50 protein-coding genes (2 of these 50 running past the window's edge) are annotated in these 57,196 nt (G+C 66.5%); 39 read left to right on the top strand and 11 right to left on the bottom strand.

Going from position 1 to position 57,196, the window contains the following annotated elements:
• Window positions 1-2,537: the 5' portion of a TonB-dependent receptor gene (locus tag BLV92_RS17995; RefSeq protein ID WP_134166061.1), read on the bottom strand. It extends 64 nt beyond the left edge of the window; the window shows 2,537 of its 2,601 coding nt (coding positions 1-2,537); it begins with the start codon at window positions 2,535-2,537; its stop codon lies beyond the left edge, outside the window.
• A 343-nt stretch (window positions 2,538-2,880) separates the two neighbouring features.
• Between BLV92_RS17995 and BLV92_RS17990 the strand changes: the two genes are divergently transcribed.
• The 7 genes from BLV92_RS17990 to BLV92_RS17960 all read left to right on the top strand — a co-directional run bounded on the left by BLV92_RS17990 (window position 2,881) and on the right by BLV92_RS17960 (window position 9,375).
• On the top strand, window positions 2,881-3,438 hold the full coding sequence (locus tag BLV92_RS17990; protein WP_090547562.1) for a sigma-70 family RNA polymerase sigma factor: 558 nt from the start codon (window positions 2,881-2,883) through the stop codon (window positions 3,436-3,438).
• A 2-nt stretch (window positions 3,439-3,440) separates the two neighbouring features.
• Entirely contained in the window at window positions 3,441-4,367 is a 927-nt protein-coding gene (locus BLV92_RS17985) for a FecR family protein (RefSeq protein WP_143040697.1), read from the top strand.
• A gap of 125 nt (window positions 4,368-4,492) precedes the next feature.
• The gene (locus BLV92_RS17980; protein WP_090729966.1) at window positions 4,493-5,203 is read left to right on the top strand and encodes a DUF6250 domain-containing protein; all 711 of its coding nucleotides are present in this window, start codon (window positions 4,493-4,495) and stop codon (window positions 5,201-5,203) included.
• Window positions 5,204-5,238: 35 nt separating this feature from the next.
• A complete protein-coding gene (locus tag BLV92_RS17975; protein ID WP_090547558.1) occupies window positions 5,239-7,212 on the top strand; it encodes a polysaccharide lyase family protein in 1,974 nt (657 codons plus the stop codon).
• A gap of 221 nt (window positions 7,213-7,433) precedes the next feature.
• Entirely contained in the window at window positions 7,434-8,198 is a 765-nt protein-coding gene (locus BLV92_RS17970; protein ID WP_244283844.1) for an energy transducer TonB, read from the top strand.
• A gap of 56 nt (window positions 8,199-8,254) precedes the next feature.
• On the top strand, window positions 8,255-8,965 hold the full coding sequence (locus BLV92_RS17965; RefSeq protein WP_090547555.1) for a MotA/TolQ/ExbB proton channel family protein: 711 nt from the start codon (window positions 8,255-8,257) through the stop codon (window positions 8,963-8,965).
• Window positions 8,965-9,375: an ExbD/TolR family protein gene (locus tag BLV92_RS17960; RefSeq protein ID WP_090547554.1), complete on the top strand. Its 411-nt coding sequence runs from the start codon at window positions 8,965-8,967 to the stop codon at window positions 9,373-9,375. The genes BLV92_RS17965 and BLV92_RS17960 overlap by 1 nt, the downstream gene beginning before the upstream one ends.
• 359 nt (window positions 9,376-9,734) lie before the next feature.
• On the opposite strand, the gene BLV92_RS17955 is transcribed toward BLV92_RS17960, so the two are convergent.
• The 3 genes from BLV92_RS17955 to BLV92_RS17945 are packed head-to-tail and all read right to left on the bottom strand — an operon-like array spanning window position 9,735 to window position 15,577.
• The gene (locus tag BLV92_RS17955; protein WP_090547553.1) at window positions 9,735-11,219 is read right to left on the bottom strand and encodes an efflux transporter outer membrane subunit; all 1,485 of its coding nucleotides are present in this window, start codon (window positions 11,217-11,219) and stop codon (window positions 9,735-9,737) included.
• Window positions 11,212-12,396 (bottom strand): efflux RND transporter periplasmic adaptor subunit, encoded by a 1,185-nt coding sequence (locus tag BLV92_RS17950; RefSeq protein ID WP_090547552.1) that lies wholly within the window; start codon window positions 12,394-12,396, stop codon window positions 11,212-11,214. The genes BLV92_RS17955 and BLV92_RS17950 overlap by 8 nt, the downstream gene beginning before the upstream one ends.
• Window positions 12,386-15,577 (bottom strand): efflux RND transporter permease subunit, encoded by a 3,192-nt coding sequence (locus BLV92_RS17945; protein ID WP_090547551.1) that lies wholly within the window; start codon window positions 15,575-15,577, stop codon window positions 12,386-12,388. Before BLV92_RS17945 ends, BLV92_RS17950 begins: the two co-directional genes overlap by 11 nt.
• Window positions 15,578-16,348: 771 nt before the next feature.
• Here BLV92_RS17945 and BLV92_RS17940 point away from each other — a divergent pair.
• The 13 genes from BLV92_RS17940 to BLV92_RS17880 all read left to right on the top strand — a co-directional run bounded on the left by BLV92_RS17940 (window position 16,349) and on the right by BLV92_RS17880 (window position 29,905).
• A complete protein-coding gene (locus tag BLV92_RS17940) occupies window positions 16,349-17,248 on the top strand; it encodes an alpha/beta fold hydrolase (RefSeq protein ID WP_244283843.1) in 900 nt (299 codons plus the stop codon).
• Complete coding sequence (locus BLV92_RS17935; RefSeq protein WP_090547548.1) at window positions 17,245-18,513, top strand: iron-containing alcohol dehydrogenase; 1,269 nt, start codon at window positions 17,245-17,247, stop codon at window positions 18,511-18,513. The genes BLV92_RS17940 and BLV92_RS17935 overlap by 4 nt, the downstream gene beginning before the upstream one ends.
• 71 nt (window positions 18,514-18,584) lie before the next feature.
• Window positions 18,585-19,394 (top strand): sterol desaturase family protein, encoded by an 810-nt coding sequence (locus tag BLV92_RS17930; protein WP_090547547.1) that lies wholly within the window; start codon window positions 18,585-18,587, stop codon window positions 19,392-19,394.
• A gap of 147 nt (window positions 19,395-19,541) precedes the next feature.
• Window positions 19,542-20,282 carry a GntR family transcriptional regulator gene (locus BLV92_RS17925; protein WP_090547546.1) on the top strand — a complete coding sequence of 247 codons (741 nt, stop codon included), beginning with the start codon at window positions 19,542-19,544 and terminating at the stop codon, window positions 20,280-20,282.
• Between the two features lie 11 nt (window positions 20,283-20,293).
• A complete protein-coding gene (locus BLV92_RS17920) occupies window positions 20,294-21,007 on the top strand; it encodes a GntR family transcriptional regulator (RefSeq protein WP_090547545.1) in 714 nt (237 codons plus the stop codon).
• A 182-nt stretch (window positions 21,008-21,189) separates the two neighbouring features.
• Window positions 21,190-22,848, top strand: a complete 1,659-nt coding sequence (gene mdcA / locus BLV92_RS17915) for a malonate decarboxylase subunit alpha (RefSeq protein ID WP_090547543.1) — start codon at window positions 21,190-21,192, stop codon at window positions 22,846-22,848.
• 45 nt (window positions 22,849-22,893) lie between these two features.
• Window positions 22,894-23,208, top strand: coding sequence for a malonate decarboxylase acyl carrier protein (gene mdcC, locus BLV92_RS17910; protein ID WP_090547542.1), 315 nt, complete (start codon window positions 22,894-22,896; stop codon window positions 23,206-23,208).
• A complete protein-coding gene (locus BLV92_RS17905; RefSeq protein WP_090547541.1) occupies window positions 23,205-24,146 on the top strand; it encodes a biotin-independent malonate decarboxylase subunit beta in 942 nt (313 codons plus the stop codon). Before mdcC ends, BLV92_RS17905 begins: the two co-directional genes overlap by 4 nt.
• On the top strand, window positions 24,143-24,859 hold the full coding sequence (locus BLV92_RS17900) for a biotin-independent malonate decarboxylase subunit gamma (RefSeq protein WP_090547539.1): 717 nt from the start codon (window positions 24,143-24,145) through the stop codon (window positions 24,857-24,859). The genes BLV92_RS17905 and BLV92_RS17900 overlap by 4 nt, the downstream gene beginning before the upstream one ends.
• Window positions 24,856-25,746 (top strand): triphosphoribosyl-dephospho-CoA synthase MdcB, encoded by an 891-nt coding sequence (gene mdcB / locus BLV92_RS17895; protein WP_244283842.1) that lies wholly within the window; start codon window positions 24,856-24,858, stop codon window positions 25,744-25,746. Before BLV92_RS17900 ends, mdcB begins: the two co-directional genes overlap by 4 nt.
• Before the next feature lie 4 nt (window positions 25,747-25,750).
• A complete protein-coding gene (gene mdcH / locus BLV92_RS17890; protein ID WP_090547537.1) occupies window positions 25,751-26,674 on the top strand; it encodes a malonate decarboxylase subunit epsilon in 924 nt (307 codons plus the stop codon).
• A gap of 71 nt (window positions 26,675-26,745) precedes the next feature.
• The gene (gene oxlT / locus BLV92_RS17885; protein ID WP_090547536.1) at window positions 26,746-28,092 is read left to right on the top strand and encodes an oxalate/formate MFS antiporter; all 1,347 of its coding nucleotides are present in this window, start codon (window positions 26,746-26,748) and stop codon (window positions 28,090-28,092) included.
• A 136-nt stretch (window positions 28,093-28,228) separates the two neighbouring features.
• On the top strand, window positions 28,229-29,905 hold the full coding sequence (locus BLV92_RS17880) for a methyl-accepting chemotaxis protein (protein ID WP_090547534.1): 1,677 nt from the start codon (window positions 28,229-28,231) through the stop codon (window positions 29,903-29,905).
• Window positions 29,906-29,972: 67 nt separating this feature from the next.
• Here the strand turns inward: BLV92_RS17880 and glcC are convergent, their stop codons facing one another.
• A complete protein-coding gene (gene glcC / locus BLV92_RS17875; protein WP_090547533.1) occupies window positions 29,973-30,749 on the bottom strand; it encodes a transcriptional regulator GlcC in 777 nt (258 codons plus the stop codon).
• Window positions 30,750-30,996: 247 nt separating this feature from the next.
• Between glcC and glcD the strand changes: the two genes are divergently transcribed.
• The 3 genes from glcD to glcF are packed head-to-tail and all read left to right on the top strand — an operon-like array spanning window position 30,997 to window position 34,864.
• Window positions 30,997-32,493, top strand: coding sequence for a glycolate oxidase subunit GlcD (gene glcD, locus BLV92_RS17870; protein WP_090547531.1), 1,497 nt, complete (start codon window positions 30,997-30,999; stop codon window positions 32,491-32,493).
• Complete coding sequence (glcE, locus tag BLV92_RS17865) at window positions 32,493-33,593, top strand: glycolate oxidase subunit GlcE (RefSeq protein ID WP_090547530.1); 1,101 nt, start codon at window positions 32,493-32,495, stop codon at window positions 33,591-33,593. The genes glcD and glcE overlap by 1 nt, the downstream gene beginning before the upstream one ends.
• Before the next feature lie 32 nt (window positions 33,594-33,625).
• Window positions 33,626-34,864, top strand: coding sequence for a glycolate oxidase subunit GlcF (glcF, locus tag BLV92_RS17860; protein ID WP_090547528.1), 1,239 nt, complete (start codon window positions 33,626-33,628; stop codon window positions 34,862-34,864).
• A gap of 94 nt (window positions 34,865-34,958) precedes the next feature.
• Here glcF and BLV92_RS17855 read toward each other — a convergent pair whose 3' ends face one another.
• Window positions 34,959-35,525, bottom strand: a complete 567-nt coding sequence (locus BLV92_RS17855; RefSeq protein ID WP_090547527.1) for a MarR family winged helix-turn-helix transcriptional regulator — start codon at window positions 35,523-35,525, stop codon at window positions 34,959-34,961.
• Window positions 35,526-35,719: 194 nt separating this feature from the next.
• Here BLV92_RS17855 and BLV92_RS17850 point away from each other — a divergent pair, with 194 nt between their 5' ends.
• From BLV92_RS17850 to BLV92_RS17830, 5 genes are all read left to right on the top strand, one after another.
• Window positions 35,720-36,556: an alpha/beta fold hydrolase gene (locus BLV92_RS17850; RefSeq protein ID WP_090547525.1), complete on the top strand. Its 837-nt coding sequence runs from the start codon at window positions 35,720-35,722 to the stop codon at window positions 36,554-36,556.
• Window positions 36,557-36,647: 91 nt separating this feature from the next.
• Window positions 36,648-37,775 carry a porin gene (locus BLV92_RS17845; protein ID WP_243842382.1) on the top strand — a complete coding sequence of 376 codons (1,128 nt, stop codon included), beginning with the start codon at window positions 36,648-36,650 and terminating at the stop codon, window positions 37,773-37,775.
• Between the two features lie 84 nt (window positions 37,776-37,859).
• Window positions 37,860-39,170 carry an MFS transporter gene (locus tag BLV92_RS17840; RefSeq protein WP_090547522.1) on the top strand — a complete coding sequence of 437 codons (1,311 nt, stop codon included), beginning with the start codon at window positions 37,860-37,862 and terminating at the stop codon, window positions 39,168-39,170.
• Window positions 39,171-39,210: 40 nt separating this feature from the next.
• A complete protein-coding gene (locus tag BLV92_RS17835) occupies window positions 39,211-40,323 on the top strand; it encodes an LLM class flavin-dependent oxidoreductase (protein ID WP_090547521.1) in 1,113 nt (370 codons plus the stop codon).
• A gap of 47 nt (window positions 40,324-40,370) precedes the next feature.
• Window positions 40,371-41,006 carry an NADPH-dependent FMN reductase gene (locus BLV92_RS17830; protein ID WP_090547519.1) on the top strand — a complete coding sequence of 212 codons (636 nt, stop codon included), beginning with the start codon at window positions 40,371-40,373 and terminating at the stop codon, window positions 41,004-41,006.
• A 108-nt stretch (window positions 41,007-41,114) separates the two neighbouring features.
• On the opposite strand, the gene BLV92_RS17825 is transcribed toward BLV92_RS17830, so the two are convergent.
• Entirely contained in the window at window positions 41,115-41,996 is an 882-nt protein-coding gene (locus BLV92_RS17825) for a MurR/RpiR family transcriptional regulator (RefSeq protein ID WP_090551133.1), read from the bottom strand.
• 311 nt (window positions 41,997-42,307) lie between these two features.
• On the opposite strand from BLV92_RS17825, the gene BLV92_RS17820 reads away from it, so the two are divergent.
• The 11 genes from BLV92_RS17820 (at window position 42,308) to BLV92_RS17770 (ending at window position 51,718) form a co-directional block, all read left to right on the top strand.
• Window positions 42,308-43,156, top strand: coding sequence for a transporter substrate-binding domain-containing protein (locus tag BLV92_RS17820; RefSeq protein ID WP_090547518.1), 849 nt, complete (start codon window positions 42,308-42,310; stop codon window positions 43,154-43,156).
• Window positions 43,157-43,167: 11 nt separating this feature from the next.
• Window positions 43,168-43,794, top strand: a complete 627-nt coding sequence (locus BLV92_RS17815) for a DUF1989 domain-containing protein (RefSeq protein ID WP_090547516.1) — start codon at window positions 43,168-43,170, stop codon at window positions 43,792-43,794.
• Window positions 43,795-43,808: 14 nt separating this feature from the next.
• A complete protein-coding gene (locus BLV92_RS17810) occupies window positions 43,809-44,444 on the top strand; it encodes an urea carboxylase-associated family protein (RefSeq protein ID WP_090547514.1) in 636 nt (211 codons plus the stop codon).
• Between the two features lie 17 nt (window positions 44,445-44,461).
• Window positions 44,462-45,121 carry an amino acid ABC transporter permease gene (locus BLV92_RS17805; RefSeq protein WP_090547513.1) on the top strand — a complete coding sequence of 220 codons (660 nt, stop codon included), beginning with the start codon at window positions 44,462-44,464 and terminating at the stop codon, window positions 45,119-45,121.
• Between the two features lies 1 nt (window position 45,122).
• Window positions 45,123-45,797 (top strand): amino acid ABC transporter permease, encoded by a 675-nt coding sequence (locus tag BLV92_RS17800; RefSeq protein WP_090547511.1) that lies wholly within the window; start codon window positions 45,123-45,125, stop codon window positions 45,795-45,797.
• A gap of 14 nt (window positions 45,798-45,811) precedes the next feature.
• A complete protein-coding gene (locus BLV92_RS17795; protein ID WP_280141453.1) occupies window positions 45,812-46,630 on the top strand; it encodes an amino acid ABC transporter ATP-binding protein in 819 nt (272 codons plus the stop codon).
• Window positions 46,627-47,292 carry a DUF1989 domain-containing protein gene (locus BLV92_RS17790; protein WP_090547510.1) on the top strand — a complete coding sequence of 222 codons (666 nt, stop codon included), beginning with the start codon at window positions 46,627-46,629 and terminating at the stop codon, window positions 47,290-47,292. The genes BLV92_RS17795 and BLV92_RS17790 overlap by 4 nt, the downstream gene beginning before the upstream one ends.
• 244 nt (window positions 47,293-47,536) lie before the next feature.
• On the top strand, window positions 47,537-49,066 hold the full coding sequence (locus tag BLV92_RS17785; RefSeq protein ID WP_208862122.1) for an amidohydrolase family protein: 1,530 nt from the start codon (window positions 47,537-47,539) through the stop codon (window positions 49,064-49,066).
• A gap of 26 nt (window positions 49,067-49,092) precedes the next feature.
• Window positions 49,093-50,133 carry an ABC transporter substrate-binding protein gene (locus BLV92_RS17780; RefSeq protein WP_090547507.1) on the top strand — a complete coding sequence of 347 codons (1,041 nt, stop codon included), beginning with the start codon at window positions 49,093-49,095 and terminating at the stop codon, window positions 50,131-50,133.
• Window positions 50,130-50,933, top strand: coding sequence for an ABC transporter permease (locus tag BLV92_RS17775; protein ID WP_090547505.1), 804 nt, complete (start codon window positions 50,130-50,132; stop codon window positions 50,931-50,933). The genes BLV92_RS17780 and BLV92_RS17775 overlap by 4 nt, the downstream gene beginning before the upstream one ends.
• Window positions 50,933-51,718, top strand: coding sequence for an ABC transporter ATP-binding protein (locus BLV92_RS17770; RefSeq protein WP_090547503.1), 786 nt, complete (start codon window positions 50,933-50,935; stop codon window positions 51,716-51,718). Before BLV92_RS17775 ends, BLV92_RS17770 begins: the two co-directional genes overlap by 1 nt.
• Before the next feature lie 4 nt (window positions 51,719-51,722).
• Here BLV92_RS17770 and BLV92_RS17765 read toward each other — a convergent pair whose 3' ends face one another.
• The 4 genes from BLV92_RS17765 to BLV92_RS17750 form a co-directional block, all read right to left on the bottom strand.
• The gene (locus BLV92_RS17765) at window positions 51,723-53,420 is read right to left on the bottom strand and encodes a cyclic peptide export ABC transporter (RefSeq protein ID WP_090547501.1); all 1,698 of its coding nucleotides are present in this window, start codon (window positions 53,418-53,420) and stop codon (window positions 51,723-51,725) included.
• 41 nt (window positions 53,421-53,461) lie between these two features.
• Window positions 53,462-55,510, bottom strand: coding sequence for a Fe(3+)-hydroxamate ABC transporter permease FhuB (gene fhuB, locus BLV92_RS17760; RefSeq protein ID WP_090547499.1), 2,049 nt, complete (start codon window positions 55,508-55,510; stop codon window positions 53,462-53,464).
• Window positions 55,507-56,358, bottom strand: coding sequence for an ABC transporter substrate-binding protein (locus BLV92_RS17755; protein ID WP_244283841.1), 852 nt, complete (start codon window positions 56,356-56,358; stop codon window positions 55,507-55,509). Before BLV92_RS17755 ends, fhuB begins: the two co-directional genes overlap by 4 nt.
• Window positions 56,359-56,435: 77 nt before the next feature.
• On the bottom strand, window positions 56,436-57,196 hold the 3' portion of the coding sequence (locus tag BLV92_RS17750) for an ATP-binding cassette domain-containing protein (RefSeq protein WP_090551126.1). It continues 76 nt past the right edge of the window; the window shows 761 of its 837 coding nt (coding positions 77-837); its start codon lies beyond the right edge, outside the window; its stop codon occupies window positions 56,436-56,438.

Below are 57,196 nucleotides of genomic sequence, written 5' to 3'. Positions count from 1 at the left end.
CCGTAGTCGCTCTCGACCAGCCGCCGGTAATAGGTCTTGTTGAACAGGTTGTTCACCCAGATCGACGCGGACCAGTTGCCGCGGCTGAACTTGCCGCCGGTGCCGGCCGCCAGCGACACGAGCCCGTAGCCCGGAATGCGCGTGAACGACGAGTCGTCGACGGTGCCGTACATCCACGTCCGGTACGAGTAGCGCGCGCTGACGAACGAACTGAGGCCGTTCAGCGTGTGCCACGAATAACGCACGCTCGCGTTCAGCGTCAGCTTCGGCGCGTTGAACACCTGGCGGCCGGTCAGATCGCAGACGGCGGTGCCGCCGTCGGGGCCGAGCGTCACTTCCGGCGGGCAGATCGAATGGTGGTAGTTCAGGTAGCGCGCGTCGTTGTAGACCGCCGACGTCTGGATCAGGAAATGATCGTCCGGCGTGTACTGCAACGACGTTTCCGCGCCGCGCGAGCGGAACGTGCCCGCGTTCGTCAGATAGGTCGAGTCGGTGCTGGGGTCGTAGCTCTGCGTCTGGAACGCGTTCACGTAGGTGAGAAAGACGTCGGCCTTCGCGATCAGGTCGCCGTCGAGCAGTTCGCCCTTGATGCCGAGTTCCGCGCTCTTCGTGCGTTCCGGCTGGATCACGAGCGAGTTGTAGCCGGCCTGTTTCGCGGCGCCGGCCGATACGTTGAGCCCGCCGGACTTCTCGCCGTACGACAGCGCCAGATAGCTGCTGAGGTCGCGCGTGAGCAGATACCGGAAGTTCAGCGTCGCGGACGGCAGCGTGTTGTACTGGATCAGGTAGCCGGAGTTGAACGGCGCCTTGTTGTAGCGGATGAACTGGCCGCCTTTCTTTTCGTACGTGAGCCGCACGCCGGCGGTCACGTCGAAGCGCGAATTGACGTGCACGGTGCCCTGCGTGAACGCCGACCACGTTTCGTCGTGCAGGGTGCCGAGCCGGATCACGTCGAGGCCGTCGTACGACGCGCTGCCGTAATAGAGGCCGGGCAGCGTGCTGTTCGCATAACGCGTGAACGCCTGGGTGGCCTGGTTTTCGCCCAGGTAGGTCGCGCCGACCGCGTAGTCGAAATACTTGCCGTGCGGCGAATCGAGCCGGAAGTCCTGCGACCATGCGCGGTCGAGAATCTGCGTGCCGCTGTTCGCGTAGATCGGCACGCTCAGGCTGTCCGCCTGCGACGGCAGATAGCTGAAATAGCGGTAGGCGCTCACCGAGCGCAGGTTGTAGCCGCTGTCGAAGCGATAGTTCGCCTCGGCCGACGCGCCGCCCTGAACGAGGTGGATGTGATTTTCGTCGTCGAGATCGACGTCGTGATCCGTGCCGCCGTACACCACGCGATTGCCGACGAGGTTCGAATGCGTGAGGAACGGGTTGCTGCCGTCGATCGTGTGGGACGCGTACAGCACCGCCGTCGGCGTGTCGTTCTCGTTGCTGTAGTCGGCGCTCAGGCGCAGGCTGAAGCGGCTGTCCGGCTTGTACAGCAGTTGCCCGCGCACCGCGTTGATCGACGACCCGTTCAGCGTGTCGCCGTTCGCGAGGTTCGTTACGGTGCCGTTTTCGCTGCTATGGAGGAAGTCGATGCGGCCGGCCAGCGTGTCGGTGATCGGCCCGGAGAACATCGTCTTGTTCTGCACGTAGCCGTGTTCGCCGATCGATATGCTGGTCGAGCCGGTCGGCTTGAAACTGGGCAGCGGCGTATGGATATCGACCACGCCGCCCGTCGAATTCGCGCCGAAGGTCGTGCCCTGCGCGCCGCTCAGCACGTCGACGTAGTCGATGTCGGCGAGCGCGCCGCCGAGCATGCCGGGGCGCGGCAGATAGACGTTGTCGAGATAGACCGCGACGCTGCTTGGCATCCCGATGTTCTGTTCGCCGCTGGTCTGCCCGCCGCCGTCGCCGATGCCGCGAATCGTGAACTGCGTGTCGGACGGATCGGTGGTCTGGATGTTGAGGCCAGGGACCAGTTGCTGCAGGTCGGCGAGCGACGTGATGTGCTGTTCGTCGATCTCGCGCCCGGTCACGCGGTACGACGAGGTCGGCGCGCGCTGCGGGTCCTCCTTCGGACGGCTGCGGTTCGCGCTGACCGTGACCGCGCCCAGCACGGTGGTTTTCTCGGCGTCGGACGGAGCGGGGACCGGCCGTTTCGGCCGGTCAGCTTTTGGGTCGGCGTTCTCCGACGTCGTCGCCGGCGCGGCCTGCGCGCGGCGCACGGACAGCGCGCGGCTGTCCGTGGTGACCAGTTCGAGGCCCGTGCCTTTCAACGCTTGCGCGATCGCTTCGGCGGCGGTCAGGTTGCCGCTCACCGGCGCGGCATTCACGGATTCGACGAGCTTCGGGTCGTAGCTCAGCGCGACGCCGCTTTCGGCGGCGATCGACAGCAGCGTGCGGTTCAGCGGCTGCACGGCCAGATGGAACGCGTGGGTGCTGCCGCCCTGCGCCATGGCCGGGGCGGCGGACAGAAAAAGCGTCGTCGCCAGAAGGTGCAGCGCATGTCGCGGCACCGGCGGCGTGGTTCCGGTTTGTCGTTTTTTCACGATGGTCCTGATGTCGTGTTGCGAGTTCGTTGCGGGCTCGTTGCAGGTTCGTTGTGCAGGATGCCCGGCTTGTTTTGGTGTCCTTGCCGCGCAATGCGGTCTGCATTGCGAATGCGGGTGAACGATGGGCTTGTGCAACGACGGGGGAAAAGCGTCAGCAAAAAAGCGGAATTTTTGTGAACGGAAGCGCAGGGCGGGGCACGCACGCGAGCCGTCATATTCTTCGAATAAACGGTGCTTTGGCGCGGCGCGCGCGGAACCTTAGAATCGCCGATCCAGCATCCGCTTCGCCCACCGCCCCGAGCAGTCCTGCGCAAGGCGACCTTCGCATAGCACGTACGCCATGGCGATCCGACATCAAAGCCTCTCCATCGACGGACCGGTCGATCCTCCTTCGTTTCTCGCCGCAACCGTCGCGCGCGAGCGATTCCTGACCCACGAATTCCGGCACAGTTATGGGTGGCTGACGGGGTGTATGCAACGGCTCGTCGGCTCCAGCAGCGATGCCGAGGACCTCGCGTCGAGCGCGTTCACGGAACTGGCCGCGCATCCGGACGTCGCGACGATCCGCCAGCCGCGCGCGCTCCTCACGACGATCGCGCGCCGGCTCACGTTCGAGTTCTGGCGCAGGCGCGACATCGAGCGCGCGTATCTGTCGATGCTCGCGCAGGCGCCCGAGCGTGTGACGCCGCCGCCGGAAGTCGCGCTCGAAGCGGTGCAGGAGATCGTGCTGATCGACGCGGCGCTCCAGCAGTTGTCGGCGCGCGCGCGGGAGGCGTTCATCATGAGCCAGTTCGAGGACATGAAATACGCGGAGATCGCGGAGCGTCTCGGCGTCTCGGTGAGCATGGTGCGCAAGTACGTGGCGCAGGCGCTCGCGCTGTGCTGCGGGGCGGCGTGAGCATGCTCACCGTATCGGAGCGCGCGGCGATCGAATGGGAGGCGCGGCTGCGCGGCGGCGACGCCGACGAAACCGAACTCGCGGAGTTTGCCGCGTGGCATCGCGAGTTGGACAACAGCCGCGCGTGGGCGGCGTTGCAGGAACGGCTCGCGCGGCTGCGGATGGACGGCTCGGCTGCGCGCGCGGCCGCGGCCGCCGCGCTGCGCGTGCCGTCGGAGAAGCGCCGCAAGCTGTTGCGCGCGGGTTTCAGCACGATGGCCGTCGCGCTGGCGGGCCTCGCGCTCAAGGAGAGCGCGCATCGGCTCGGACTCGATGCGGACTGGCGCAGCGCGATCGGCCAGCGGCAGACCGTGCAGCTCGCCGGCGGCGCGCGGATGACGATGGATGCGGGCACGAGCGTCTATCGCGGCAGTCGCCACGCGGATTTCGCGCTGCGCGTGCCGGTCGGGCAGGTGCTCGTCAGCATGCCGGCGCGCGCCGGCAACGCGCTCGCGGTCGCGACCGCCGATGGCGACGTGTGGAGCGCGGGCGGCGAGTTGAACGTGGGCCGGATTTATCGGCACAGTGTCGTCGCGGTTCGCGACGGAGACGCGGAACTGCGGCTCGCCCGAGGCCGCGTGATGCGCGTGAAAGCGGGAGAGAGCGTGGCGTTCACGCGTGACGGCGCAAGGCGGCTCGCGCAGCCGTTCGAGCTGGTGTCCGCGTGGACGCGCGGACTGTTCGTCGCCGACAACGTCACGGTGGCCGAGGTGGCCGACGTGTTCAATCGTTATCGGGTCGGCCTGATCCGCGCGACGGGCGCGGCGGCCACGCAACGGATCAGCGGCGTGTTCGTGCTGAACGACATCGACCGGGCCGTGCAGCAGGTCGCCGACAGCGCGCCGGTCGAACTCACGCAGATCGGCTCGTATCTGACGGTCTTCAGCTGATCCTTCTTCCGAAATTTTTTTCCTTTCGGCACTGACGCTTTTTTCCCCTCGTTGCACATAGGAAACAGATGCCGCTCGTGCGATGCGGGCGGCCGGGTTTCCTGCAACGAGAGAGAAGACGCAACGTGCGAACGAATCGGATCGGCCTGTTGATGATGACGACGCTGGCGCTGCTGGCGGTCGCCGCGCAGGCGAATGCCGCCGCGCCGCGCGTATTGTTTCGCGACGACTTCGCGACGCTCGACACCCGCGCGTGGATCGTCGAGGCGGAGCCGGCGCGCGGCGGCACACCGGCTCCGCCGGTCTATACCCACGGCCATCGACTCGTGCTCGACAGCGCGGGCGGGCTGACCGTCTGGCTGAATCGTCGCCTCGCCGGCCACTACGAGATCGACTACACGCGCACCGTCGTGGACCGTGGCGGTCCGCACGACCGGGTGTCCGACCTGAACCAGTTCTGGCTCGCGAACGCCGCGTCCGGTGATCCCGCTGCCACGCCGTTCGGCCGTTCGGGCAAGTTCTCCGATTACGACTCGCTCGATCTCTTTTACGCGGGCGTCGGCGGCAACGGCAACACGACCACGCGTTTCCGGCATTACGACGGCTCGGCCACCCGGCCGCTGCTGGCGGAATACACGAGCCGCCCGTGGCTGCTCGAAGGCAACCGTTCGTACCGGATACGGATCGTCGTCGACGGCGGCGGCACGCGGTTCTATCTCGACGGCCGGCCGTGTTTCGCGGCGGCGGGACCGTTGCGCACGGACGGCTATTTCGGTTTCCGCTCGACGGCTTCGCGGCAAACCATCTCCGACTTTTCCATTCGCGCGCTGCCGTGACGGGCCGCGCCGTTTTCCGACGACGTTTTTTTCCGATGATCAACCCACCTTCCCGCGCCGCTCTTCGCCGCTCTCGCGCGCTGCTGCCGGCGCTCGCGCTGTGCGCGGCCGCCGCCGCGCCGGCGTATGCCGACGACGCGAACCCCGCGCCGGTGACGCTCACGCAAGACGCCGCTTACCTGACGCTGGAAAACGGCCTCGTGCAGATCCGCGTCGAACGTAGCGACGGTTATCTCGCGTCGATTCGCCAGCATGACGCCGGCGGCTGGCACGACCTCGGCGTGACCGATCAGCATGCCGCCTACGAGGCGCACGGCGACGACTTCGAGAACGATCCCGAGAAGGCGATGTACTGGGACGCGAACGCCGACGTCGCGGTCGTGCCGCCGGGGCTGAAGGAGGACAGGAAAGGCTACTTCCGCATTCGCGACGGCGAGGCCGACATCCGGATCGTGAGCCGGACGTCGGATCGCGCCGAAGTGTCGGTCAGGTCGAAGCCCACGCCGCTGTTTCCGTTCGACGTCGATTTTCACTACGTGGTGACGAAAGGAAAAAGCGGCTTTTACGCGTATGCGGTCGTGCATCACGGCAGCGATCAGCCGGCCGCGACGTTCTATCAGAACCGCTTCGTCGTGAAGACGGTGATGGACGGCACGTTCGACCAGTGGGCGATCGGCGGCGGCAAGTTCGTGCCGATTCCGCAGGGTGAGATCGTGAAGCAGTTGAGCGACGCGACGTTCCAGTTGAGCGACGGCACCATCAAGACCAAATACATGAACTCGGTGTACTGGTCGCAGGTGCCCGTGTACGGCTACGTCGGCCCGCATCGCGGCCTGTGGATGATCGAGGCGAGTCCGGAGTATCACAACGGCGGACCCGTCAAGCAGGGGCAGACGCTGCACGACAACGTGCTGCTGCGGGTGCTGCAATCGGTGCACTTCGGCGCGTCGCCGGTCGTGCTGAAAGACGGCGAGGAGTGGCGCAAGGTGTATGGCCCGTTCTTCGTTTATCTGAATCGCGGCGAAGGGCCGGCCGCGTTGTGGCAGGACGCGGCGCGCCAGCATGAGAACGAGGCCGCGAACTGGCCGTATGCGTGGGTCGACGAGCCCGCGTACCAGAAGACGCGCGGCGAGGTGAGCGGTGCGGTGACGCTCGCGGGCGGCGCGCCGGCAACGAACGCATGGGCGATCCTGTCGGACCCCGACGTGCCGTGGAGCGCGCAGAACAAGGGTTACGCGTTCTGGAGCACGCTTGGCCCGGACGGCCGCTTCGACCTGAAACACGTGATCCCGGGTACGTATGACCTCTACGTGAGCGGCGCGGACCAGCCGCAGGATCTCGTCGTGCGGCGCGTGAAAGTGCTGGCGGACGGCCGCGTCGATCTCGGCACGATCGCGTGGCCCGACGAGGCGCACGGCGAGCGGTTGTGGCAGATCGGCCGGTTCGACCGCTCGGCGGCCGAATTCCGCAGCGGCGGCGACGCCCGCAATTTCCAGATGTTCAGGCGTTACGCGCAGCAGTTTCCGCACGACGTCGATTACGTGATCGGCGAAAGCCGGCCCGCGCGCGACTGGAACTATGCGCAGTGGACGCTCTACAACGAGCATCCGGAATGGCGGATCCGCTTCGACGTGCCGCATCCGCGCTCGGGCACCGCGACGTTGACGATTGGCTTCGCATCGTCCCAGCCCGCGCGCGGCCGCAAGCTGACCGACCTGCGCGTGAAGGTGAACGGCACGGAAGTCGCGGCGATCCATCTGCCGAAGACCGGCACGGCCGGTTATCGCGGCGGCGCGCAGGATTCGCAGTACAACGTGCGCGCCATCACATTCGACGCGGCGCTGCTGAAGGCGGGCAGCAACGCGATCAGCCTGTATCACGCGGATGCGGCGCCGTTCGCGCGCTTCACCGCCGTGAGCGCCGACGCGGGCGCGCCGGCGGACACGACGCCGGGGCAGGTGATGTACGACGCGCTGCGTCTCGAAGTGGAGCCGGCGGCTTCGCCGTGAAGGCGCCGAAGCGGGAATGTAGAAAGCATAAATGCATGGTTTGGCCCGTGCGCGGGCCTGGCTACATTCGATGTTCGATATAGCGCGAATCAGCAGGCAGGAACGGCAATGACAAATTCGGCGGATCGGCATCGCGCTGAAATGGGTGTACAGGAGCAACAGTGAGCGCGGCAATGACAAATCGGCTGGCGATACAGATGCAGCGGCGGGCGGCGTCCGGTGTGACGGGACGTCGAAGACCGTCGCCCGACACGGTCGCGCCGCGCGACGGCGTAGCGCGAGCGAGTGCGTTGTCGTCGTCGGGCGGCTCGCGGCGGGCTCGCGTCAGCGTCGCGTTGACGGCTACGGCGGTGCTTGCGCTGCATGTGGGTTTCATCTGGCTCGCGCACGAATACCGTTCGCGCGCGGCGGTACAGCGGCCGGTGCCGCTGCCGATGACGGTCGAGTTGACCCAGGCGCCCGCGCCGTTGCCCCAGGCGGCGCAGGCCACGCCGTCGCCGCCGGTTCCCGCACCGCCGACGCCGCCACGGCCGAAGGCCGCCCAGCCGCGACCGGCGCGCGTCCCCGCCCACCAGGCGCCCGCGGCGCAGCCGGCCGCGCCGCCGCCCGCCGCGCCGCACGACGCGGTCGCGCTCGCTCCCGCTCCCGCTCCCGCCGATACCGGCAAGCCGCCGCCGCGCGCGCCGGCGGCCCCGCCGCGCGAGACCGCGCCGATCGGCGACGCCGCGTATCTGCACAACCCGGCGCCGGACTATCCGCAGATCGCGCAGGAACGCGGCTGGCAAGGGCGCGTGCTGTTGCGCGTGCACGTACTGGCGAGCGGGCAGCCGGACTCGGTCGCGATCCAGACAGGCAGCGGCCGGCGTCTGCTGGACGACGCCGCGCAGGAAGCGGTGCGGCGCTGGACGTTCGTGCCGGCGAAGCGGGGCGACGAACCGACCGACGGCTGGGTCACCGTGCCGATCGATTTCCGGCTCGACTCGTGACCTCGCGGCGCCCGCCCCATGAATCAACCGATTGGCAACCAGGAGAGAAGTCCATCATGAACAGCTTGTCCACCAACTTCATCGTGCCGGCCGCGTTATGGCTGCTCGGCATCTTTTCCGTGATCACGTGGACGCTCATCGTCGTCAAGGCCGTGCAGGGTTATCGCGCCGCCGTGCGCGGCCGGCGCTTCGGCCGGCAGTTCTGGCAGGCGCGCAGCTTCCAGGCGGCCGCGGGGCTCGACGCGTCCGATAGCCCGGTCGGCCGGGTCGCCGCCGCCGGCTTCAACGCGCTGGACGGCGCCGACGAAAGCGGCGCGGACGATCTGGAGCACAGCTGGAGCCGCCACGATCTGCTCGAACGCCATCTGCGCCAGCAGATCCAGAACGAGCGCCGCCGCGCGGAAGCGGGGCTGGCCGTGCTCGCGTCGATCGGCAGCACCGCGCCGTTCGTCGGGCTGTTCGGCACGGTGTTCGGCATCATCCATGCGCTGAGCGCGATTTCGCACGCGGCGTCGGCGAGCATCGACGTGGTGGCGGGTCCGATCGGCGAGGCGCTGGTCGCGACCGGCATCGGCATCGCGGTCGCCGTGCCGGCCGTGCTCGCATACAATTTTTTCGTTCGCCGCGTGAAAGGCGCGGCCGCGGACCTCGATGCGTTCGCGACGGATTTCGTCACGCTCGCGCAGAAGGCCGGTTTCCGCGCGCGCGCCGCGGGTCAGCGGGCGGCCCCGGTCCTCGATACGGTCAGGCAGGAGGCGGTCGCATAATGGCTTTCCAGTCCTCTTCCGACAACGATGACGTGCTTGGCGAGATCAACATCACGCCGCTCGTCGACGTGATGCTCGTGCTGCTCGTCGCGTTCATCGTCACCGCGCCGCTGCTCACCAACGCGATGCACGTGAACCTGCCGAAGACGGTCGCCACCGGCGCGGCCGACCAGAAAAAAACCGTGACGGTCAGCGTGGATGCCGGCGGGCATCTTTATATCGACAAGCGGCCGACCGACATCGGGCAGATCGGCGTCGAGATGGCCGCGTTGAAGGCGGCTAATGCCGATGCGTCCGTCAATCTGCAGGCGGACGAAGGCGTGCCGTACGGGACCGTCGCGAAGGTGATGGCCGCGGTCGGGCACGCGGGGATTACGAGGTTGTCTGTCCTGACCGAGGGGCAGCAGTGAGTTGGTGTTGTTCCTGACGGCGTCGCGGCACGGTCGCGTAATTCTTCCTGCCACGTGAGCGGCCGACTCTGATGCTGCCCGGCTTATCGACGCGTATCGCCCGGAACTGTGGTCGCGATCCGTCAAGGTCGGAGTCAAACCTCGCGGGCGGGCAATGATTCGGTCCCCCGCCTCGTCCACAAAAAGTGCAGACAGGCTCGTGGGGGGAGGGTTTTACAACGAGCGCCTCCACGTAGCGCCCATCGTTACCCACCTCCCGCCGCGATCCATCGGGCCAAGCCCGGCGTTCGACCGTATCGAGGCACGACGCTCTGCCCGGGCTGGCTACCGATCCCGCCGCGAAGCGCCGGCCCCCACGCTCACCCCTTCGACCCGCCAGCCGCCGCAACCAGCGCCGGCGCGCGCGCCGCCACCGCCAGCTCCTCGCTCGACCACCCGCCGCCGAGCGCCTTCACCAGTTGCACGTTCGCGCTCAGCAAGCGGGTCTGGAGATCGAGCACGCCGCGTTGCGCGTCGAGCGCCGCGGTCTGCGCCTGCACGACGTCGAGATAACCGACGGCCCCTTCCCGGTAGCGGTTCAACGCCAGATCGAGCGCGTGCTGCGCCGAATCGACGGCGTCGCGCTGCTGGTCGAGCGCGGTGCCGAGGTCTTGCAGCAGCGAAAGATTGTCCTCGATCTGCTGGAACGCCGACAGCACGACGCCGCGATAACGCGCGCCCGCTTCGTCGGTTGCCGCCTTCGCGGAGTCGAGCTGCGCGCGGCGCAAGCCGCCGTCGAACACGTATTGCACGAGTTGCGGACCGACCGCCCAGAAGATGTTCGGCGCGCTGACGAGGCCGGCATACACGGAACTCTGGAAGCCGCCTTGCAGGCTCAGCGTGATCGACGGGAAATACGCGGCGCGCGCCACGCCGATCTTCGCATTGGCCTCCGCGACGCGCCGCTCGGCGGCCGCGATGTCCGGCCGCCGCTGCAACAACGTGGACGGCACGCCGACCGGAATGACCGGCAGCGCGAGCGACGCGGTCTGCGGCGGCAGGCTGAATTCAGAGGCGGACGTGCCGATCAGTTCGGCGATCGCGTGTTCGATCAGCGCGCGCTGCGCGAGGTTCTGCGACAACTGCGATTTCGTCGCCGACAACTGGGTCTTCGCGCGCGAGACGTCGAGCCCCGATACGATTCCGCCGCCATGCAGCGTTTGCGTGAGTTCCAGCGCGCGTGCGTATGCCGCGACGGTGTCGGTCAGCAACTGCGTCTGCTGGTCGAGTCCGCGCAGGCGGATATAACTGTCGGCAAGCTGGACCTGCAAACTCAGTTGCACGGACGCGAGATCGGCCTGGGTGGCCTGCGCCTCGTCCTTGCCCGCCGCCACGGAATCGCGCACGCGTCCCCACAGATCGAGGTCGTAATCGACCTCGCCGCCGAGCGTGGCCGAGTTGTAGTAGTCGGGGCCGCCGGCGCGCAGCGGCCGCGTGTCGGACTGGCGGTCGCGCTGCGGAATCGCGCTCGCGCTGACATGCGGGAACAGATTCGACGACACCTGATCGACGAACGCCCTGGCCTGCCGGTAATGCGCGTAGGCCGCGGCAAGGTCGGTGTTGTTCGCGAGCAGCCGCTGTTCGAGATCGTCGAGCCGCGGATCGTTGTAGATCTTCCACCAGTCGGTGCGGCTCAACTGGTCCGCGGGCTGCGCGTTGACCCACGGGCCGATCGTCTGGTACTGCGCGGCGACCGGCGTCGGCGGCACGTGGTAGTCCGGCGCGAGCGAACATCCCGCGAGCGCGAGGACGCCGGCCAGCAGCGCCGGCCCCCTTGCTGCCGCGATCCTGCTCATGCTAGCCATGCGCGGCCCCCCCGGTCGGGGTGCTGCCGAGCTGCACGCGATCTCCATCGACCAGCCCGTCCGGCGGCGTGTCGATCACGCGGTCCGTCGCGGTGAGGCCGGCGCCGATCTCGACCGAGTCGCCGAAATCGCGATTGATCGTCACCGTCTTGAACACGACCTGGCTGTTCGCGCCGAGCGTCGCGACCCGCAGGCCATGCGCGTCGAACACGAGCGCGCTGGCCGGAATCCGCACCGAGTTCGGCTGCACCGGCAGCTTGAACTGGAGGCTCGCGAAACCGCCCGGCAGCAGCTTGCCGTCGCTGTTGTCGACCAGCAGTTGAACCAGCGTCGTGCCCGACGCCGCATTGACCGAATCCGCCGACGCGACCACGCGCGCGGTGAACCGCTGGCCCGGATATTCCGGCACGGTCAGCGTGGCGGTGGTGCCGCTGCGCACGTCGGGCGCGTAGCTCTGCGGCACCTGCACGTACACGCGCAGCCGTTTCACGTCGGAGACGACGAACAGTTCCTGTCCGGCGCCGCCGCTGCCCGCGTTGATGAGCGCGCCGACGTCGGTGTCGCGCGCGGTCACTACGCCGTCGAACGGCGCGACGATGCGCTCGAAGCCCTTGGTCGCGAGCAGCCGGTCGACGTTGGCCTGCGCGGCCGCGACGGCCGCTTTTTTCGCGGTGTAGTCGCCGGTGCGTTCGTCGACTTCCTGCTGCGCGACCGAATCGGTGCCGAGCAGCGCCTGCCAGCGTTTCGCGGTGGTGCCGGCGAGCGCGGCGTTGGCCTGCGCGCTGGCGAGGTCCGCGCGCGCCTGGATCAGTTGCTGGTCGAGTTCCGGCGATTCGATCACGGCGAGCAGTTGCCCGGCCTTCACGGGCGCGCCGATATCGACGTTCCACGACTTCAGGTAGCCGCTCACGCGCGCGAAAATCGGCGCGCGCGAATACGCTTCGAGCCGCGACGGCAGGTCGAGCGTCGGCCCGCTCGGCGCGCTCGCCGGATGGATCACGACGACCGTCGGGATCGCCTGCGCATTGGTCCACGTCTTGAGATTGCGGGCATCGACGGCGCGCAGCGCCACGCCCGCGACGACTACGCCGACGACGACGGCGATCCCGACCACGCCGCTGACGACGAGTCGGCGGCGCGGCACCGGCCGGGTGGTGACAACAGGTTCAGACGACATGAGCGGGTCCTTCCGTAGCAGGTCTCGGGGCAGCCGCGCGGCCAGGGCGCGAGTGAACAATGCAGAAGATCACCGGTACGAGAAGCAGTGACGCGGTGGTGGCGAAAAGCAGGCCGCCGATCACGGCGCGGCCAAGCGGTGCGTTCTGTTCGCCGCCTTCGCCGAGCGCGAGCGCCATCGGCGCCATGCCGATGATCATCGACAGCGCGGTCATCAGCACCGGGCGGAAGCGGGTGAAGCCGGCTTCGAGCGCGGCCTTGAACGGATCGCCGTGGACGGCGAGGCGCTCGCGGCAGAAGCTGACCACGAGGATGGAGTTGGCGGTCGCCACCCCCATGCACATGATCGCCCCGGTCAACGCGGGCACGGACAGCGTGGTATGGGTGGCGAACAGCATCCAGATGATGCCGGCGAGCGCCGCCGGCAGCGCCATCACGATCACGAACGGATCGGCCCACGACTGGAAGTTGACCACGACGATCAGATAGATGAGCACGATCGCGCCGAGCAGCCCGAACAGCATGCCGGCGAACGCGCTGTTCATGGTCTGCACCTGGCCCAGCAGCGCGATCGACGAACCCTTCGGCAGCGTGGCGGCGTTGTTCTTCACCACCTGCTGGATGTCGGCCGCGACCGCGCCGAGATCGCGATCCTGGGTGGTCGCGAAGATCTCGACCATCGGCTGGATGTTGTACTGGCTGACGACCGCGTTGGTGTTCACGCGTTGCAGGGTCGCGAGGCCGCCGAGGATCTGCCCGTTGCTCTGCTGGCTCGACGTGATCGGCAGGTTTTGCAGCGACGCGAGCGAATCGAGGTTGTATTGCGGCGTCTGCATCACGATCGGATACGACACGCCGTTCGCGCTGTTCAGCCAGAACGTCGGCGCGACCTGGCTCGAACCGGCGAGGTTCACCACGAGGCTGTTGGTCACGTCGCGCTCGTTGATGCCGAGTAACTGCGCGCGGGTCCGGTCCACGTCGACGTTGAACGTCGGCGAGTTCTGCGCCTGCTGGATGCGCGCGTCGACCACGCCGGGAATCCGGCGGATCTCGCGCAGCAGGCGGGTCGCATACGCGAAGTTCGCGGGCAGGTTGTTGCCGCGCACCTGTAGGTCGACCGGCGCCGGCGAGCCGAAGTTCAGGATCTGGCTGATGATGTCCGCCGGCGGGAACGAGAAGGTCACGCCCGGATAGAGGCGCGGCAACTGCTCGCGCATCTGCCGCACGTAGTCGGCCGTGGGGCGGTGGCCTTCGTTCAGCGCGATCTGGATGTCGCCGTCCTGCGAGCCGATGGTGCCCGTGTTGTTGTACGCGAGATTGATGCCGCTGACCGGCAGGCCGATGTTGTCGACCATCGTGCCGAGTTCGTCGGGCGGGATGATCTGGCGAATCGAGTTCTCCACGTTCGCGAAGATCTGCGCGGTTTTCTCGACCCGCACGCCGACCGGCGCGCGCACGTGCATCAGGATCTGGCCCGCGTCCACGTCCGGGAAGAAGTTGCGGCCGAGCAGCGGCACCAGCGCGAACGACAGCAGCACGAACGCGAGGAACCCGCTCACGAACGGCACGCGATGATTCAGCGCCAGTTCGAGCAGGCCGCGATAGCCCGCGCGAATCTTCTCGAAGCGGCGTTCGAAGCCCTGCTGGAAGCGTCCCAGCGGGCCGGGCCGTTTCTTTTCGTGCTCGTCCTCGTTCAGATTGTGCGGATGCAGCAGGTACTTCGCCATGGTTGGCACGAGCGTCCGCGACAGGATGAACGACGAGATCATCGCGAAGATCACGGCCTCGGCCATCGGCACGAACAGGAAGCGCGCCACGCCGTCGAGGAAGAACATCGGCACGAACACGATGCAGATGCACAGCAGCGCGACGAACGCCGGCGTGACGATCTGCGCCGCGCCGTCGAGAATCGCTTCCTCGACCTGCTTGCCGTGTTCGAGGTGCCAGTTGATGTTCTCGATGGTGACGGTCGCGTCGTCGACGAGAATCCCCACCGCGAGCGCGAGCCCCCCGAGCGTCATGATGTTGAGGGTCTCGCCGAGCGCGGACAACGCTGCGATAGAGCCGAGAATCGCGAGCGGAATCGACGTCGCGATAATCAGCGTCGAGCGCCAGCTACCGAGGAACAGCAGGATCATCAGGCTGGTCAGCGCGGCCGCGATCACGCCTTCGCGCGCCACGCCGCTGATCGCCGCGCGCACGAACAGCGACTGGTCGCCGATCGGCGCGATCTGCAATGCGTCCGGCAGCGACGCCTTTGCGTCGATCACGTGCTGCTTGATGCCCGAGATGATGCCGAGCGTCGACACCGAACCGTTCTTCAGCACCGACATCAGCACGGAGCGTTTGCCGTCCACGTGGACGATGTTCGTCTGCGGCGGGCTGCCGTCGCGGACGTTGGCGACGTCGTGGATATAAACCGTGGTGCCGTTGACCGCCTTGATCGGCAGGTCGCCGAGCGCCTTGAGCGCGGACGGCGCGTTGTTCAGTTGCAGCGTGTATTCGTGATCGCCGATTTTTTCCGTGCCGATCGGCGTCAGCAGGTTCTGGCTCGCGAGCGCGTTCGCGACGTCCTGCGCGGACAGGCCGCGCGCCTGCATCGCGGCCGGGTTGACGTCGATCTGCACCTGGCGCGACTTGCCGCCGAACGGATACGGAATCGACGCGCCGGCCACGGTGACGAGCGCCGGACGCAACTGGTTCAACCCGAGGTCGCCCAGGTTCTGTTCCGACAGCCCCTTGCCTGACAGCGCGAGCTGGATGATCGGCACCGTCGACGCGTTGTAGTTCAGGATCAGCGGCGGCGTGGTGCCCGGCGGCAACTGGCGCAACTGGGTCTGCGACACCGCGGTTACCTGGGCGTTCGCGTTGCTGACGTTCACGCCCGGCTGGAAGAAGATCTTGATGACCGCGAAGCCGTTCACCGATTCCGCTTCCATGTGCTGGATGTCGTTGACGGTGGTGGTCAGCGAGCGTTCGAACGGCGACGTGATGCGTCCGACCATCTGATCCGGCGGCAGGCCCGTGTATTGCCACACCACGCTGATGACGGGGATGCGGATGTCCGGGAAGATGTCGGTCGGCGTCTTGAGCGCGGACAGCGGTCCTATGATCAGGATGAGGATCGCGAGGACGACAAACGTATAGGGCCGTCGAAGCGCGATACGTACTAGCGCGAGCATGAAATATCCAGGACTTGGGGTTGAACTGAACGGCGTCCGGGCATCGCGTCGCGCGTCAGCGGCGGGCGGACTTCGGCCCTGACCGGCGGCGCGGCTCGCGAAAGGCGCCGGGGACGATCCATGCCGTCCTGGCTAAAGGCGTTTTGCTGAAAGACGCGGTACATAATCCTTGTTCCGGGATTGCTGACGGACGGAAGCGCTTTATCGGCGCGTCCGATTCCGCCAACGCCTCGGTTCAAATGGGGTTTAGGCACGACTCAAGCGGCCGGGCCGATGGGGTGTCGGCCTGGCCGTCAAGGTTTCAAATTCATTTCAATCTTTTCCGCGCGACCGATGAGCCCCGGCTGGCGGCGCCTGAATCGGGTCAACGCGGGAATGTACAGCAATCGGAAACAGTTTTGGAGCGATCCAATACGCATTCGCACGGATGCCTAACTCTATCCCAGCCAAATTTCGTTCGTGCGTAATCCCGTGAGAGGTCGCGGTGCCTCCGCGTGACGGTGTTTTCCGGGCGTCCCTTCGTCGTGGCCGCGCAGGCGCGATTGCCGCCGGCGGTTGTCCAGCGGCGAATCCGGATTTTTATTACCAATATTTACTATGTCGATTTTTCGTCGGAATCGATATTGATGTTTTTTTCGCAATAATTCATTTAAAAGAAATGTAATGCTGATTCTTTTATAAAGACGCCGCCGCGAGCGGACTTCGAACGCCCGCCTGCGAGTGTCGATTCAACCTGTCTCTCCGTACGGATCGCCGCCAGGCAACGTCGCGATGACCGGCTTGAACGAACGGGCCTTGAAGTCACGGCGCCGATGGTTGTCGCGCGGCCGCCGCCATCCGGGTGCCGCTCCGATCCTCTCCGTTTCGTCCGATCCGCCTCCGTCTCCACTTGACTTCGGAATTGAATATTCATCTAATACATCACTAATATACAAACCGGGAGACCCCATGGACGTCATCCAGACCGGCGCCGGGGAGGTGCCTGTGCTCGCGCTGCACGGCATCCAGGGCACGCGCGCGGCATGGTTGCCCGGCGCACGTGAACTGCACGACGACGCGCGTTTCGTGTTGCCGAATCTGCGCGGACGCGGCGCTGCGTGGCGAGGCGCGTGCGCCGACGACTACACGCTCGCGCGTTATGCCGACGACGTCGCGGAAACGGTCGCGCGGCACATCGGCGACGGCCCCTACGTGCTGGCCGGATGGAGTCTCGGCGTATCGGTCGCGCTCGATTACGTGACGCATCGGGTCGGCCGGCTGCCGCGCGCGCTGGTGCTGGTATCGGGCAGTCCGGCGCTCTGCATGACCCAATGGTTTTCCGCGCGCGACGAAAGGGCGTTGCACGACGAGATCGCCGCGCGCGAGGTGCGTCTGAAGCTGTCCGAGGCCGCCGACCGGCAGGCCGTCGCGTGGACCTGGCAGTCGATACGGACGGCTGACCATCGGCCGCTGCTCGAAACCATCGATCTCCCCACGCTGATCGTTCACGGCAGCGACGATGACGATTGCCCGTTTCAGCACGCGCGCTGGCTGGCCGACGGGCTGCCCCGCGCGCGTCTGGTCGAGATTGCGGGCGGCGGCCACACGATTCTCACTGCACATACCGCCGCGCTCGCTGAAGCGATGCGGACCTTCCTTGTCGAACAAGCGCCGATCCTGGAGACACCATGAGAATTCACGACACGATTCATTTCTGCGCACCCGGACGGCTGGTGATCGGGGCTGGCGCGCGACGCCAGTTGCCCGAACTGGTGGCCCGCCTCGGCTACCGGCGCGGCGTGCTGGTGACCGACCGTTTTTTCACCGGGCACAGTCCCTGGGTGAACGAATTCGTGCAGGCCGCGGCGGCACACGGCATCGCGTATGAAGTGTTCGACGGCGGCGAGCCGGACCCGCGCACGACGCTCGTCGACGACGCGACCCGCCGCATCCGCGAGCGGCTCGGCGGGATCGAGCCCGATCACGTGGTCGCGCTCGGCGGCGGCAGCAACATCGATCTTGCGAAGGCGCTGGCCCTGACCTTGCGCGACGGCCGTCCGGTGCGCGAATTCGTCGGCGCGCTCGCAGTGGCGCCGCAGCCGCTGCCGTTGATCGCGCTGCCGACGACGGCCGGCACCGGCTCCGAAGCGACACCCGGCGCGATCCTCGTCGATCCGGAGAACGCGACCAAGGTCGCCGTGATGGACAACGCGCTCCGACCGCAGATCGCGCTGATCGACCCGGAACTGACCTATAGCTGTCCGCCGAACGTGACCGCCGACGCTGGCATCGATGCGCTTACGCATGCGATCGAGTCATATCTGACGATGGATTCGGCGGAATTCGCGCGCGACGGCCATCCTGATCCAGGTTATAGCGGACGTTCGTCGCTGACGATGATGTTCGCGCGGGAGGCCATCGTGCTGTGCGTGCGTTATCTGCGCCGGGCCTACGACAACGGAGCCGACGTCGAGGCGCGCACGGGCATGTGCTACGCGAGCATCTATGCGGCGCTGTCCTATGGCAGCGCCGGCCTCAACGCGGTCCACGGCATCGCGTATGCGGTGGCCGGGCTGACGCACCGTTCGCACGGCACCACCAATGCGGTGATGCTGCCTTACGTGCTCGGCGAACTCGCGCAGACACGGCGGGCCGAACTGCTGGAAATCGCCGGTCTGTTCGGTGTTGGCGGGGCGGACCCCGATGCGACGATCCACGCGCTCGCGCATACGCTGCGCGAACTGGTCCGCGACGTCGGCATTCCGTCCGACCTGCGCGAACTCGGCATTGCGGAAGACGCGCTCGACGCGCTGACGCACGACGCGCTCGGCGTCACGCGCCTCGCCGGTTCGTTTCCGGTGCCGGACGTGGCCGGCGCGTATCGCCGCGCGGTGCTCCGCGCATGGCACGGCGAACTCGGTGAAAGTCCCTGGCCGCAAGCCGCAGAGACAGCTTGACGACAATACATATTCAACTAATATGTTAGTCAGATCGCCGTTGTCGGCGACTTACCATAGGGGACACGACCATGATGACCGAGCGTCAACGCAGGTTCAGGGAGCAGTACAAGGCCGACATCAGCCCGCTCTACAACGGGCTGCTGCACGTCGCGGTGTTGTATGTGGCCGGCGCGGCGGCGATCGGGTATTGCGTGCATCAGTTGCATGACGCGGGCTGGGAATGGCTGCTCGCGATACCCGTGTTTCTCGCCGGCAATTTCGTCGAGTGGGCGATGCACCGTTTTGTCATGCACCGGCGCATCGACGTGTACGCGCTGCGCGCGATCTACGAGCGCCATACGCGTCAGCACCATCAGTATTTCACCGACAACGAAGCCACCATCGACTCGACGCGCGAGTTCCGCATCGTGTTCTTCCCGTGGCGGGTGCTCGTGACGCTCGGCGTCGGCGGCACGCTGCTGGGTTATATCGCGTCGCTGATCTTCAATGCCAATGCCGGTTATATCGTGTTCATCACGATGGTCGCGATGTATCTGACCTACGAGACGTTTCACTATTGTTGCCACGTCCACGACAACTGGTTCGTGCGCAACATGCCGTTCGTCAACACGATCCGGCGCCACCACACCGCGCATCACAACATGGGGATCATGATGAAGTACAACATGAACCTCACGTTTCCGATCGCCGACTGGGTGCTGGGGACGACCGACCTGCGCCGCAGCCTGCCCGGCACGCTGTTCAACGGCTACAGCGAGCGGCACGTGAAGGAAGAACTGAAGCCGATCATCGAGCGTTTCCGGAACGATCATTCGCGCGTGACGCTCGATGGCCCGGAACTGACCGTCGACGAGCGACGCGTGATGACGCCGATCTGAAAACCGGTGACCACCGGTGGGCGGTCATGACCGCGTGTCCGGCAGCGAGCCGCCGCGTCAGGTGTTGCGCGGATACCCGGATAGCTGGCACGCGGTCAGGTCGCCCTATACAATGTGTATATCTGTGGAATACGCGTCGAGGTTTTCATGTCCGCTGAACGAGCTGCCCGCAAGTCCACCGCGGCGACCAGGTCGTCGCGCGCTCGCGCGTCCACGCCGGCGCGCGCCGGACAATTCAAGCCGCCGCAGAAGGAGAGCCTGACGGAGCAGGCTTATGCGCAGATCGAAGAGGCGATCGTCACGTTGCAGATCGCGCCCGGCACTTCGGTTTCCGAGTTGTCGTTGAGCGAAATGACCGGCATCGGCCGCACGCCGATTCGCGAAGCGATCCAGCGGCTCGCGCGCGAGCATCTGATCGTGATTCTTCCGCAACGCGGGCTGCTGGTGCCCGAAATCGACGTGAAGAAGCAGTTGAAGCTGTTGCGTGCGCGTCGCGAAGTCGAACGGCTCGTGTGCCGCAGTGCGGCGCGCAGCGCAACGCCGGAAGAGCGCGAGGTGTTCGGCCAGTTGGCCGCCGAGTTCGCGGAAGCGGCGGCGGCCAACGACGACGTCACGTTCGTCCGGCTCGATCGCGAGTTCAACGAGCTGTGCCTGATTGCGTCGCGCAACGAATTCGCGGAAGGCGCGATGCGGCTGATGCACGGTTTGTCGCGGCGCTTCTGGTATTACCACTACCGGCAGGCGGCCGATCTGCCCGAGATGGCCCGGCTGCACGGCGCGGTCGCGCAGGCGATCGCGGACGGCGACATCGACGGCGCCGGCAAGGCGCTCGATGCGCTACTGGACAATATCGAGGCGTTTACGCGGGCTACCCTGACCGCGCTGTAGTTCCCCCCATCATGCGCGTCTCTGCTGGACATGCGCCCGACAGTCCGGATGCCGCGGGGCATCGGGACAAGCCCGATACGCTCGCGACGCAGGCCTACCGGCTGCTCGAAGAGGCGATCGTCACGCAGCAGGTCGCGCCGGGCGCGACGGTCACCGAGGCGCAGCTCAGCGACCTGATCGGCATGAGCCGCATGCCCACGCGCGAGGCGGTGCGGCGGCTCGCGCGCGAAAATCTGCTCGAAGTTCGTCCGAAGCGCGGCATCGTCATCTGCACGATCGACGCGCTCACGCAAAAACGGCTGCTGGCCATGCGCCGCGAGGTCGAGCGGCTGCTCGCTCAGCTTGCGGCCCGCGAATGCGGCGACGCCCAGCGTGCGACGCTGCACGAACTGGCCGCCGCTTTCGAGGAAGCGGCCGCGAATTCTGATACGCTGCGCTTCGTCCATGCCGACAAGGTCTTCAACGAACTGTGCCTCGCTGTCTGCGGCAATGAATTCGTCGTCGATGCGATCCGGCTGCTGCAAGGGCCGTCGCGGCGCTTCTGGTTTCAGCGGTCCCGCGATGCGCAGGTGCTCGCCGTGTCCGCGTCGCGTCATGCGGTGCTGGCGCGCGCGATCGCATCGGGCGACGCCGCCGCGGCCGCCGCGGCGAGCGACCGTCTGATCGACTTCGGCGAAGAACTCGCACAGCGGGCGCTTGAGCGCGAGAACGCCGCGCCGGGCTAGCGGCCGCTCGTTCCCGCTGCCACGCGCACCTCGCGGGTTCGCCATCCCAGGGTAAACACGGTTTTGAATCCCATCCGCGCCTGTCTACACTAGTTCGTGATAAATATCAGACGCATATGAGTTGACGACAATAAGGGGCGGCCGGCAGGGGCTCGACTCGCCCACGCTCTGACGGAGACCTTATGAAGCGGGACGTAGATGCGCAATGGAACCGGCTCGCGGTCAGCAAGGCCGCGCGGCTCGAACGGGCCGGCGCGATCGCGCAGGGCAAGCAGGTCGAACCCGACGCGGTCGTGAGGCTGCTCGAAGCGGTGCTCGAACCAGGCGATCGTCTGTGCATCGAGGGCAACAACCAGAAGCATGCGGATTTTCTGTCCGCCTGTCTCGCGAAGGTCGATCCGCAACGCGTGCATGACCTGCACATCGTGCAGTCCAACATCGCGCTGCCGCAGCACCTCGATATCTTCGACAAGGGCATCGCACGCGACCTCGACTTTTCGTACTCCGGACCGCAGGGCGTGCGGCTCGCGAATCTCGTCGCCGAGGGCAAGGTGCGCATCGGCGCGATTCATACGTATCTCGAACTTTACGGCCGCTATTTCTGCGATCTGACGCCGCGCGTGAGCTTCATCGCGGCGCAGAGCGCCGACCGCGAAGGCAATCTGTACACCGGGCCGAATACCGAGGACACGCCCGCGGTGGTGGAATCGACCGCGTTCAAGAACGGCATCGTGATCGCACAGGTGAACGAACTGGTCGACAAGGTGCCGCGCGTCGACGTGCCGTCCGACTGGGTCAATTTCGTCGTGCGTTCGCCGAAGCCGCATTACATCGAGCCGATCTTCACGCGCGACCCGGCCGCGATCACCGAGATCCAGATCCTGATGGCGATGATGGTCATCAAGGGCATCTATGCCGAGTACGGCGTCACGCGGCTGAACCATGGAATCGGTTTCGACACCGCGGCGATCGAACTGCTGCTGCCGACCTACGCACAAAGCCTCGGGCTGCGCGGCAAGATCTGCACGCACATGTCGGTGAATCCGTGCCCCACGCTGATTCCCGCGATCGAGTCGGGTTTCGTGCAGTCGATTCACTCCGCCGGCTCGGAACTCGGCATGGAGGAGTACGTCGCCGCGCGGCCGGACATCTTCTTCACCGGTCCGGACGGCAGCCTGCGTTCGAACCGCGTGTTCTGCCAGCTGGCCGGTCACTATTCCGATCTCTTCATCGGCTCGACGCTGCAGATCGATCTGCAAGGCAACAGCTCCACGGCCACCCGCAATCGCATGACGGGTTTCGGCGGCGCGCCGAACTTCGGCTGCGATTCGCGCGCGCGGCGTCATACGAGCGACGCCTGGCTGAAGGCGGGCCGCGAAGCCTCGTCGAACGATGCCGGCGCGATGCCGCGCGGACGCAAGCTCGTCGTGCAGATGGTGGAGACGTTCGGCGAAAAGATGCAGCCGACGTTCGTCGAGCGGCTCGACGCGTGGGACCTGATGCAGAAGTTCGACATGGCGCTGCCGCCCGTGATGGTCTACGGCGACGACGTGACCCACATCGTGACGGAGGAAGGCATCGCCAACCTCCTGCTGTGCCGCAGCGCCGAGGAACGGGAGCAGGCGATTCGCGGCGTGAGCGGCTTCACGCCCGCCGGCCTCGCGCGCGACGCGCGGATGGTCGAGGCCTTGCGCGCGCGCGGCGTGATACGGCGGCCGGAAGACATCGGCATCAATCCATTGCACGCGACGCGAGATCTGCTCGCGGCGCGTTCGATCAAGGATCTCGTGCGCTGGTCCAGCGGACTTTACGACCCGCCGAAGCGATTTCGGAACTGGTAGGGCTGGTTGCCTTCCGGGGCGTCGATATACACAGGAGCATCAGGTATGGAGCAGCTTCGATTTTCATTCGAAGGCCTCGCGTCCAGCAGTCGCGGCGTGTATGCGATTGCGGGCGTGGTCGCGTCCGGCGACCTCGAAGTCCTCGTCGAACGGCAGGCGCTCGACGGGCGTTGCGAGGTCGATGTCAACACGTCGGTGCACGGCTTCGAGACCACGTGGCGCGCGGTCATGGAACGCTTCGTCGCGGCGCGGCCGCTCGCGGACACGCGCATCACCGTCAACGACAGCGGCGCGACCCCCGCAGTGGTGAGCCTGCGTCTTGCGCAGGCGTCGCAGACGCTCGACGAGGGGCGTCCATGAATACGCGCGATGAAGGATTGGTCAGCGGCCTCGCGCCGCTACGGCAAAGCTACCTCGAATCGACCGCGCGCGAGCGCGCGCATGGGCTGTGCGACGCGGGCACCTTCGTCGAATGGCTCGATCCGCGCGAACGGATGACAAGCCCGCACCTCGCCGCGCTCGACGTCCCGGTTGCGTTCGACGACGGCATCGTGATCGGCGAGGGCCGTCTTGCGGAAGAGCGCGTGTTCGTGGCCGCGCAGGAAGGCCGTTTCATGGGCGGCGCGGTCGGCGAGATTCACGGCGCGAAGCTCACGGGCCTGCTTCAGCGCGCCGTGGCGGAGAAACCCGCCGCCGTCGTGCTGATGCTCGAAACCGGCGGCGTGCGTCTGCATGAAGCGAATGCGGGCCTCGTCGCCATCTCCGAGATCCAGCGCGCGGTGTTCGACGCGCGGCATGCCGGCGTGCAGGTGATGGTGCTGATCGGCGGCGGGAACGGCTGTTACGGCGGCATGGGCATCGTCGCGCGTTGCTGCGACACGATCGTGATGAGCGAAGCGGGGCGGCTATCTGTTTCGGGTCCCGAAGTGATCGAGACCGCGCAAGGCGTGGAGGAATTCGATTCGAGGGACCGCGCGCTCGTGTGGCGCACGATGGGCGGCAAGCATCGTTATCTGCTCGGCGAGATCGACCAGCTGGTCGATGACGACCTCGACGCGTTCCGCAACGCGGCGGCCGGGCTGCTCGACCGGTCCGCGCCGCTCGACCTCGATTTCGTGCTGGCCGAACATGCACGCCTTGCCAAGCGGATCGAGAGATTCGGCGCGTGCGGCGACGCGCTCGACATCTGGGCGGGCCTGGGTGTCGACGACCCGTCGGTGCTGACCGAACTCGACACGGAAGCATTTCTCGCCACCACCGCGCATCGGCGCGAAACCACGAGCGGAGGCGCGCGATGAATCTTGCCGATTGTCTCGACCAGTTGTTTCCCGACGGTCATCGCACGACGGTGGAAGGCGATGTGGTGGCGGGAGAAGGAACCCTTGCGGGGACGACCGCGAGCGGCCGCGTCGCGTTGATCGGCACCGTCGGGCATGCGCCGATCGGCGTCGAGACCGCGCTTGCGCTCGCCGGCCACGTGCTGCGCGTGATGCAGGAGTCGCCGGGCATGCCGATTCTTCTCCTTGTCGATAACGCCGGCCAGCGGCTGTCGCGTCGCGACGAACTGCTCGCGAACAACGGTTATCTCGCGCATCTCACGAAGTGCCTCGAAGTCGCGCGCACGCGCGGCCACCAGGTGCTGAGCCTCGTCTACGATCAGGCGATTTCGGGCGGCTTCCTCGCGGCCGGCATGATCGCCGACCGGACCTACGCGGTGCCGGAGGCGCACATTCACGTGATGAACCTGCCGGCGATGAGCCGGATCACGCAGATTCCGCTCGACCGCCTCGAAGCGTTGTGCGCCAGTTCGGCGGTGTTCGCGCCGGGCGTGCCGAGCTTCGTCAAGCTGGGCATTGTCGACGGCGTATGGGAAGGCGATCTGGCCGCCGCGCTGCGCAACGCGCTGGCCGACCGTTCGACCGCCGACCGGCGCAGCGCGGCCGGCTTCGAGCGCGGCGGGCGCACCCTCGCGGTCGAAGTGGCGAGGCGCGTACAGGAAGCGCGCGGATGAACCCCGGCGCGTCGATGCAGATACGGATGCCCGAGCAGCCGCAGAAGCATCCGGCGCAGCAGGGTCGGGCGTTCGCGCGCCACGTCGCGCGCGCGGCGATCCATGCGCTGTACGACGAAGTGATGATCGCGCCGAAGCCGGGGCTCGTCACGCGCATCGACAGCGGCAGTCATCGCGACATGGACGCATCGACGTTCGTCCGCAGCCTGTTCTCGTTGCGCCACTACTTCGCGCAGATCGCCCGCTGCGGGCAGCACGATGCGCCGTTCGCGGTGTTGCAGGGAGTCGGCGTGGCGGCCGAGCGCCGGATGCTCGCCGCGACGCGCGGCGTGAACACGCATCGCGGCGCGATCTTCAATCTCGGCCTGCTCGCGGCCGCCGCGGGAAAACTCCATGCGCGAGGCGTCCCGCTGAATGCGCAGGCGATCTGCGATACGGTCGGCCGCGCGTACGGGGCCGACATTCTCGCGAGCGCCGCGGCCGCGCCGCCGAGCCACGGCAGAGAAGCGGCGGCCCGATACGGCATAACCGGCGCGCGCGACGCAGCCGCCGGCGGCTATCGGGTGCTGTGCCAGGTCGCCGTGCCGACGCTGCAGCGATACACCGGGGCCGGCTGTCCGCGCTCGGTCGCCGCCGTGCAGACGCTGTTCGCGGTGATGGAGGTGCTCGACGACACCAACGTCTTTCATCGCGGCGGACGCGACGGAATGGATTTCGTGAAGCAGGCGAGCCGCGCGTTCCTCGCGGCCGGCGGCGTTCGCGCTCCGCATTGGCATCATCGCGTGGCCGCCATCCATCGGGCGTTCGTCGAGCGCAACCTGAGTCCGGGCGGCGCCGCCGACATGCTGGCCGCCGCGCTGTTCGTGGACGAACTGCGGGGGATCTGACGTCATGGGCCTGGCTATCCTTTGCAGCGGACAGGGCGCCCAGCGTCCCGGCATGCTCGCGGCGTGCCGCAACGAGCCGCTTGCGCGAGAGGTCATCGACGAAGCGAGCCACCTGATCGACGTGGACCTGTGGCGTCTCGACCAGGAGCCGATGGATGACCGGATGTTCCAGAACGCGATCGCGCAGCCGCTGATCTGCGCGACGGCGCTCGCCGCGTGGCGGGTGCTGTCGAGCCGGCTGCCGGAGCCGGTTCTGTACGCGGGCTACAGCATCGGCGAACTGGCCGCGTATGGCTGCGCCGGCGCGTTGTCGGCATCGCAGACGATCGAACTTGCCCGCACGCGCGCCGCGCTGATGGATGCCTGCGCCGACGCGCACGGCGGCATGCTGGCGGTGCGCGGTCTGCTGAAGCCCGAGCTGGAGTCCCTCTGCACACGCTTCGGCGCGCAGATTGCGATCGAGAACGGCGACGATCATTTCGTCATAGGCGGGACCGGGCCGGCGCTCGAACAGATCGCCACTCACGCCGCGCAGGCGGGGGCGAGCACGGTTCGCCGCCTTGCCGTGTCGATCATTTCGCATACCTCCGTTCTGCAGCCCGCCGCAGCCGCGTTGCGAAAACGTTTGCACGACGTCGACGCGCTTGCGCCGACGGCTCCCGTGATCGCGGGCATCAGCGGCGCGGCCGTCGATAACTGGCCCGCCGCCGTCGATTCGCTCGCCGCTCAACTGATGCAGGCGATACGTTGGAACACGTGCGTCGAAGCCGCCGTCGAGCGGGGCGCGACCGTGTTTCTCGAACTCGGTCCCGGCAATTCGCTCGCGCGGATGATTCAGGAAAGCCATCCGCAATGGCAGGCGCGTTCCATCGGAGATTTCCGGTCCTTCGACGGCGTGTCCAGTTGGGCGGAGCGGGCCATGTCTTGATGCGCGGCGCGCGGCGCTATCCGGCGACCGCGGTCATTACCTTGCAGCACGGACGATGAGAGGAGGCACTCATGTATCAACCGAAGCTTGACGAGCCCACCGCGGCCTATGGCCGAACCCGGTGGTTGCAGCTGGTGATCGGCGTGCTGTGCATGGCGCTGATCGCGAATCTTCAGTATGGCTGGACGCTTTTCGTGCGGCCGATGCACGACACGATGGGCTGGCCCGAGCACGACATTCAGGCAGCCTTCACGATTTTCATCATCATCGAAACCTGGCTCGGACCGTTCGCGGGCATGTTCGTGGACCGGTACGGCCCGCGTCCGGTGGTGGCGGTCGGCGCCGTGCTGGTCTTCATCGCATGGACGCTGAACGCGCATGCTCATACGCTGCCCGTTCTCTACACGGCGGCGGTGATCTCGGGGCTGGGCGCGGGGTCCGTGTACGGAACCTGCGTCGGCAATGCGCTGAAGTGGTTCCCCGAAAAGCGCGGGTTCGCGTCGGGGCTTACCGCGACGGGCTTCGGCGTGGGCGCCGCGTTGACGGTCGTCCCCATCGCCAACGCGATCAAGGTCTACGGCTACCAGAGCGCGTTTTCGACCTTCGCGATGATCCTCGGCGGCGCGATTCTCTTTCTGTCGTTGTTCCTGGTGCGTCCGCGGCCGGGCCTGCGCGTCAGGAAGCCGTCGCGCGCCCGCGTGGAAGCGCGGCGCGACCTGACCACCGTGCAGACGCTCAGGACGCCGGTGTTCTGGGTGATGTACGTGATCTTCGTGGCGGTCAGCACCGGCGGCCTGATCGCCACGGCGCAGCTTGGCCCGATGGCGCGCGACTTCGGCGTCGCGCGGCTGCCGATGGCGTTCTTTGGCGCGACGATTCCGCTGCTATCGCTGACGCTTTCGATCGACAACCTGGCGAACGGGCTGACGCGTCCGCTTGGCGGATTCCTTTCGGATCGCTTCGGGCGCGAGAACGTGATGTTCATCGTGTTCCTCGGCGAAGGCGCGGCGCTGCTGGGACTAGCGCAGTTCGGCCACACGCCGCTCGGCTTCGTGCTGTTCGCACCGCTGATCTTTCTCTGCTGGGGCGAGACCTACGCGATCTCGTCGGCGCTGGCCGGCGACACCTTCGGCGATAAACACGTGACCGCGAATGCCGGCGCGTTGTATACGACGAAGGGCGTCGCGGCGCTGCTGGTGCCGCTCGGCAGCGTCATCAAGGAAACCTCGGGGACGTGGACCACGGTGCTCTTTTGCTGTGCGGCAGTCGCCATCGCGACCGCGCTCGCATCGAAGTTCGTGCTTAGTCCTATGCGTCGTGCATTTGTCGAGCGCGGCAACCTGCTCGACGACATGGGGCAGACGGATTCGGGCCTGACTCACGTGAGCCCTTCGCCGCATGCGGACCCCGCGCATTAGCTTCGGTGTCTTTGCGTTGTCGGGACGATTATCGGGCCGGGAAATTAATGCCGTAGTTCTAAAGATCGGAAGACCCGGGCCGATAACATATTTATTCAGTCCCACATCGCAAAGTAATTAACAACAAAGGAGATGTATGAAGCTGTCGTTTATCCAGAAACTCTGGTTGCCGCTTGTCTTGAGCCTTATCTGCCTCGCGGGCATATCGATTTACGATGCTTACGAAATGAGGGCGATCAGGGTCGAGGAGCGCAAGGCCGACCTTGAGCATGTGGCCGATACCGCGCTCAGCGTCGTCAAGACTTTCGGAGATCAGGCGGCGGCCGGTTCGATTCCCGTGGAAGAGGCGCAGAAGCGCGCCATGGAGAGCATCCGGAACATACGTTACGGCGGAGGCGGGTATGTGACCATCTTCAATTCGCACCCGACCATGCTGATGCACCCGACGTCGCCGCAGATGAACGGCAAGGATCTGAACGACTACCAGGGGCCAAACGGCGATCACATCTACCAGAACATCGTGACCGTCATCCGGCGCGATGGAAAGGGTTTCATCTCCTACCAGTTTCCGCGGCCGGGCGCTCACGAAGCGGCGCCGAAAATTTCGTACGCCGTCAGTTATCAGCCGTGGGACTGGATTCTCAATACCGGCGTCTACGTCGACGATCTCGACGCCGCATTCCGCGCGTCGCTTTATCGCGGACTGGAAATGCTGGTGGTATTGGCGGCGGTGCTGGCCGGCGTGGTCGTGCCGCTCAATCGCGGCATTTTCCGCTCGCTGGGCGGCGAGCCGTCGTATGCGGCTGAAATCGCGAATCAGATTGCGAATAACGATCTGACCGTGACGGTGAACACGACGCCGAACGACCGCTCCAGTCTGCTGTATTCGATGAAGCGCATGCAGGAGCAGCTTTCGCAGACCATCGGCACGATCAAGACGTCCGCCGAGTCGATTGCGACCGCCACCTACCAGATCGCGGCCGGCAACCAGAACCTGTCGCAGCGCACGGAAGAGCAGGCGGCCTCGCTGGAGGAAACCGCGTCCAGCATGGAGGAGCTGACGTCGGCCGTCACGCAGAACGCGGACAACGCGGGCCAGGCGAACCAGCTCGCCGCGAATGCCGCGCAGGCGGCGCAGCAGGGCGGCGTGGCCGTGTCGCGCGTGGTCGAAACGATGGACGGCATCAACGCAAGCTCGGACAAGATCGCCAACATCGTCGGCCTCATCGAGGGCATCGCGTTCCAGACCAATATCCTCGCATTGAACGCGGCCGTCGAAGCGGCGCGCGCCGGCGAGCAGGGGCGGGGCTTCGCGGTGGTCGCGTCGGAAGTGCGCTCGCTGGCCCAGCGTTGCTCGGGCGCGGCGAAGGAAATCAAGGAACTGATCGACGACTCCGTGTCGCGGGTGCAGACCGGCGCCGCGACCGTACGCGAAACCGGCGAGAAGATGAACGAGATCACCCGGGAAATCCAGCGCGTCGCGGACATCATGGGCGAAATCTCCGCGGCGTCGCGGGAACAGAGCAAGGGGATCGGCCAGGTCAACCTCGCGATCACGCAGATGGACGAAGTCGTCCAGCAGAATGCCGCGCTCGTCGAAGAAGCGGCGGCCGCTGCCGGCGCGCTCGAATCGCAGGCGAAGGAACTGAAATCGTCGGTGTCGATGTTCAGGCTGGCCGCGTCGCACGAAGCCGGCAGCGCAGCGGTGGCGCAGCCGCGCACGAAGCCTGCCGCGCCAGCACGGAAGCCTGCTGCGGCGCGTTCCAGCGGGACGCTGCAAACCGCGGGCTCCGGCGACTGGAACAGCTTCTGACGATTTCCACGCTGTCGCGACCCGGTCGCGCCTTTGATCCGCCGGGCAACCCCCGGCGGTTTGTTTTTCAGCGCCAGCCTTCGAGCCGGAGCGTCGAGCGTACGAGGCGCTGTTCCTCCTGCTCGATTTCCCGCAGGCTCGCGCATACGCCGGCGATATGGTCGGCGGCCGCCTTGCGCGCCTGGGTCGGCAGCTTGCCCGTCACCGCGTTGTAGAGCCGCGCATGCTGCCGGTCGATGGTGCGTTTGTGCGGCTCGCGATGATAGAGATTGTTGACCGACGCGAAGACCGAACTCAGCAGCAGGTCGGTCAACGAACCCAGCGTGTGAACGAGCACCGGATTGTGCGAAGCCTCGCAGATCGCGAGATGAAACGCATGATCGAGGCGCGCGTGCCCGGACGGGCTGGTGTCGACGTCGTGCGCCGCGACCATTTCCTCATAACGGCGCGTGATCAGCACGTAGTCCGCCGGCGTGCCGCGCAGCGCGGCAAGACGCGCCGACTCTGCTTCGAGCAGGCCGCGCACTTCGAACAGGTCATAGAGCGTACGCGGCTGCGAGCCGAGCAGATGCATCAACGGCGACGTCTCGGGCGGCTTCGTCAGGCTCGCGACATAGGAGCCGCGTCCGTGCGCCGTTTCGATGATGCCGCGCGCCCGCAGCAGTTTCAGCCCTTCCCGCAGCGCGGTGCGCGACACGCCTAGCTTGTCGACGAGCCGTCGCTCCGACGGCAGCGGCTGGCCCGCTTTCAGCACGCCGTCGACGATCAGGCGTTCGATCCTTTCCGCTACGACGTCGGCGACCTGAAGCGCCGGCGCGGTTCCCGTGGTTCCGGCTGTGTCCATTGCCCTCTCTCCTGCTGGTACGACCAGTATCGCCAGCATTCGGCCTGGTCACGCAACCCGCCAAGATTGCCACGTTTTATAGGTATCGAGGGCGAGTCACATCATCCTCGCGGCAAAAAACTGGTAAGACCACTGATCCGGCCTATCGACAGCGCAGCCTGCTTGCCTCAACAATCGGATCTGGACATGGGTTCGGACACGCGTGCGCAATTCGCCGGAATCTGTAGCACGAGCGGGGAGACATTCGATGAGTTATCGCTACGACGAGGCGCTGGACGGCCCGCTCATTGCACACGACAGGAACGAGGTCGTCGCGCGGTTGCGTCAGCGCGTGCCGGACCTGACGATCCTTCACGAAGCCGAGGACCTGCACCCGTTCGAATGCGACGGCCTCGCGTCGTATCGCACGACGCCGCTGCTGGTCGCGTTGCCGGAGACCGTGGAGCAGGTCGCAAAGCTGCTGCGGTATGCGCATGAAGCGCGCATCCCGGTGGTGGCGCGCGGCGCGGGAACGGGGCTGTCCGGCGGCGCGCTGCCGCTCGAAAAAGGCATCCTGCTCGTGATGGCGCGCTTCAACCGGATTCTCGACATCGACCCCGAAGCCGCCACGGCCCGCGTGCAACCGGGCGTGCGCAATCTCGCGATCTCGCATGCCGCATCGGTTCACGGCCTGTATTACGCGCCGGACCCGTCGTCGCAGATTGCCTGCTCGATCGGCGGCAATGTCGCGGAAAACGCGGGCGGCGTGCACTGCCTCAAATACGGACTCACGGTCCACAACATTCTCAAGCTCGACATTCTCACGATCGAAGGCGAGCACGTAACGCTCGGCTCCGATGCGCTCGACGCACCGGGCTTCGATCTGCTCGCGCTGTTCACGGGCTCGGAGGGGATGCTCGGGATCGTCGTCGAAGTCACGGTCAAGCTGCTGACGAAACCGCAGAGCGCCCGCGTGCTGCTGGCGTCGTTCGACGACGTCGAGCGCGCGGGCTCGGCCGTGGCCGGAATCATCGGCGCCGGCGTGATTCCCGGCGGCCTGGAGATGATGGACAACCTCGCGATCCGCGCCGCCGAGGACTTCATCCACGCGGGTTATCCGGTGGAGGCGGCCGCGATCCTGCTGTGCGAAGTCGACGGCGCCGAGCGCGACGTGCAGGAGGACTGCGAGCGGGTGGAGGCGCTGTTGCGCGACGCGGGCGCGACCGACGTCCGCGTCGCGCGCGACGAGGCCGAGCGCCAGCGTTTCTGGGCGGGACGCAAGAATGCGTTTCCCGCGGTCGGCCGCATTTCGCCGGACTACTATTGCATGGACGGCACGATTCCGCGCCGCGAATTGCCCGGCGTGCTGGCCGGCATCGAGCAACTGTCCGCGCAATATGGGCTACGGGTGGCGAACGTGTTCCATGCCGGCGACGGCAATCTGCACCCGCTGATCCTGTTCGATGCGAACGCGGGCGAAACGGAGCGGGCCGAGGCGCTCGGCGGCGCGATCCTGGAACTGTGCGTGAAGGTCGGCGGCAGCATCACCGGCGAGCACGGTGTCGGCCGCGAGAAGATCAACCAGATGTGCGCGCAGTTCAACAGCGACGAACTGCGGCTCTTTTATGCGCTGAAGGCCGCGTTCGATCCGCTCGGTCTGCTGAATCCGGGCAAGAACATCCCGACGCTGCATCGCTGCGCGGAGTTCGGATCGATGCATGTGCATCACGGCGCGCTGCGGTTTCCGGAACTGGAGCGATTCTGATGCAGCACGATCCGATTGCATACGACGACAGCCAGCGTCTGCTCGACGAGGTTGCGCACGCCATCGCGACGCACACGCCGCTCGCGATCCGGGGCGGCAACAGCAAGGCCTTTCTGTCACGCGCCGAGGCCGCGCATGCGGTCGAACTCGATACGCGCAGCCATCGCGGCATCGTGCGTTACGAGCCGAGCGAACTGGTGATGACCGCGCGCGCCGGTACGCCGCTTGTCGAACTGACCGCCGCGCTCGATGCAGCGGGGCAGATGCTGCCCTGCGAGCCGCCCGAGTTCGACGGTGTCGCGACGCTCGGCGGCGCGGTGGCGAGCGGGCTGTCCGGTCCGCGGCGGCCGTGGGCCGGCGCGGTGCGCGACTTCGTGCTCGGCTGCCGGCTGATTACGGGGGAAGCGAAGCACCTGCGTTTCGGCGGCGAAGTGATGAAGAACGTCGCCGGTTACGACATGTCGCGGCTCACGGCCGGCAGTTTCGGCTGTCTTGCGCTGATCACCGAGGTGTCGATGAAGGTGCTGCCGAAGCCGCGCGCGACCCACTGTGCCGCGCTCGACATGACGGCCGCCGAGGCGCTCGCGGAACTGTCGGGCTGGCGTCGCGCCGCGCTGCCGGTGACGGGCGCGTGTTACGTCGACGGCCTGCTGCACGTGCGGCTCGAAGGCGGGGAAGGGGCGGTGTCCTCCGCGCGCGACCGCATCGGCGGCATGCACGTCCCCATGCCGTTCTGGACCGGGCTGCGCGAACGGCGTCTGCCGTTCTTCGACGATCCGCGTCCGTTGTGGCGCCTGTCGTTGCCCAACGCGACGCCGCTGATGCCGCTGCCGGGCGACGTGCTGCTCGACTGGGGCGGCGCGCAGCGCTGGCTGAAGAGCGATGCGCCGGCCGCGGCGATACGCGCGATCGCCGCGGCGGCCGGCGGCCACGCGACCTGCTACACGAAACCCGTGTCGCCCGCCAACGAAGACGAAGCGGCCGGCGACGGTCCGTTCATGCCGCTGGCGGCGCCGCTTGCGCGGCTGCATGGCGAACTGAAGCGCCGGCTCGATCCGCACGGCATCTTCAATCCCGGCCGGCTCTACGGCAACTGCTGACCCATCATCGACCGGAAGCCGAGGAAGCGACCATGCAAACCCGTCTCAGCGCCGAAGCGCAGACCTTGTCGCGCGCCGACGAAGCGGAATCGATCCTGCGCAGTTGCGTGCATTGCGGCTTCTGCAATGCAACCTGTCCGACCTATCAGTTGCTCGGCAACGAACTCGATGGACCGCGCGGCCGGATCTACCTGATCAAGCAACTGCTGGAGGGCGAGGAGGTCACGCAAAAGACGCAGCTGCATCTCGATCGCTGCCTGACGTGCCGGAACTGCGAGACCACCTGTCCGTCCGGCGTCACGTATCACTCGCTGCTCGATATCGGCCGCGCGGAAATCGAGCGGCGGGTGAGCCGGCCCGCCGGCGAGCGGATGCTGCGTGCCGGACTGCGGCGGATCATTCCGCGGCCGGCCGCGTTCGACGCGTTGCTCAGGGCTGGCCGTATCGCGCGTCCGTTGCTGCCGCGACGGATTAGACAAAAGATTCCGGCCGTACCCGTGGCGGCGAAACCGCGTCCGGGTGCACGGCACGCGCGCCGCATGTTGATGCTGGAAGGCTGCGTGCAGCCGTCGCTGTCGCCGAATACGAACGCCGCTGCCGCGCGGGTGCTCGACCGGCTCGGTATCAGCGTCGTCGCCGCGCCGCAGGCCGGCTGCTGCGGCGCGGCCGAGTATCACCTGAACGCGCAGCAGGACGGCCTGCAACGCGCGCGCCGCAACATCGACGCGTGGTGGCCGGCGATCGAGGCCGGCGCGGAGGCGATCGTGCAGACCGCGAGCGGATGCGGCGCGTTCGTCAAAGAGTATGCGCATCTGTTGCGGGACGATCCGGCCTATGCGGATAAGGCGGCGCGGGTCAGCGAACTGGCTCGCGATCTTGTCGAAGTGCTCGGCGCAGAGCCGCTGGATGCACTGGAGACGGCGACGCGCCGGCGGATCGCGTTCCACTGTCCGTGTACGTTGCAGCATGCGCAGAAGCTGGGCGGCGCAGTCGAGGGGCTGCTGACGAAACTCGGCTACGACCTGACCGACGTGCCCGATTCCCACCTGTGCTGCGGGTCAGCGGGAACGTATTCGATCACGCAGCCCGAGCTTGCCGTGCAGCTGCGCGAACGCAAGCTCGATGCGCTGGAAAGCGGGACGCCCGAGTTGATCGTGACGGCGAATATCGGCTGCCAGACGCATCTGGCCGGCGCGAACCGCACCGGCGTGCGGCACTGGATCGAACTCGTCGAGGATGCGCTCGACGAATCGACAGGCCACGGCCGGTAGCGGCCCGGTCGCAACGACCGGCCGACGCTGCTGCACGAACCGCTGACCAGCGACGCTGGCGCCGGCTGTTTCAGCGGACGTCCTGAACCGGCTGTCATTCGTTCTTGAGGCTGCTGATCGTCTTGCGCAGCAGGCTGATCAGCGTATCGGTCTCGCTCTCGGTCAGATTGGCCGTGCCGCGCTGATAGTGCTTCCATGCGAGTTGCCACAGGCGCTCGTACAACGCATCCCCTTCCTTCGTCAGTGACAGCGACAGGTAGCGCCCATCCGATTCGCGGGCGCTGCGTTCGAGCAGCGCCCGCTCGTGCAACTGGTCGATGACGCGGCTGAGCGTCGGCTGATCGATCGCGGTCTTCTCGACGATCTCCCGCAGCGCCAGCCCCGGCGAGCCGTGCAGCACAGCCAGCACGCGCCACTGGATCACCGAGATGTCCAGCTTGCGCAGGTCCTTCTTGAACTGCAGGTTGAAGAGGCTTGCCGCATGGTTGATCAGATACGGCACGAACTGATCGGTGAAGTACGCGGGGTCGGGCGGCGCGGCGGCGCTGTCCGGGGCGTCCGGGTTGTCCGATACGCTCGACGACGCGTTTCTGGGTACGGCGTTTTTTACGGGCGTTTCGTTCTTCTCGCCGGCTGACCGGTTACGCCTCGACGCATTCATCCATTTTCCCCTGTTCGAAAAGTTCGCCGCGGCGGCTGGGAGTCATCCCCAACGACGGCCCGCGCCCGTTGACACGCAAAAATTGATGCCCTAGTGTTGCTTCATATACATATGAAATTACATGTATTTTCCATGTTTCGCCGGATCGATGCAACTGCGATGCGGCAACGGGTTTGCCTATTCTGGAGGCAGAAATGGATGAAGTCAGCTATCCCGGCGCGCCGCCGCCCTGGCCGTTCGTGCAGGTGCCCGGTTCGCCGCGCATTGCATTTTCCGCATGCGGCAGCGGCGAACTGGTGCTGTTCCTGCATGGGATCGGCGGCAACCGGTCGAACTGGTATCGCCAACTGACCGCAGTCGGCGCGTTCGCGCGCGCGGCGAGCTGGGACGCCCGCGGTTACGGCGCAAGCGACGACTACGACGGAGACGTGACGATCGCCGATTTTGCGCACGACGTGCGGCGGCTGATCGACCACTGCGGCGCGGCCCGCGTGCATCTGGTCGGCCTCTCGCTCGGCGGGCGGATTGCGCAGCGTTTCGCGCTGCTGTATCCGCAGCGCGTCGCGTCGCTGACCCTCGTCGATACCCGGCCGGACACGCGCGACACCCGCTCGCCCGACGAGCGCGCGGCCTTTCTCGCGGCGCGCGCCGAGCCGCTGCTCGCGGGCCGGACCCCGGCCGATATCGCGCCCGCGGTCGCGCGCGGGCTCGCCGGCCCGGACATCGCCGACGCCGCGATGCAGGAACTCGTGGCCAGCATTTCGATGCTGCGCGCCGGCAGTTATCTGAAGACCATCAAGGCGAATCTGGACGACGACTTCGCGGGCGACCTGTCATCGATTTCCGCGCCGACGCTCGTGATGGTCGGCGAGCACGATACGCTCACGCCCCTTCCGCTGGCGCAAGAGCTTGCAGCCTGTATTCCGGGCGCCGTCCTGCGCGTGGTTCCCGGCGCCGGACACCTGTCGAACATCGAAAACGCGTCGGCATTCAACGCTTGTCTGGGCGCGTTTCTGAAGCCGCTTCTGTAGTGCGTAGTACCGGGTGCGAGCCGCCGCAGGCCGGCGCTTTCGTTCCTGTCGTCAAAAAAATCGGTCGTCAACGAAAATCAACGGAGAGTTCATGAAAACTAGATTAGTCCTACTGATTTTATGTTCCGGGATGTGCTCGTCGCCGTCGTGGGCGCAGAGCAGCGTGACGCTTTACGGGATCATTTCAACCGGCATCGGCTATGTGAACAACGAGGGGGGCAAGAGTGCGGTCCAGATGTTCAGCGGCGCGAACCAGAACAACCGCTGGGGGCTGAAGATCCGCGAGGATCTGGGCGGCGGCCTCGCCGCGCTCGCGCAGCTCGAAAACGGCTTCAGCTCGACGAACGGCACGCTCGGTCAGGGCGGACGCATGTTCGGCCGTCAGGCGTTCGTCGGCCTCGGCAGCAATCGCTATGGCACGATGACCTTCGGCCGGCAGTACGACATGATGTGGGACTATCTGGACCGCTACGAGCCGCAGGCGTTCGGGCCGGGCTTCGGAACCACGCTCGGCGACAGCGACAACGTCGAAGGCAATTTCCGCTACAACAACTCCGTCAAGTACGTGAGCCCGAATTTCGGCGGACTGACTTTCGAGGGGCTGTATGCGTTCAGCAACAAGGCCGGCGATTTTTCGCAGAACCGCGCATGGAGCGCGGGCGTCGGCTACGACAACGGGAGTGTTCGGCTGGCGGCGGCCTATCTGTCGATCGACCAGCCGGGGACGGCGAACGCCAATGGCGCGGTCACCGACGACTATGCGGGTGCGCCGTTCGCGCTGTTCCATACGAGTCCGCTCGACAGCAAGGTCGGCGTGAGGCATCAGGAGGTCGCGGCGGTGGGCGGCCTGTACCGGATGGGCGCGTTCAGCGTGGCGAGCATGTATTCGAACGTGCATTTCTCGTACCTCGACAACACCGGCGTCAACCTGAACAACTTCGACGTGATCGGCGTGTATCAGCTGACGCCGGCATGGGTAGTGTCCGCGGCGTGGCTCTACACCAGCGGCCACTATCAGGGCGTGAGCGCGGATCCGCACTGGAATCAGGCCCAGGCGAGCGTCGACTACTACCTGTCGAAGCGGACCGACGTGTTCGCGTTCGCGAACTACGTCCGGGCGTCCAATGGTCCGCTTGCGCCCGCCGTCATCTTCCAGGCCACTCCTTCGAGCACTCGCAGCCAGCTACTGCTGCTCACGGGCATACGCCACCTGTTTTGAGCACGCTGCGGCCCTGGCCTCGGCATCGTCGGCTCGACGTCAACTCATCGCAGGGGCGACCGTCCCTGCCCACTGGAGATCGGTATGGAAGTGTCGGATACGTTATCCGGGGCCGCGGAACGGCCCGTTTCGCTGCAAGGGCGCGCGCTCAGGCGCGTGGTCGTGTCGTGCGCGCTCGGCAATGCGCTGGAGTGGTACGACTTCTTTCTGTACGGCACCGCCGCCGCGCTGGTGTTCGGGCAGGTGTTCTTTCCGAAAGGAACCGAACCGCTGGTCGCCGCGCTCGGCGTATTCGCGGGTTTTGCGGTGGGCTTTCTCGCGCGGCCTTTCGGCGGCATCCTGTTCTCGCACATCGGCGACCGGTACGGACGCCGCGTTGCGCTGATCTGGACGCTTGCGCTGATGGGCGGCGCGACGTTCCTGATGGGCCTCTTGCCGTCGTACGGCCAGATCGGCGTGCTTGCGCCGGCGCTGCTCGTCGCGTTGCGCGTCGTGCAAGGGCTCGCGGCGGGCGGCGAATGGGGCGGCTCCGTGCTGATGATTACCGAAAGCGCGCCGGCCGGCAAAGTCGGCTATTTCTCCGCCTACGGGCAGGCGGGGTTGAGCCTCGGGTTCCTGCTGTCGGCCGCCGCGGTATGGCTCGTGCGCCAGTTGCCCGACGCGGCGTTTCTCGAATGGGGATGGCGCCTGCCGTTTCTCGCGAGCGTGGTGATCTTCGGACTCGGCACCTACATCCGGCGAACCGTGCCGGAAACCCAGGCGTTCCGGGAGCTGGCCGCGCAGGGGCGTCAGTCGAAAGCGCCGGTGTTGCAGGTGCTGCGCGAGCATCCGCGCGCCGTGCTGAAAGCGATGGGCCTGCGGGTTGCCGAGAACGGCAGTTCGTACGTGTTCGTCGCGTTCTCGCTGACCTACGCGAAATTCGCCGGCGTACCGGCCGGGCTCGTGCTCGGCGCGATGATCGTCTCGTTCGTCGTGCAGTTGCCGGTGATCGTATGGATGGGGCGGCTTTCGGACCGCATCGGCACGCGGCCCGTCTATCTGTTCGGCGCGGTGACGATGGTGGCGTTCGCCTATCCGTTCTTCCATCTGATCGGCACAGGCAATCCGGCGCTGATGATGCTCGCGTTCTTCCTGACCAACACGATCAGCTATGCGGCGATGGTGGCGACCCAGCCGACGCTGTTCAGCAGCTTTTTCGGCACCAGCACGCGTTATTCCGGACTCGCGCTCGGACACGAGATCGCCGCGATCTTCAGCGGCGGCCTGTCTCCGCTCATCGCGACATCGCTGCTGGCTGTGTGGCATTCGTACTGGCCGATCGTCATTTACCTCGCGGTGCTCGGCCTCATCACCACGCTGACCGCGCTGACGATCGAGCCGCGAAAATCCGCTTGACACAGAATGCGAATGAAATAACATATGTAAATGCATGTAAATGACGAGGATAAAAATGATGGGGCAGCAGGTGGAATTCGGTTTCATGATTGCGGCGTCGGACGTCGAGCCGACGCCGGACCTCGATCTGTATCGCGGCATGATCGAGGATGCCCGCTTCGGCTACGAATTGGGCTTCCGCACGGTATGGACGCCTGAGCATCATTTTTCGAGCTATTTTCCGACGCCCAGCCCGCTGATGCTGATGTCGAACATCGCTGCGCGCTGCCCCGGCCTCGGGCTCGGCACGATGGTGCTGGTGACGCCGTGGCACAACCCGGTACGCCTCGCGGGCGAGATCGCGATGCTCAGCCTGATGTCCGATGCGCCGCTTCATCTCGGTCTCGGCCGCGGCGCGGCGCCGCTCGAATACGATGCGTTCGATCTGAAGCTCGAACATGCGAAGGAGCGGTTCCAGGAAGTGTGGGAGGTGCTCGATCGGGCGCTGTCGGGCAAGCCGTTCACCTATGAAGGCAAGCACGTTCGCGTGCCGCTCGAAGTGCGGTTGCGGCCGGATGCGCGGCGCGAGAACATCCATTTCTACGGCGCGATCGGCAGCCCGGACAGCGCGACGAAGATCGCCGAACTCGATCTGCCGCCGATCTCCAACGGCACGTTGCCGATGGACGTGCAGCGACGCGTGCTGAACACCTGGCATGACGTCACGCTGCGGCGCGGCGGCAATACGGACGTGACGAAGCCGGTGGCGATCAGTTGCATCATCGCGGACAGCGACGACGAAGCCGAGGCGCTGGCCCGCGCCTATATGCCGCGCTGGTTCGAACTGCAGGTCGAGCACTACCGTCCCGACGAAAACGGCTTTCCGACCATTCCCGACTACCAGTCGTTCGCGGCCGTTCACGAGCGGCGCATGGCGTACTGCAATCCGGACAATCTCGGTCCGTTCAGCCGCCTGCAACTGTTCGGCTCGCCGGAGACCGTCAGCGAACGCGTTCAGGAATATCTGGACGTCGGCTTCAACCATCTGATCGTGATGGCGGCCACGCCGGGCATTCCGCAGCAGAAGCGGCGCGAGTGGCTCTCCCGCTTCGCGCGCGAAGTGGCGCCGAATTTTTCCGCGCAGTTCGGGCAGCATGCGGGCGCGGCAGTTTGATCGCCGCGGCTTGCGCTTCCGTACCTCTTGAACCGGATGGAGAAATCATGACTCGTGCATTCGTTCCTCACATCGTCGGCATCGGCGGCACGCTGCGGGCGGGATCGAGTTCGGAACTGGTCGTGCGCGCCGCGCTGTGCGAGGCGCAGAAGCTCGGCGCGACCACCGAGGCGATCGTCGGCCCGGATCTGGTGATGCCGATGTATTCGCCGGAAGCGGCGGCACGGACGCCGCAGGCGATCCGTCTGCTGACCGCGCTGCGGCGCGCGCACGGCGTGATCGTCGCGTCGCCGGCCTATCACGGCTCGCTGTCGGGGCTGCTCAAGAACGCGCTCGACTATACGGAGGACATGCGGACCGACGAGCGCACGTATCTGAGCGGGCGCGCAGTCGGTTGCATCGCGTGCGCGGGCGGCGTGCAGGCCGGCGCTTCGACGCTCGCGACGCTGCGTTCGATCGTCCATGCGCTGCGCGGCTGGCCGACGCCGCTCGGCGTCATGCTGAACACGTCGATGCCGTTGTTCGATGCGGACGGCGCGTGCGTCGATGCATCCTCTGCCGGACAACTCGGCATTCTCGCGAAGGAGGTCGTCATGTTCGCCAATGCGAGTTGCGGCGCGGCGGCGTCGGGCGATACGGCGGCCGCGGACAAGCGCGTTCTTGACGCGGTCCCGGCAACGTGAAAGGGGGTTGCCAAAGAGAAGTTCGAGAAGGCATTCCGGCCCGCCCCGTGAGAGGCGGGCCGGGGTTGCAGCAACAACCGCATTGAGGTCGAACGCGCACCCGGTCGCCTATTCCAGTTCGCGCAGGCGCTGATGCAATACCTCGACCCGCTGAAGGTGCCCGTTGCCATGCTCGCGCAAACGCTCGGCGACCAGCGAGCAGATCAGGTTCACCAGCGCGGACACGGCTATCACGCTGTCGAACAGCATGAAGCCGTCCGTATGGCAGCGAATCACCCAGCGCGCCAGACGCGCCGGTTTCCCCGCGATCACATCCGATAGATACAGCGTGTCGACGCCCGCGTCGGCGAGCGCCGCCACCGCCAGCGACACGGCCGGGACGCGGCGCCGGAAGCCGATCACGATCGCGAGATCCTTGCCGCCGAGATCGCCGACGTACTCCGCCAGCGTGTCGCCCGGCGTCGGCAGCACGATCACGTCGCTGCGCACCTGAACCAGTTCGCGGCGAATCATCATCGCGATCGTATGGCTGTGCCGGTAGCCGATGACGACCACCCGCCGCGCGCTCGCGATGCTGCTCACCACGTCGGCCAACACCTGGCGGTCGAGCGAGCGGTACGTGTTGGCGAGGTTCGTCACCTCGTGATTCAGGTGCGCCTCGATCACCTCGTCGAGCGCGCCGCCCGATTCCTTGTTTCCGCGTTCCTGTAGATAGAGCGGCGAGCCGCCTACCAGCGCCGCGCGGGCCGTCTCGCGCGCATCGTCGTATGACGCGTAGCCGAGTTTCTGGAAGAACCGCGTCGCGGTCGCCTTGGACACCCGCGCGTTCGCGGCGAGTTCGGTCGCCGTCTGCATCGCGAGCTGGCCGGGCGAACTGAGGATCACGTCCGCGAGCCGCTGATCGATCTCCGACAACTGCTCGTAGTGTTCCGCGATACGGCTCTCGATGGACGCCGGGCGCCGGTTTTTCCTGGGCTGGGGTGAAGGCATGAAGCGGGTTTGATCCGGAAGAGGGAAGGGCATGCGGCAGTGCGAGACCGGCACCGTGCCGGTGCGCGGCACCGGATTTGCACGCGTGTTGTGCGTGCGTTGCCGCTGTCCGCGTTCGTATTCTGTCACAGACGGCGCGGATCGCGGAACTGCCGTTTCCAGAAACTCCTTTGGGAATCGTGTGTTTCTACGTATGCGGAGTGGAAACTTGTGTTTCACGGCGAGGGTGGTATGGATCGTGCATTACCGGTTCCGTTGCCGACATGCCGGACCCAACGAACCACACGGAAAAAATTTACGGAGCCCATACGATGTTCTCGCTGCGCCTCTCACGTTTTGCGCTCGCGGCCGTTCTTCCGGTCGCCGCGTTTTGCCATACCGTTGCCGCTCACGCCGATACGCTCGACGACATCAAGAGCCGCGGCAAGATGATCGTCGCGATCGATCCGACCTTCGCCCCGTACGAGTACACCGATGCGAACAACGCGATCGTCGGCTACGATCCCGCGATTCTGGCGGCGGTGGCAAAGCATCTCGGCGTGACGATCGAATACCAGCGCATGGCGTTCAGCGGCATCATTCCCGGCCTGCTGTCGCATTCGTTCGATCTCGAAGGCTCCGCGCTGAATGTCACGGCGGAGCGCGCGAAGCGGATCGCATACGTCGTGCCGACCAGCAAGACCGTCAACGGCGCGCTGGTGCGGGCGGATTTCTCGAAGATCGCGGCGCAGCCGACGCCCGAATCGCTGGCGGGCCTGACCGGCGCGGTCAAGACCGGCAGCGCGCCCGAGCAGATCCTCAAGCAGTTCAACGAGACGCTGAAGGCGAAGGGCCTCGCGCCGATCAATCTGTTGAGCGTGGATAGCGTCGATCAAACCGTGGCCGCGCTGATGACGCGCCGCGCGGATTTCGTGTTCGACGACCTGACCGTGCTTGCAGGGGTCATCAAGCAGAACCCCGGCAAGATGAAGCTGACTGGCGAGCTGGGTCCGTCGCAATGGATCTCGCTGGCCACGCGCCCCGACGATGCGCGTCTGAACCAGGCGATCAGCGACCAGATTCTCGCGATGAAGAAGAGCGGCGAACTCGCGCGTCTGCAAAAGCAGTATCTCGGCGTGACCTTCGATACGCCGGCCGCCGATTTCATTCCGGCGCAATGAGGCCCGGCAGCATGAGCGAACCGATTCTGTCGCTGACCGTCGAGGCCGGTCATGGCCGCACGTTCGAAGTCAAGGCGGGCCAGTTCCTGACGATCACCGACGTCGAAGGGCAGCAGGCCGCCGACTTCGTCGCCGTGGCCGCCGTGGACAAAAGCGAAAAGCTGTCGCCGACCCATACGCGCCGCCAGTTGCGTTCGCTGTTCTTCGCGGTCGGCGACGCGCTGTATTCGTCACACGGTCGCCCGCTGCTGCGCGTGATCGAGGACACGGTGGGCGTGCACGATGCGAACGTACCCGCCTGCGACGACACGCGTTTCACCGTCGACTTCAACGTGACCGGCCATCGCAACTGTCTCGACAACATGCACGCGGGACTCGCGCTGCACGGTCTTTCGCCGTTCGACGTACCGGAGCCGTTCAACCTGTTCCAGAACGGCCCCGTCACGCCCGACCGCCGGATGCAGGTGACCGATCCGACGAGCCGGCCCGGCGATCACATCACGTTCGAGGTGCTCGACGACCTGCTGTGCGCGGTGTCGTCGTGTCCGCAGGACATCATTCCGGGCAACGGTCTGCGCGTGACCGACATCGCCATTTCGATTCACGACGCGGACCCGTCCGCGCGCGCCGCCGTCTGAGCTTATCGACACCCATGCTGCTTCTCAAAGACACTCCCGATCGCGCGCCGCTGCCGCCCGCCCGCGTGTTCGTGCCGGCTGGCGAAAGCCGCGCCATCGACGTGAAGGCCGGACAGATCCTGCGCATCGAAGCGAAAGAGGACGGCGCGACGGCCGCGCTGTTCGGTTTCAGCCGCGCGAATCCGGATATTTTTCTGTCCGTGCATCACACGCGTGTGTTCAGCAATTCGTATGTGCTGCAGGCGGGCATGCGGATCGTCAGCAACCGGCGTCGGGCGCTGATGGTGCTCGGCAAGGACTCGGTGGGCCGTCACGATCTACTGTTGCCTGCATCGACCAGCGCGTTTCTCGAAGCGAACGGTTACGCGGGGCAGACCGGCTGCGTCGAATCGGTCGCGCGGGTGATCGCCGAACAAGGCCTGACGCCGCCGAAACTGCCGGACCCGATCAATCTGTTCATGCACGTGGACCTGCATCAGGACGGCGCCATCGAGCCGCAGCCCAACGCCACGCGCGCGGGCGGCTTCGTCGCGTGCCGCGTGGTCGCCGACATGGTGTTCGTCGTGTCCGCCTGCTGCACCGGCATTCCCGGCAACGACCGGCCCGGCGGGCTGGAACTCGCGGCCGCCGAAGAACTGGTCGAACTGTAGCGAACGGAACCGACCGCATGTGGCTCGATCCCGAGGTCGTCCGCAGCGTGCCGTCGCTGCTCGACGGCTGGCTCATCACCGTGGAGCTGACGCTGCTCGGCGCGGCCGGCAGTCTCGCCTGCGGCCATCTCGCGCTCGCGATGCAACTGACGCGTTGTGCGCCGCTGCGTATCGCGGCGCGTCTGTACATCGGCTTCATGCGGGGCACGCCGTCGCTCGTCCAGCTTTTTCTGGTGTTTTTCGCGCTGCCGCTGATCGGGCTGGGCGGGCGGCCGATGCTGGCCGCCGCGCTCACGCTCGGCCTGAACAGCGGCGCGTACACCGCCGAAATCCTGCGCGGCAACATGCGCGTGGTCACGCGCGGGCAGATCGAGGCGGCTACCGCGTTGGGCATGGCGCCGTGGCGCATCGCACTGCGCATCGCGCTGCCGCAGATGCTCAAGGCCAGCGTGCCCGCGCTCGTCAACGAGTTCACGATCCTGCTGAAGACGACGCCGCTCGCATCGGTGGTCGCCGTCACGGAACTGACCTACGCGGGCCAGATGGTGATCGCGCGCATCTATACGTCGTCGCAGATCATGCTGCTCGTGAGCGTCGGTTATCTCGCGGTGGTGCTGCCGGTGATCTGGCTCGGCAGACATCTGCGGCGTGAGCCGTCTGCGTCGCGGGGGACCTGAGATGAGGTTCGATCCCGGCGTCGTGATCCCGTACCTGCCCGCGCTGCTGAGCGGTTTCGGCGGCACGTTGTGGCTGTGCGCGTTGAGCGGCCTGCTGGCCTGCGCGCTGGGCGTCGTGCTGATCGCCGGGCGGCGGCGCGGCCCGCGCCCGCTCGCGGCGCTGATCGACGTTTATATCGCCTTGACGCTCGCGCTGCCGCTGCTCGTGCTGCTCTATGTGACGTTCTACGTGCTGCCCGACTTCGGACTGCTGTTGCCGCCGCCGGTGGTCGGCGTGGTCACGCTCGCGATCTATTACGCGCCGTACGTCGCGCAGGTGATTCAGGCGGCCATCGACGCCGTGCCGGCCGGCACGCTCGAAGCGGGCGTGGCGATCGGCATGTCGCCGTTCGCGATCGCGCGGCGCATCGCCATGCCGCAGGCGCTGCCGCTTCTGCTGCCCACGATGACCGGCCTGATGATCGGGTTGTTCAAGGATTCGGCGCTGCTTTCGGTGATTTCCGTGCATGAGTTCATGTTCGCCGCGAAGGGCGTCGTCTCCGATACCTATGCGCCGCTCGAAGTGTATGGCGTGGTGGCGCTCGTCTACTGGGCGGCGACCGCGTCGCTCCATTTCGTCACGCGCCGGTGGGAGCGCCGTCTCGCGCGCGCCCAGCAGATCGCGCCAGCCCGTTGAGCACGATGAGAGTCATGATGAACCGGAACGAAACTCCTGCATCCGCCGCATCCTGTGCGATCAGCGCGCGCGGCATCGTCAAGTCGTTCGGCGCGCAGCGCGTGCTCGACGGCGTGAGCTTCGACGTCGCGCGCGGCGAATTGGTCTGCCTGCTCGGACCGTCGGGGTCCGGCAAATCGACGCTGCTGCGCTGCCTGAACTGGCTTGCGCCGCCCGACGCGGGGGAAGTCTGGATCGGTGACGAACGCGTCGGCATGCGCAACGCTGCTCGCGGCGGCGTGTCCGTGCCGCGTCCGGAGCGGGAGATTCGCGCGCAGCGCAGCCGCATCGGCATGGTGTTCCAGAGCTTCAATCTGTGGCCGCATATGACCGCGCTGGAAAACGTGATGGAAGGCCTGCTTTCCGTTAAACGCATGTCCCGCCTGGAAGCGAGCGACATCGCCGTCGAGGCGCTGCGCAAGGTCGGGCTGTCCGGCAAGCACGCCGCGATGCCCGCGAACCTGTCCGGCGGCCAGCAGCAGCGCGTGGGCATTGCGCGCACGCTCGCGATGGCGCCGGAAGTGATCCTCTTCGACGAGCCGACGAGCGCGCTCGATCCCGAACTCGTCGGCGAAGTGCTCGCGGTCATGCGCGGCCTGGCGGCGGCGCGGACGACGATGATCGTCGTGACGCACGAGGTCCGCTTCGCGCGCGAGGTGGCCGACCGCGTGGTGTTCATGGACGGCGGCAAGATCGTCGAAATGGGGCCGCCCGCGCAGGTCATCGATCATCCTTCATCGGCGCGTCTGCGCCAGTTCCTTCACCGTTTCACTCCGGAAGACTCACGCTCATGACTTCTTCATCTCCTTCGATCACTGTGCCGGCCGGTCATGGCAAGGCCGTTCGCCTCGCCGCCGGGCAGGCCGTGCGCGTGGTCAACACGCACGGCACGCAGGTGGTCGACTGCTGGGCCTGGAATGCGTACGACCTGTCCGAATACATGTGCATGGAGACGACGCGCGTCTGGAACCAGCGGCTCAATCCGCTGACCGGCGACAGCTTCGTCACGAACCAGCGGCATCCGATCCTCACCGTCGTGGAGGACACGACGCCGGGCGTGCACGACACGTTCATGGCCGCGTGCGACCGCAAGCGTTACGAACTGCTCGGCGTGCGCGGTTATCACCGCAACTGTTGCGACAACATGTTCGAAGGCATGTTCGAGCTGGGCGTGACGCCGCCGCGCGCGAATCTCGCGTCGTTCAACATCTTCATGAACATTCGCGTGCAGCCCGACGGCATCACGCTGCATACGTTGCCGACGGTCACGAAGCCGGGCGAATACATCACGCTGCGCGCGGAGATGGACTGCTTCGTTGCGTTTTCAGCGTGTCCGCAGGACATCGTGAAGATCCAGGGGCAGGGCGACAACACGCCGAAGCCGGTCGATATCGTGGTGATCGACGGGTTTCATTCCGATCTGCCGGGGACGCAAACGTGGGTGCCTGAAGATTGAGTCGGCCGTGGATACGCTGGCGCATTCGCGGCGTATCCGTTTTCAGGCGTCTCGCGATGGCGCGAATTTTACGTGTTGACGAAAAAAATCGTTTGCCTTAACTTGCAGTCCATAGATTTCAGCGCTCCTCCCGGTCGGTGGAGGACATTGGGTTGGCGTGCCCGTCCAGCAAAAGGTTATCGCTATGAGCGACTACTCTGTTGGGCCGGCGCCTACCAGTTCGGCCAGGGCAAACGACGGTGCAGTGTCCCGTACCGTCATCAGGAACGCCCGCATTCTCACGATGGATCCGGCCTGCCCGGAATGGCCCGAGGCGGACGTCGTGATCGAGGGCGACACGATCCGCGCGGTGGGGCCGGGCGCGTCCGCCGGAACAGACGGACCGTGCAAGGTGATCGACGGCGCGGGCCATCTGGTCATGCCCGGCCTGATCAATGCGCATTTCCATTCTCCGACCAATTTCCTGAAAGGCGCGCTGGATAGCCTTCCGCTCGAACTCTTCATGCTCTATGAAGTGCCGGGTACGCCGGAGGCAGCGGTCTCCGCACGCACGGCATACGTGCGCACCCAGCTCGGCGCGGCCGAAATGCTGAAGGTCGGCATTACGTCGGTACAGGACGACGCCTTTTTTCTGCCTGCACCGAGCCGGGCGGAGATAGACGCGGTCATGAGCGCATACGGGGACATCGGCATGCGCGCGACGGTCGCGCTGGATCAACCCGAATTGCCGGAGATAGCGAAGTTGCCGTTTCTCGGCGAACTCGTCCCCGCATCGTTGAAGGCCAGGCTCACGGCCCCTGCGCCCATGCCCGCAGAGGAACTGCTGCGTCACTACGCCTACCTGATCGACACGTGGCACGGCAGCGCGGACGGCCGGCTGCGTGCAGCGGTCTCGTGCTCCGCGCCTCAGCGGGTCAGCGTCGAATATCTGTCCGCCCTCGACGACATCAGCCGGGCGCACGACTTGCCGCTCTACATCCATATGCTGGAGACGCGCCTGCAACGCGTGTTCGGCGAGGTGTGCCTGAACGGCCGATCGCTGATCCGCCATGTCGACGAATGCGGGTTGCTGTCGGCGCGCATGAACGTCATCCACGCGGTCTGGATCGACGACGACGACATCGCGCGGCTCGCGAACGCCGGCGCCCAGGTCATTCACAACCCGATCAGCAATCTGCGGCTCGGCAGCGGCGTCATGCCGTTTCGGCGGCTGATGGACGCGGGCGTTCCGATCGCGCTCGGCTCCGACGAGATCATTGCCGACGACGCGGTCAACATGTGGTCGGTGATGAAGACCGCGGCCCTCGTCCATACGATCGGCGACCCGGACCCGGACCGCTGGCCGGTGGCCCGCGAGATTCTCGGCTGCATGTATGCGGGCGGCGCCCAGGCGATGCGCCAGGCGGATCGCGTCGGACGCATCGCCGCGGATTTTCAGGCAGACCTCATCATGCTCGACCTCGACACGTTGCCGTTCACGCCGCTGAACGACCTCGCGAGGCAGCTCGTCTACACCGATGCAAGCCGCGCTGTCGTGATGACGATGGTTGCCGGCCGCGTCGTGGCGGAGCAGGGCCGTCTCCTGACGATTGACGAACGCGCGCTGCGGCAGGAAGCGCGCGAAATAGTGGCCGCCCATGCCGCGCAGCGCGATGCGCTGATGCGCGATGCGTCCGTGTGGATGCCCTACTACCGCGAGATGTATCGGCGGGCGCTCGATGTCGACGTCGGCATGAATCGCTGGATCGGCGATGCGAAGCCGGCTCGTCCCTGACGTTTTCGGTCGTTTTTCATGACGTTATGGTTGTCAATCAATTGGGAGTGAAATCCGTGAAGATCCATTTCAAGCCTCTCGCGTGCACGCTGTTGCTCGCCAGCTCCTTTGCCGCACAACATGCGTATGCGCAGGACCAGACGATCCGGGTGATCTGCAATAACTGGTCCGGGTTCGCGCCAGTGTTCGTCGCCAACGATCTGGGTTATTTCAAACAGCTCGGGCTCAACGTATCGGTCAAGTTCGACGACGAGCAGGCCGATGCGCTGGCCGGCATCGCGAACGGCGACGTCGAGGTGGACATGCGCACCGTTGACGACTATCAACGGCGCCCGCGTCGTCCGTCGACACCCGGCGTGATGATCGGAACCATCGATGAGTCGAATGGCGGCGACGGTGTCGTGGCGGACGGCTCGATCAAGACGGTCGCCGACCTCAAGGGCAAGACCGTGGCGATGGAGACGGACATTCCCGCCTATCTGCTGCTGCAACTGGAACTGAGCAAGGCGGGGATCGGCTACAAGGACCTGAAGATCAAGCAGACCGCGGGCTCCGATGCGCTTTCGGTGTTCTCCGACCCGGGCGTCGCCGCGATAGGGACGTTCCAGCCGTTCATGAACAAGGCCGTCGAGCTGGGCAAGAAGCGCGGAGCGCACATCCTCGTTTCGTCGGCCAGTTATCCGGGGACGATCGTGGACGCGATCATCGTCAACCAGACCCGACTCAAGGCGAATCCGCAGGCGTACCGCGGTTTCCTGATTGGCGTCTACAAGGCGATCGCGTACTACAACGCGAAGCCGGACGCGTTCATCCATCTCGCCGCCCCCCATTTCAGCCAGACCGACGAGGCGTTCAAGGCGAGCATCGACGGAAGTCTTGCCTACACCTCGCTCGATACCGCGAAGCGGTATTTTGGCAGCGCGGCTCGACCCGGCTCGATTTACTCCACGTTCGATACGCTGATGAAGATGAATCTTGCCAACGGCGCGTCGGACCAGACCCTGTCGGCGGCCGGATCGTTCGACAACTCGGTGCTGCAATCCATCCACGACGCCGATCTCAAGTGAACAAGCCGTTCATCGACGCATTCGCGTTCAGGGGCAGCATAAGCCGGCGGGCCAGCGTACTCGTCGGCCTGGGCGCGAGTTTCGCGGTTCTGGCGGCATGGCAGATCGTGTCGTGGAGGGGCTTCGTCGATCCGACGTTTCTGCCGTCGCCGATCGATATCGGCCGGAGTCTCTGGACGATGACGCGGGAAGGGCAGATCGTCGGCAACGCGCTCGTGTCGCTCGGCCGGATTCTGGTCGCTTTTGCGCTGTCGGCGGCGATGGCCATCCCGATCGGTTTGCTGATGAGCAGTTACCGGCCCGTGAACGCCGCGCTCGAACCCATCGTGGATTTCGTTCGTTATCTGCCGACGCCTGCCTTGGTGCCGATCAGCATCATCTGGTTCGGCATCGGCGAGGAAACCAAGATATTCCTGCTGTGGCTCGGGACTTTTTTTCAGCTCGTGCTGCTGGTCGTGGACGACGCGAACCGCGTGCCCGGCGAGTACGTCGAGATCGCGCGCACGCTCGGCGCCCGGCCGTTCCAGATTCTCGTCGACATCTCGTGGCGCGCGATGCTGCCGAACCTCGTCGACAACCTGCGCATTACGCTGGGCTGGTGCTGGACCTATCTGATCGTGGCGGAAATCGTCGCATCCGATAGCGGGCTCGGGTACGTGATCTGGAATGCGCGCCGTTACATGCAGACCGATCAGGTCATGGCGGGCGTATTCGTGATCGGGCTCATCGGCCTCGTCAGCGACCAGTTGATCCGCGCATTGCATCGCCGCCTGTTCCGTTATCTGAAACCGGTGAACTGATGAACATCCGAACCACGGACTACCTCGTTTTCGACGGCGTCACGAAATCCTTCGGCGCGTTGCCGGTCGTGGAAACGCCCTTCGATCTGACCATCCCGCGCGGCCAGTTCGTCGTTTTTCTGGGACCGTCCGGATGCGGCAAGACGACCTTGATGCGGATGTCCGGCGGCCTCGATACGCCGAGCGCGGGCGAGATCCGGCTCGAAGGCGAGGCCGTCGGCAAACCCGACCAGCGACGCGGGATGGTGTTTCAGTCCTATTCGTCGTTTCCGTGGCTGACGGTCGGGGAGAACGTCGCATTCGGGATGCGCTACCGGCTGGATCTCGGACGTGACGAGAAGCGTCGCCGTACCGATCATTATCTGCGGCTCGTCGGCCTGCACGAATTCGCGCAGGTTTACCCGAACCGGCTGTCGGGCGGCATGCGTCAGCGGGTGGCGATTGCGCGCACGCTGGCGGCCGGGTCGGAGGTGTTGCTGATGGACGAGCCGTTCGGCGCGCTTGACGCGATACGACGCGAACAGCTGCAACTCGAACTGCGGCGTATTCAGAGCGAGGAGTCGCGCACGATCATCTTCGTGACTCACGACGTGGAGGAAGCGGTTTTTCTCGCCGACCGGATCATCGTATTCTCCAACCGGCCGGCCCGCATCGTCGCGGACATTGACGTAACGGCTCAACTGGGTAGCGTGCGCTCGCTTGAACTGCGCGACAGCAGTTCGTTTTTTCATTTGAGAACGGCTGTTTCCCAGGCCATGCGGAAGGAAACCGCCGAAATGAATTGATGGCTCACGTCGCGCGCGACGCAGCCGCCGCCTCGACCGCCTCTCCCGGCCGCACCTCCTCGACGATGCGCCCGTCCTCGATCCGGACATACCGGTCGGCGGCCCCGAAATAACGGTCATCGTGAGAAATCACGATCAGCGTCTTACCTTGCCGCTTCAGGTCCGGCAGGATCTCGGCGTAAAAGATCCGGCGGAAGGTCGGGTCCTGATCGGCGGCCCATTCGTCGAGCACCAGCACCGGCCGGTTCTCCAGATACGCATGCACGAGCGCGAGCCGCTTGCGCTGCCCGGTCGACAGGTCCGTCGTGCTGAACGCGCCGTCGCGCACCGATACCTTGTGGGCCAGCGCGAGGCGTTCGAGATAGCGCTGCGCGTCGGCGCGCAGCGTGTCGTCGCCGGGCAGCAGCGTGTCGAACAGATAGTAATCGGAGAAGACGACCGAAAAAAGCTGGCGGTAAGCATCGCGTTGGTCGGCGCGAACCGGTGCGCCATCGACCAGCAGCGTGCCGGTTTCGGGCTCGTACAGGCCGAGCAGTAGCTTGATCAGCGTGGTCTTGCCGCAGCCGTTCTCTCCGACGATGAAGAGCGTTTCGCCGCGCTGAACCGTGAGCGACAGCGGCCCCAGTGCGAAGCCGCGGGCGTCCGGTTGCGTGGCGACGAGGCTGTCGTCGAGCGGCGCGGGAAAGCGGTATGCGACATCGGACAGCGCGATGGTGGAAAACCGTTCGCCATACCCGGGCGTCGCCGCGCGCGCGTCGAGCAATGCCGTCTCGCCGCTCGCGAACCGTGCGGACAGTTCTGCCACGCGCCGGAACGCGACCTGTGCGCGTCCGATGGAAGGCAGCGCGCCGACGATCTCCTGAATGGGTCCTTTCATGTAAAGCAGCACGAGCACGAATCCGGTCAGCGCGGCGCGATCCGCGCCGGCCACGCCGCCGTGCAGCGCGAGCATCAGGCCAATCACGACGAAGAACAGCAGCGAGCCGAACGCGTTGGCCGTCACGAACACGTTGGCGGCGCGCACCCGCAGCCGGAAGATCGCGTCGATGGTGCCGGACAGTTCGCTGCCGTACACGAACGTGCGCCGTTCGCGGTTGATGCGCAACTCCTTCGCGCCGTCGACCATCGCGCGATAGTGTTTCTGCAACCGGTCCTCGGCTTCGCGCGCGGCGCCGAAGCGGCGGATGCCGACGCGCCGGGCGAGCGACTGCGCGATGGAGCCGAGCGCGAGGGCGGCCAGCGCGATCAGGAACAGCAGCGGCGACAGCACGAACAGATAACCGAGACAGCCGGCGACGGTGGCGGTCGCGATCGCGAGGCTCGAAAACATGAACGAGAACGCGCTGATCGTATCGATGTCCTGGTTGAGCGCGGCGATCAGCCGGTGGCTGCGGAACTGTTCGATCTCGCTGATCGGCGCGGCGATGATCTTCGCGCACAGGTTCTTGCGCAGCGCCGCGATCACGCGCTGGCCGACGAGGTTGTTGCCGATGTCGGAGATGACTTCGCCCGCGAGCGCGAGCGCGCAGAGGCCGGCGAAACTCGCGAGCAGGGCGGGCAGCGACGCAGCGCCGTCGTGAAGCGCGCGATTCGTCACGGCGAGCAGCGCCGCCGTGGCGATGCCGCTCGCCGTGCCCATCAGCGTCGCGAGCGCCGAGATCGGCCACAATCGGCGCAGCAGCCGGAACAGTTCCGCAAGCATCGTTTTCTCCGTTTTTTTTCGAGGAATTTGCAGGTGGGGACTCAGGCGGCGTGTCGCCGCGCGAGCAGCCACATGAGCCATGGCGCGCCGAGCAGCGTCGCGACGAGGCCGGCGGGCAATTCGCGCGGCAATAGCAGCGTGCGTCCGAGCCAGTCCGCGACGACGATCGTGAGTCCGCCGATCGGCGCGGCGAGCGCGAGTTGTTCGAGCGGACGGCGCGCGCCGGCGAGCCGCGCGAAATGCGGGGCGGTCAGGCCGATGAACGACAGCGGCCCGACGATCAGCGTCGCGGCGGCGGTCAGCAAGGCGGTGAGGGCCAGCAGCGCGCCGCGCGCGAGCGACGAGCGCATGCCGAGCGCGCGCGCCTCGGCGTCGCCGAGCGGCAGGATCTCCAGCAGCCGGCCGGTGAACGGCGTGAGCAGGCCAATCAGCAGGCACAGAACGAGCGCGGTTATCGCATCGGCGGGCGTGACCGTATAGGTCGATCCTGCGAGCCATGCGAGCAGCGTCGTCGCGCGCTCGCCGCCGCCGGCGATCACCACGGCGACCACCGCCTGGAACAGCGCGCCGATCGCGATGCCGGCCAGCAGCACGCGTTGCGGCAGATAGCCGGAGCGCCGCGCGAACCAGAGGATCGCGATCAATGTCGCGAACGCGCCGCCCGCCGTGGCCGCGAGCCGCGCACCGTGGCCGGCGTCGGCCGCGCAGAGCACGAGCGCGATCAGTCCGAGCGCGGCTCCCGCCGATACGCCGAGCACCTCGGGGCTCGCCAGCGGGTTGCCGGTGAGTCGTTGCAGCAGCGTCCCGGCCAGCGCGAGCATGATGCCGGCGGCGAACGCAGCGACTTCACGCGGGACCCGCCAGATCGCGATGCGCGAGAGATCGGCGACACTGCTGAACTGCCAGCCGTGCACGCCGCGGCCAAGATCGAGCGCGAGCACCAGTGCGGCGGCGGTCACGAGCACGATCAGCGCGAAACGACGCCTGATCGATCGGCTCGACCGGAGACGCTGCGCCAGCGGCGCGGCGGCGTCGAGCCGCTGCACGGAGCGCATGCGCGCAAGGACGAACAGCATCAGCGGCGCGCCGAACAGCGCGCTTGCGGCGCCGGCCGGCACCAGCTCACCGAGCGCGTTGGCGAGCGGCTGCACGGCCTGGTCCGTCAGCCACAACAGCAGCGCGCCGCACAGCGGCGCCAGCACGAGACGGTGCGCGACGCGGCGCGCGCCCGCGAGTTGCGCGAGCGTCGGCGCGGCGAGCCCGATGAAGCCGATCACGCCGACCGCGCTCACCACGGCGGCGCTCAGCATCACGGCGAGCGCGAGCGCCGCGATTCGCATCCGGCGCAGCGCGAGGCCGAGGCTGCGGGCGTTGGCGTCGTCGAGGCCGAGCAGTGTCAGCGGGCGCAGCAGCAGCCACGCGAGCAGGCCGCCGACGGCCAGCCGGGGCGCGAGCGATACGACGTCGCTCCAGTCCTGCTGGACGAGCGAGCCGCCGCCCCAGATGAACAGTCCGCGCAGATACGGGGCATGGAAGAGTTGCAGCGCGACGCCGATCGATCCGCACCAGAGCGTCACGACGAGTCCCGCGATGGCGACCGTCACCGGCGCGAGGCCGCTGCGCCATGCGAGGCCGAACACCGCGGCGGCCGCGACCAGCGCGCCCGCGAGCGCGACGCTCTGATGCAGGACGCCGAGGGTGGCGGGCGCCCACAGCGCGGCGAGCGTCAGCGCAAGCTGGGCGCCCGCCGATACGCCGAGCGTCATCGGCTCCGCGAGCGGATTGCGCAGCACCTGCTGGAAGATCGTGCCGGCGAGCCCGAGCGTCGCGCCGGCCAGCCACGCGGTGACGATGCGCGGCAGCCAGCTATCGTGGACGATGATCTGGCGGATGTCGTGCAGGTCGGGCGAGAAGAGCGCCGGCCACCACAGCGCGCGCGGCGCGATGGCCGCGAGATTGACCGCCGACAGGCCGAGCGCCGCCATGAGCGCGACGGCCAGCAGCGCCGCGACGAGCGCGGCGGGCACGCGTGTGCGCGAGTCGTTCGCGTGTGCAACGGCGGGGCGGGCAGCGCGATCGACGGCGGTCATGAGCGTGCGGCTCCCATCGGCGCAGCGCCCGCGAGCAACGCCTGTGTCAGCGCGTCGCTGAAGCGGCGGGCAGACGGCAGCATGCCGAAGCCCCAGAACGGCGGCAGCGCGCCGACGCGGCCGCTGGCGACGGGCGGCAGCGCGCGCCACAAGCGGTTCGACGCGAGCTTGTCGGCCACGCCGCCGGGCAGCGGCTCGAAATAGAGCAGCTGCGCTTCGGGCGTCACGGCCAGCGCTTCGAGCGGCGCGACGCCGATGCCCCAGTAGTCGGTCGGACCATGCCACGCATTGACGAGCCCCTGCGCGTCGAGCACGTGCTGAAACAGGCTGTGCGCGCCGTAGACGCCGATGTGCCGTCCGTCGAAGAAGCGGATCACGTACAGCGGCCGCGCGCCCGTCGTGGCGAGGCGCACGCGGTTTTTATCGAGCGTTTGCGCGGTATCGGCGATGAGCGTTTCGGCGGCGGTTTCGCATCCGCATAACCCGCCCAGTTCGCGCGTGACTTCCTGCGAGCGTGGGTAAGGTGAGCCGGCATCGGTATAGATCGCGAACGCGCGAACCGGCGCGATACGTTCGAGCATCGGGCGCTGCGACTCCTGGCTCGAATTGATCAGGATGAAATCCGGGGCGAGCTGCGCGAGCCATTCGAGGCTCGGCGCGAGCCGCAGGCCCACGTCGCTGACGCCGCGCGGAATGCGCGGCGTGACCACGTTCGCGTTGTAGTCGTCGATCTCGGCGATGCCGGCCGGGATGATGCCGAGCGCAAGCAGCGTTTCGGCAAGGCCCCAGTCGAGCACGACGACGCGCGGCCCCGCGCGACGCGACGAAACCGGCGAAGACGACGCCATCGGCCTCGCGCAGCGGAGCGCCGCCGCGCCGGCCGCCATCGAAAGCAGGAACGCCCGCCGCTGCATCGTCGGCCCCTTCACCGCGCAACCGCAATCGGGCTGCCGCCGCGCGGGTGCGCGACGATATCCATCGGAATGCCGTAGATCGCTTCGAGCACGTCGGCCTGCATCAGTTGCGCCGGCGGCCCGGACGTCAGCAGCCGGCCGCTGTGCAGCGCGACGAGTTCGTCGCAGAAGCGGGCGGCGAGGTTGATGTCGTGCAGCACGATCACGACGGTCAGCGCATGGTCGTCGGTGAGCCGGCGCAACAGGCGCAGCACGTCGATCTGGTGGGTGATGTCGAGCGCCGAGATCGGTTCGTCGAGCAGCAGGCACGACGCGCGCTGCGCGACGAGCATCGCGAGCCACGCACGCTGCCGCTCGCCGCCCGACAGCGGATCGGCAAGCTGCGACGCGAAACGCGCCGTGTCCGTCACCTGCAATGCATCGTCGATCGTCGCGCGGTCTTCGTCGCGCAGACGGCCCAGCGCGCCATGCCACGGATAACGGCCGAGGGCGACGAGTTCGCGCACGGTCAGGCCGGTGGTCAGCGGCGGATGCTGCGGCAGATAGGCTACCCGCCGCGCGAATTCGCGCGCGGGCCACGCGCCGAGTTCGCGGCCCGCGAACCGGAGCGAGCCGCGCGACGGCGCCTGCTGCCGCGCCAGCAGCTTGAGCAGCGTGCTTTTCCCCGAGCCGTTGTGGCCGACGAGCGCGATCATGCGGCCCGCGCCCAGCGTGAGCGTGAGCCGTTGCAGCAGCGGGCGGCCGTCCACTTCGAACGACGCGTCTTCGATCT

It is taken from the genome of Paraburkholderia caballeronis, from assembly GCF_900104845.1.
Lineage (GTDB): Bacteria > Pseudomonadota > Gammaproteobacteria > Burkholderiales > Burkholderiaceae > Paraburkholderia > Paraburkholderia caballeronis.
The sequence above is the reverse complement of the archived record's forward strand: the minus strand, read 5'-3'. Positions and strand labels throughout refer to the sequence as shown.

What these genes read in the sequence shown, in the direction of transcription:
- BLV92_RS17990 (WP_090547562.1), top strand. Translation starts at nt 2,881, where the DNA reads ATGGCGATCCGACATCAAAGCCTCTCCATCGACGGACCGGTCGATCCT.
- BLV92_RS17985 (WP_143040697.1), top strand. Translation starts at nt 3,441, where the DNA reads ATGCTCACCGTATCGGAGCGCGCGGCGATCGAATGGGAGGCGCGGCTG.
- BLV92_RS17975 (WP_090547558.1), top strand. Translation starts at nt 5,239, where the DNA reads ATGATCAACCCACCTTCCCGCGCCGCTCTTCGCCGCTCTCGCGCGCTG.
- BLV92_RS17965 (WP_090547555.1), top strand. Translation starts at nt 8,255, where the DNA reads ATGAACAGCTTGTCCACCAACTTCATCGTGCCGGCCGCGTTATGGCTG.
- BLV92_RS17960 (WP_090547554.1), top strand. Translation starts at nt 8,965, where the DNA reads ATGGCTTTCCAGTCCTCTTCCGACAACGATGACGTGCTTGGCGAGATC.
- BLV92_RS17955 (WP_090547553.1), bottom strand. Translation starts at nt 11,219, where the DNA reads ATGGCTAGCATGAGCAGGATCGCGGCAGCAAGGGGGCCGGCGCTGCTG.
- BLV92_RS17950 (WP_090547552.1), bottom strand. Translation starts at nt 12,396, where the DNA reads ATGTCGTCTGAACCTGTTGTCACCACCCGGCCGGTGCCGCGCCGCCGA.
- BLV92_RS17945 (WP_090547551.1), bottom strand. Translation starts at nt 15,577, where the DNA reads ATGCTCGCGCTAGTACGTATCGCGCTTCGACGGCCCTATACGTTTGTC.
- BLV92_RS17940 (WP_244283843.1), top strand. Translation starts at nt 16,349, where the DNA reads ATGACCGGCTTGAACGAACGGGCCTTGAAGTCACGGCGCCGATGGTTG.
- BLV92_RS17935 (WP_090547548.1), top strand. Translation starts at nt 17,245, where the DNA reads ATGAGAATTCACGACACGATTCATTTCTGCGCACCCGGACGGCTGGTG.
- BLV92_RS17930 (WP_090547547.1), top strand. Translation starts at nt 18,585, where the DNA reads ATGATGACCGAGCGTCAACGCAGGTTCAGGGAGCAGTACAAGGCCGAC.
- BLV92_RS17925 (WP_090547546.1), top strand. Translation starts at nt 19,542, where the DNA reads ATGTCCGCTGAACGAGCTGCCCGCAAGTCCACCGCGGCGACCAGGTCG.
- BLV92_RS17920 (WP_090547545.1), top strand. Translation starts at nt 20,294, where the DNA reads ATGCGCGTCTCTGCTGGACATGCGCCCGACAGTCCGGATGCCGCGGGG.
- mdcA (WP_090547543.1), top strand. Translation starts at nt 21,190, where the DNA reads ATGAAGCGGGACGTAGATGCGCAATGGAACCGGCTCGCGGTCAGCAAG.
- mdcC (WP_090547542.1), top strand. Translation starts at nt 22,894, where the DNA reads ATGGAGCAGCTTCGATTTTCATTCGAAGGCCTCGCGTCCAGCAGTCGC.
- BLV92_RS17905 (WP_090547541.1), top strand. Translation starts at nt 23,205, where the DNA reads ATGAATACGCGCGATGAAGGATTGGTCAGCGGCCTCGCGCCGCTACGG.
- BLV92_RS17900 (WP_090547539.1), top strand. Translation starts at nt 24,143, where the DNA reads ATGAATCTTGCCGATTGTCTCGACCAGTTGTTTCCCGACGGTCATCGC.
- mdcB (WP_244283842.1), top strand. Translation starts at nt 24,856, where the DNA reads ATGAACCCCGGCGCGTCGATGCAGATACGGATGCCCGAGCAGCCGCAG.
- mdcH (WP_090547537.1), top strand. Translation starts at nt 25,751, where the DNA reads ATGGGCCTGGCTATCCTTTGCAGCGGACAGGGCGCCCAGCGTCCCGGC.
- oxlT (WP_090547536.1), top strand. Translation starts at nt 26,746, where the DNA reads ATGTATCAACCGAAGCTTGACGAGCCCACCGCGGCCTATGGCCGAACC.
- BLV92_RS17880 (WP_090547534.1), top strand. Translation starts at nt 28,229, where the DNA reads ATGAAGCTGTCGTTTATCCAGAAACTCTGGTTGCCGCTTGTCTTGAGC.
- glcC (WP_090547533.1), bottom strand. Translation starts at nt 30,749, where the DNA reads ATGGACACAGCCGGAACCACGGGAACCGCGCCGGCGCTTCAGGTCGCC.
- glcD (WP_090547531.1), top strand. Translation starts at nt 30,997, where the DNA reads ATGAGTTATCGCTACGACGAGGCGCTGGACGGCCCGCTCATTGCACAC.
- glcE (WP_090547530.1), top strand. Translation starts at nt 32,493, where the DNA reads ATGCAGCACGATCCGATTGCATACGACGACAGCCAGCGTCTGCTCGAC.
- glcF (WP_090547528.1), top strand. Translation starts at nt 33,626, where the DNA reads ATGCAAACCCGTCTCAGCGCCGAAGCGCAGACCTTGTCGCGCGCCGAC.
- BLV92_RS17855 (WP_090547527.1), bottom strand. Translation starts at nt 35,525, where the DNA reads ATGAATGCGTCGAGGCGTAACCGGTCAGCCGGCGAGAAGAACGAAACG.
- BLV92_RS17850 (WP_090547525.1), top strand. Translation starts at nt 35,720, where the DNA reads ATGGATGAAGTCAGCTATCCCGGCGCGCCGCCGCCCTGGCCGTTCGTG.
- BLV92_RS17845 (WP_243842382.1), top strand. Translation starts at nt 36,648, where the DNA reads ATGAAAACTAGATTAGTCCTACTGATTTTATGTTCCGGGATGTGCTCG.
- BLV92_RS17840 (WP_090547522.1), top strand. Translation starts at nt 37,860, where the DNA reads ATGGAAGTGTCGGATACGTTATCCGGGGCCGCGGAACGGCCCGTTTCG.
- BLV92_RS17835 (WP_090547521.1), top strand. Translation starts at nt 39,211, where the DNA reads ATGACGAGGATAAAAATGATGGGGCAGCAGGTGGAATTCGGTTTCATG.
- BLV92_RS17830 (WP_090547519.1), top strand. Translation starts at nt 40,371, where the DNA reads ATGACTCGTGCATTCGTTCCTCACATCGTCGGCATCGGCGGCACGCTG.
- BLV92_RS17825 (WP_090551133.1), bottom strand. Translation starts at nt 41,996, where the DNA reads ATGCCTTCACCCCAGCCCAGGAAAAACCGGCGCCCGGCGTCCATCGAG.
- BLV92_RS17820 (WP_090547518.1), top strand. Translation starts at nt 42,308, where the DNA reads ATGTTCTCGCTGCGCCTCTCACGTTTTGCGCTCGCGGCCGTTCTTCCG.
- BLV92_RS17815 (WP_090547516.1), top strand. Translation starts at nt 43,168, where the DNA reads ATGAGCGAACCGATTCTGTCGCTGACCGTCGAGGCCGGTCATGGCCGC.
- BLV92_RS17810 (WP_090547514.1), top strand. Translation starts at nt 43,809, where the DNA reads ATGCTGCTTCTCAAAGACACTCCCGATCGCGCGCCGCTGCCGCCCGCC.
- BLV92_RS17805 (WP_090547513.1), top strand. Translation starts at nt 44,462, where the DNA reads ATGTGGCTCGATCCCGAGGTCGTCCGCAGCGTGCCGTCGCTGCTCGAC.
- BLV92_RS17800 (WP_090547511.1), top strand. Translation starts at nt 45,123, where the DNA reads ATGAGGTTCGATCCCGGCGTCGTGATCCCGTACCTGCCCGCGCTGCTG.
- BLV92_RS17795 (WP_280141453.1), top strand. Translation starts at nt 45,812, where the DNA reads ATGATGAACCGGAACGAAACTCCTGCATCCGCCGCATCCTGTGCGATC.
- BLV92_RS17790 (WP_090547510.1), top strand. Translation starts at nt 46,627, where the DNA reads ATGACTTCTTCATCTCCTTCGATCACTGTGCCGGCCGGTCATGGCAAG.
- BLV92_RS17780 (WP_090547507.1), top strand. Translation starts at nt 49,093, where the DNA reads ATGGTTGTCAATCAATTGGGAGTGAAATCCGTGAAGATCCATTTCAAG.
- BLV92_RS17770 (WP_090547503.1), top strand. Translation starts at nt 50,933, where the DNA reads ATGAACATCCGAACCACGGACTACCTCGTTTTCGACGGCGTCACGAAA.
- BLV92_RS17765 (WP_090547501.1), bottom strand. Translation starts at nt 53,420, where the DNA reads ATGCTTGCGGAACTGTTCCGGCTGCTGCGCCGATTGTGGCCGATCTCG.
- fhuB (WP_090547499.1), bottom strand. Translation starts at nt 55,510, where the DNA reads ATGACCGCCGTCGATCGCGCTGCCCGCCCCGCCGTTGCACACGCGAAC.
- BLV92_RS17755 (WP_244283841.1), bottom strand. Translation starts at nt 56,358, where the DNA reads ATGGCGTCGTCTTCGCCGGTTTCGTCGCGTCGCGCGGGGCCGCGCGTC.